The organism is Pseudomonas sp. RGB, from assembly GCF_007713445.1.
In the GTDB taxonomy this organism is placed as follows: domain Bacteria; phylum Pseudomonadota; class Gammaproteobacteria; order Pseudomonadales; family Pseudomonadaceae; genus Aquipseudomonas.
In genome coordinates this window covers 283,075-337,191 of record NZ_VMSH01000006.1, presented here as the reverse complement: position 1 = coordinate 337,191, position 54,117 = coordinate 283,075, and the positions used below count along the sequence as shown (strand labels likewise).

Annotated in this window: 63 protein-coding genes and 1 pseudogene (2 of these 64 cut by a window edge); 46 read left to right on the top strand and 18 right to left on the bottom strand. The window is 60.4% G+C overall.

Features of this window, described 5'->3' with window-relative positions; translation table 11 throughout:
• The 26 genes from rplB to bfr form a co-directional block, all read left to right on the top strand.
• Window positions 1–630, top strand: partial view of a 50S ribosomal protein L2 gene (gene rplB, locus FPT15_RS15910; protein WP_003210080.1) — the 3' portion only. The gene continues 195 nt to the left of window position 1, outside the view; the window shows 630 of its 825 coding nt (coding positions 196–825); the start codon falls outside the window, past its left edge; its stop codon occupies window positions 628–630.
• Window positions 631–646: 16 nt separating this feature from the next.
• The gene (gene rpsS, locus FPT15_RS15905; protein WP_002555486.1) at window positions 647–922 is read left to right on the top strand and encodes a 30S ribosomal protein S19; all 276 of its coding nucleotides are present in this window, start codon (window positions 647–649) and stop codon (window positions 920–922) included.
• Window positions 923–933: 11 nt separating this feature from the next.
• The gene (gene rplV, locus FPT15_RS15900; RefSeq protein WP_003103908.1) at window positions 934–1,266 is read left to right on the top strand and encodes a 50S ribosomal protein L22; all 333 of its coding nucleotides are present in this window, start codon (window positions 934–936) and stop codon (window positions 1,264–1,266) included.
• Window positions 1,267–1,279: 13 nt separating this feature from the next.
• Window positions 1,280–1,966, top strand: a complete 687-nt coding sequence (rpsC, locus tag FPT15_RS15895; protein WP_003176422.1) for a 30S ribosomal protein S3 — start codon at window positions 1,280–1,282, stop codon at window positions 1,964–1,966.
• Between the two features lie 12 nt (window positions 1,967–1,978).
• Window positions 1,979–2,392, top strand: coding sequence for a 50S ribosomal protein L16 (rplP, locus tag FPT15_RS15890; protein ID WP_003232424.1), 414 nt, complete (start codon window positions 1,979–1,981; stop codon window positions 2,390–2,392).
• Complete coding sequence (gene rpmC, locus FPT15_RS15885; RefSeq protein ID WP_002555481.1) at window positions 2,392–2,583, top strand: 50S ribosomal protein L29; 192 nt, start codon at window positions 2,392–2,394, stop codon at window positions 2,581–2,583. Before rplP ends, rpmC begins: the two co-directional genes overlap by 1 nt.
• Before the next feature lie 2 nt (window positions 2,584–2,585).
• Window positions 2,586–2,852 (top strand): 30S ribosomal protein S17, encoded by a 267-nt coding sequence (gene rpsQ / locus FPT15_RS15880; protein ID WP_003176419.1) that lies wholly within the window; start codon window positions 2,586–2,588, stop codon window positions 2,850–2,852.
• 23 nt (window positions 2,853–2,875) lie between these two features.
• Window positions 2,876–3,244: a 50S ribosomal protein L14 gene (gene rplN, locus FPT15_RS15875; RefSeq protein ID WP_002555479.1), complete on the top strand. Its 369-nt coding sequence runs from the start codon at window positions 2,876–2,878 to the stop codon at window positions 3,242–3,244.
• Between the two features lie 11 nt (window positions 3,245–3,255).
• Window positions 3,256–3,570, top strand: coding sequence for a 50S ribosomal protein L24 (gene rplX / locus FPT15_RS15870; protein WP_007896770.1), 315 nt, complete (start codon window positions 3,256–3,258; stop codon window positions 3,568–3,570).
• A gap of 22 nt (window positions 3,571–3,592) precedes the next feature.
• Window positions 3,593–4,132: a 50S ribosomal protein L5 gene (rplE, locus tag FPT15_RS15865; protein ID WP_003194642.1), complete on the top strand. Its 540-nt coding sequence runs from the start codon at window positions 3,593–3,595 to the stop codon at window positions 4,130–4,132.
• A 13-nt stretch (window positions 4,133–4,145) separates the two neighbouring features.
• Complete coding sequence (gene rpsN, locus FPT15_RS15860; protein ID WP_003176414.1) at window positions 4,146–4,451, top strand: 30S ribosomal protein S14; 306 nt, start codon at window positions 4,146–4,148, stop codon at window positions 4,449–4,451.
• Window positions 4,452–4,659: 208 nt separating this feature from the next.
• Window positions 4,660–5,052, top strand: coding sequence for a 30S ribosomal protein S8 (gene rpsH, locus FPT15_RS15855; RefSeq protein ID WP_010566853.1), 393 nt, complete (start codon window positions 4,660–4,662; stop codon window positions 5,050–5,052).
• A gap of 12 nt (window positions 5,053–5,064) precedes the next feature.
• The gene (gene rplF, locus FPT15_RS15850) at window positions 5,065–5,598 is read left to right on the top strand and encodes a 50S ribosomal protein L6 (RefSeq protein ID WP_003176412.1); all 534 of its coding nucleotides are present in this window, start codon (window positions 5,065–5,067) and stop codon (window positions 5,596–5,598) included.
• A 10-nt stretch (window positions 5,599–5,608) separates the two neighbouring features.
• Window positions 5,609–5,959 (top strand): 50S ribosomal protein L18, encoded by a 351-nt coding sequence (gene rplR / locus FPT15_RS15845; RefSeq protein ID WP_003186037.1) that lies wholly within the window; start codon window positions 5,609–5,611, stop codon window positions 5,957–5,959.
• Window positions 5,960–5,962: 3 nt separating this feature from the next.
• The gene (rpsE, locus tag FPT15_RS15840; protein WP_003176409.1) at window positions 5,963–6,463 is read left to right on the top strand and encodes a 30S ribosomal protein S5; all 501 of its coding nucleotides are present in this window, start codon (window positions 5,963–5,965) and stop codon (window positions 6,461–6,463) included.
• Window positions 6,464–6,465: 2 nt separating this feature from the next.
• A complete protein-coding gene (gene rpmD, locus FPT15_RS15835) occupies window positions 6,466–6,642 on the top strand; it encodes a 50S ribosomal protein L30 (RefSeq protein ID WP_003176408.1) in 177 nt (58 codons plus the stop codon).
• Between the two features lie 3 nt (window positions 6,643–6,645).
• A complete protein-coding gene (rplO, locus tag FPT15_RS15830; RefSeq protein WP_003176407.1) occupies window positions 6,646–7,083 on the top strand; it encodes a 50S ribosomal protein L15 in 438 nt (145 codons plus the stop codon).
• A complete protein-coding gene (gene secY, locus FPT15_RS15825; RefSeq protein ID WP_016969470.1) occupies window positions 7,084–8,412 on the top strand; it encodes a preprotein translocase subunit SecY in 1,329 nt (442 codons plus the stop codon). It begins immediately after the preceding gene.
• A 27-nt stretch (window positions 8,413–8,439) separates the two neighbouring features.
• Window positions 8,440–8,556 carry a 50S ribosomal protein L36 gene (gene rpmJ / locus FPT15_RS15820; protein ID WP_002555468.1) on the top strand — a complete coding sequence of 39 codons (117 nt, stop codon included), beginning with the start codon at window positions 8,440–8,442 and terminating at the stop codon, window positions 8,554–8,556.
• Between the two features lie 129 nt (window positions 8,557–8,685).
• Entirely contained in the window at window positions 8,686–9,042 is a 357-nt protein-coding gene (rpsM, locus tag FPT15_RS15815) for a 30S ribosomal protein S13 (RefSeq protein WP_024077676.1), read from the top strand.
• Window positions 9,043–9,072: 30 nt separating this feature from the next.
• Window positions 9,073–9,462, top strand: coding sequence for a 30S ribosomal protein S11 (gene rpsK / locus FPT15_RS15810; RefSeq protein WP_002555466.1), 390 nt, complete (start codon window positions 9,073–9,075; stop codon window positions 9,460–9,462).
• Between the two features lie 18 nt (window positions 9,463–9,480).
• Window positions 9,481–10,101: a 30S ribosomal protein S4 gene (gene rpsD / locus FPT15_RS15805; RefSeq protein WP_003210056.1), complete on the top strand. Its 621-nt coding sequence runs from the start codon at window positions 9,481–9,483 to the stop codon at window positions 10,099–10,101.
• Window positions 10,102–10,123: 22 nt separating this feature from the next.
• Entirely contained in the window at window positions 10,124–11,125 is a 1,002-nt protein-coding gene (rpoA, locus tag FPT15_RS15800; RefSeq protein ID WP_003176403.1) for a DNA-directed RNA polymerase subunit alpha, read from the top strand.
• Between the two features lie 41 nt (window positions 11,126–11,166).
• On the top strand, window positions 11,167–11,553 hold the full coding sequence (gene rplQ, locus FPT15_RS15795) for a 50S ribosomal protein L17 (RefSeq protein ID WP_003176402.1): 387 nt from the start codon (window positions 11,167–11,169) through the stop codon (window positions 11,551–11,553).
• Window positions 11,554–11,794: 241 nt separating this feature from the next.
• Complete coding sequence (locus FPT15_RS15790) at window positions 11,795–13,243, top strand: catalase (RefSeq protein ID WP_145162697.1); 1,449 nt, start codon at window positions 11,795–11,797, stop codon at window positions 13,241–13,243.
• Window positions 13,244–13,398: 155 nt separating this feature from the next.
• Window positions 13,399–13,863, top strand: coding sequence for a bacterioferritin (bfr, locus tag FPT15_RS15785; protein ID WP_015886133.1), 465 nt, complete (start codon window positions 13,399–13,401; stop codon window positions 13,861–13,863).
• Window positions 13,864–13,929: 66 nt separating this feature from the next.
• On the opposite strand, the gene uvrA is transcribed toward bfr, so the two are convergent.
• Window positions 13,930–16,764, bottom strand: a complete 2,835-nt coding sequence (gene uvrA / locus FPT15_RS15780) for an excinuclease ABC subunit UvrA (protein WP_145162694.1) — start codon at window positions 16,762–16,764, stop codon at window positions 13,930–13,932.
• 178 nt (window positions 16,765–16,942) lie between these two features.
• Here uvrA and FPT15_RS15775 point away from each other — a divergent pair, with 178 nt between their 5' ends.
• Both FPT15_RS15775 and FPT15_RS15770 read left to right on the top strand, forming a co-directional pair.
• Window positions 16,943–18,337 carry an MFS transporter gene (locus FPT15_RS15775; RefSeq protein WP_145162691.1) on the top strand — a complete coding sequence of 465 codons (1,395 nt, stop codon included), beginning with the start codon at window positions 16,943–16,945 and terminating at the stop codon, window positions 18,335–18,337.
• 9 nt (window positions 18,338–18,346) lie between these two features.
• The gene (locus tag FPT15_RS15770; protein WP_010467282.1) at window positions 18,347–18,874 is read left to right on the top strand and encodes a single-stranded DNA-binding protein; all 528 of its coding nucleotides are present in this window, start codon (window positions 18,347–18,349) and stop codon (window positions 18,872–18,874) included.
• Between the two features lie 109 nt (window positions 18,875–18,983).
• On the opposite strand, the gene FPT15_RS15765 is transcribed toward FPT15_RS15770, so the two are convergent.
• Window positions 18,984–19,892: a LysR family transcriptional regulator gene (locus FPT15_RS15765; RefSeq protein WP_145162688.1), complete on the bottom strand. Its 909-nt coding sequence runs from the start codon at window positions 19,890–19,892 to the stop codon at window positions 18,984–18,986.
• Window positions 19,893–19,993: 101 nt separating this feature from the next.
• Here FPT15_RS15765 and tam point away from each other — a divergent pair, with 101 nt between their 5' ends.
• Window positions 19,994–20,755, top strand: a complete 762-nt coding sequence (gene tam / locus FPT15_RS15760; RefSeq protein ID WP_145162685.1) for a trans-aconitate 2-methyltransferase — start codon at window positions 19,994–19,996, stop codon at window positions 20,753–20,755.
• A gap of 21 nt (window positions 20,756–20,776) precedes the next feature.
• On the opposite strand, the gene FPT15_RS15755 is transcribed toward tam, so the two are convergent.
• Entirely contained in the window at window positions 20,777–21,340 is a 564-nt protein-coding gene (locus FPT15_RS15755; protein ID WP_145162682.1) for a cysteine hydrolase family protein, read from the bottom strand.
• 239 nt (window positions 21,341–21,579) lie between these two features.
• On the opposite strand from FPT15_RS15755, the gene FPT15_RS15750 reads away from it, so the two are divergent.
• Entirely contained in the window at window positions 21,580–22,689 is a 1,110-nt protein-coding gene (locus FPT15_RS15750; protein ID WP_145162680.1) for a DUF3182 family protein, read from the top strand.
• On the top strand, window positions 22,679–23,434 hold the full coding sequence (locus FPT15_RS15745) for a S9 family peptidase (protein ID WP_145162677.1): 756 nt from the start codon (window positions 22,679–22,681) through the stop codon (window positions 23,432–23,434). The genes FPT15_RS15750 and FPT15_RS15745 overlap by 11 nt, the downstream gene beginning before the upstream one ends.
• Window positions 23,435–23,545: 111 nt before the next feature.
• On the opposite strand, the gene FPT15_RS15740 is transcribed toward FPT15_RS15745, so the two are convergent.
• The 5 genes and pseudogenes from FPT15_RS15740 to FPT15_RS15720 form a co-directional block, all read right to left on the bottom strand.
• Window positions 23,546–24,502 (bottom strand): lysylphosphatidylglycerol synthase domain-containing protein, encoded by a 957-nt coding sequence (locus tag FPT15_RS15740; protein ID WP_145162675.1) that lies wholly within the window; start codon window positions 24,500–24,502, stop codon window positions 23,546–23,548.
• Window positions 24,492–25,754 carry a cardiolipin synthase ClsB gene (gene clsB, locus FPT15_RS15735; RefSeq protein WP_145162672.1) on the bottom strand — a complete coding sequence of 421 codons (1,263 nt, stop codon included), beginning with the start codon at window positions 25,752–25,754 and terminating at the stop codon, window positions 24,492–24,494. The genes FPT15_RS15740 and clsB overlap by 11 nt, the downstream gene beginning before the upstream one ends.
• Window positions 25,751–26,527, bottom strand: coding sequence for an endonuclease/exonuclease/phosphatase family protein (locus tag FPT15_RS15730; protein WP_145162667.1), 777 nt, complete (start codon window positions 26,525–26,527; stop codon window positions 25,751–25,753). Before FPT15_RS15730 ends, clsB begins: the two co-directional genes overlap by 4 nt.
• Window positions 26,524–27,449, bottom strand: a pseudogene (locus FPT15_RS15725) (DUF72 domain-containing protein). Before FPT15_RS15725 ends, FPT15_RS15730 begins: the two are co-directional and overlap by 4 nt.
• Before the next feature lie 210 nt (window positions 27,450–27,659).
• Entirely contained in the window at window positions 27,660–28,862 is a 1,203-nt protein-coding gene (locus FPT15_RS15720; RefSeq protein WP_145162663.1) for an MFS transporter, read from the bottom strand.
• Between the two features lie 177 nt (window positions 28,863–29,039).
• Between FPT15_RS15720 and FPT15_RS15715 the strand changes: the two genes are divergently transcribed.
• Window positions 29,040–31,169: a mechanosensitive ion channel family protein gene (locus FPT15_RS15715; protein WP_145162660.1), complete on the top strand. Its 2,130-nt coding sequence runs from the start codon at window positions 29,040–29,042 to the stop codon at window positions 31,167–31,169.
• Between the two features lie 119 nt (window positions 31,170–31,288).
• Here the strand turns inward: FPT15_RS15715 and FPT15_RS15710 are convergent, their stop codons facing one another.
• Window positions 31,289–35,536: a DEAD/DEAH box helicase gene (locus FPT15_RS15710; RefSeq protein ID WP_145162657.1), complete on the bottom strand. Its 4,248-nt coding sequence runs from the start codon at window positions 35,534–35,536 to the stop codon at window positions 31,289–31,291.
• 166 nt (window positions 35,537–35,702) lie between these two features.
• Between FPT15_RS15710 and FPT15_RS15705 the strand changes: the two genes are divergently transcribed.
• Complete coding sequence (locus tag FPT15_RS15705; protein WP_145162653.1) at window positions 35,703–36,587, top strand: sugar nucleotide-binding protein; 885 nt, start codon at window positions 35,703–35,705, stop codon at window positions 36,585–36,587.
• Between the two features lie 157 nt (window positions 36,588–36,744).
• On the opposite strand, the gene FPT15_RS15700 is transcribed toward FPT15_RS15705, so the two are convergent.
• The 5 genes from FPT15_RS15700 to FPT15_RS15680 all read right to left on the bottom strand — a co-directional run bounded on the left by FPT15_RS15700 (window position 36,745) and on the right by FPT15_RS15680 (window position 40,804).
• Window positions 36,745–37,443, bottom strand: a complete 699-nt coding sequence (locus FPT15_RS15700; RefSeq protein ID WP_145162650.1) for an OmpW family protein — start codon at window positions 37,441–37,443, stop codon at window positions 36,745–36,747.
• A 95-nt stretch (window positions 37,444–37,538) separates the two neighbouring features.
• Window positions 37,539–38,060 (bottom strand): DUF3299 domain-containing protein, encoded by a 522-nt coding sequence (locus FPT15_RS15695; RefSeq protein ID WP_145162647.1) that lies wholly within the window; start codon window positions 38,058–38,060, stop codon window positions 37,539–37,541.
• Between the two features lie 11 nt (window positions 38,061–38,071).
• Window positions 38,072–39,337 (bottom strand): ABC transporter permease, encoded by a 1,266-nt coding sequence (locus FPT15_RS15690; protein ID WP_145162644.1) that lies wholly within the window; start codon window positions 39,335–39,337, stop codon window positions 38,072–38,074.
• A gap of 1 nt (window position 39,338) precedes the next feature.
• Window positions 39,339–40,049, bottom strand: coding sequence for an ABC transporter ATP-binding protein (locus tag FPT15_RS15685; protein WP_145162641.1), 711 nt, complete (start codon window positions 40,047–40,049; stop codon window positions 39,339–39,341).
• A 149-nt stretch (window positions 40,050–40,198) separates the two neighbouring features.
• Window positions 40,199–40,804 (bottom strand): DUF2796 domain-containing protein, encoded by a 606-nt coding sequence (locus tag FPT15_RS15680; RefSeq protein ID WP_145162638.1) that lies wholly within the window; start codon window positions 40,802–40,804, stop codon window positions 40,199–40,201.
• 130 nt (window positions 40,805–40,934) lie between these two features.
• Here FPT15_RS15680 and FPT15_RS15675 point away from each other — a divergent pair, with 130 nt between their 5' ends.
• Entirely contained in the window at window positions 40,935–41,276 is a 342-nt protein-coding gene (locus tag FPT15_RS15675; protein WP_145162635.1) for a hypothetical protein, read from the top strand.
• Here FPT15_RS15675 and trxA read toward each other — a convergent pair.
• The 3 genes from trxA to FPT15_RS15660 form a co-directional block, all read right to left on the bottom strand.
• Window positions 41,273–42,145, bottom strand: coding sequence for a thioredoxin (gene trxA / locus FPT15_RS15670; protein ID WP_145162632.1), 873 nt, complete (start codon window positions 42,143–42,145; stop codon window positions 41,273–41,275). The genes FPT15_RS15675 and trxA overlap by 4 nt on opposite strands.
• 126 nt (window positions 42,146–42,271) lie before the next feature.
• Window positions 42,272–42,928 (bottom strand): methyltransferase, encoded by a 657-nt coding sequence (locus tag FPT15_RS15665; RefSeq protein ID WP_145162629.1) that lies wholly within the window; start codon window positions 42,926–42,928, stop codon window positions 42,272–42,274.
• Complete coding sequence (locus tag FPT15_RS15660; RefSeq protein WP_145162626.1) at window positions 42,925–43,380, bottom strand: YbaY family lipoprotein; 456 nt, start codon at window positions 43,378–43,380, stop codon at window positions 42,925–42,927. Before FPT15_RS15660 ends, FPT15_RS15665 begins: the two co-directional genes overlap by 4 nt.
• A gap of 139 nt (window positions 43,381–43,519) precedes the next feature.
• On the opposite strand from FPT15_RS15660, the gene nrdR reads away from it, so the two are divergent.
• The 12 genes from nrdR to FPT15_RS15600 all read left to right on the top strand — a co-directional run bounded on the left by nrdR (window position 43,520) and on the right by FPT15_RS15600 (window position 52,216).
• A complete protein-coding gene (gene nrdR, locus FPT15_RS15655; RefSeq protein ID WP_164487963.1) occupies window positions 43,520–43,990 on the top strand; it encodes a transcriptional regulator NrdR in 471 nt (156 codons plus the stop codon).
• Window positions 43,987–45,123, top strand: coding sequence for a bifunctional diaminohydroxyphosphoribosylaminopyrimidine deaminase/5-amino-6-(5-phosphoribosylamino)uracil reductase RibD (gene ribD, locus FPT15_RS15650; protein ID WP_145162623.1), 1,137 nt, complete (start codon window positions 43,987–43,989; stop codon window positions 45,121–45,123). The genes nrdR and ribD overlap by 4 nt, the downstream gene beginning before the upstream one ends.
• 48 nt (window positions 45,124–45,171) lie before the next feature.
• The gene (locus FPT15_RS15645; RefSeq protein ID WP_145162620.1) at window positions 45,172–45,834 is read left to right on the top strand and encodes a riboflavin synthase; all 663 of its coding nucleotides are present in this window, start codon (window positions 45,172–45,174) and stop codon (window positions 45,832–45,834) included.
• Between the two features lie 15 nt (window positions 45,835–45,849).
• Window positions 45,850–46,941, top strand: coding sequence for a bifunctional 3,4-dihydroxy-2-butanone-4-phosphate synthase/GTP cyclohydrolase II (gene ribBA / locus FPT15_RS15640; RefSeq protein ID WP_145162617.1), 1,092 nt, complete (start codon window positions 45,850–45,852; stop codon window positions 46,939–46,941).
• Between the two features lie 88 nt (window positions 46,942–47,029).
• Window positions 47,030–47,506 carry a 6,7-dimethyl-8-ribityllumazine synthase gene (ribE, locus tag FPT15_RS15635; protein WP_003194576.1) on the top strand — a complete coding sequence of 159 codons (477 nt, stop codon included), beginning with the start codon at window positions 47,030–47,032 and terminating at the stop codon, window positions 47,504–47,506.
• Complete coding sequence (gene nusB / locus FPT15_RS15630) at window positions 47,503–48,003, top strand: transcription antitermination factor NusB (RefSeq protein ID WP_017135996.1); 501 nt, start codon at window positions 47,503–47,505, stop codon at window positions 48,001–48,003. Before ribE ends, nusB begins: the two co-directional genes overlap by 4 nt.
• Before the next feature lie 18 nt (window positions 48,004–48,021).
• Entirely contained in the window at window positions 48,022–48,987 is a 966-nt protein-coding gene (thiL, locus tag FPT15_RS15625) for a thiamine-phosphate kinase (RefSeq protein WP_145162614.1), read from the top strand.
• A gap of 57 nt (window positions 48,988–49,044) precedes the next feature.
• Window positions 49,045–49,770: an ABC transporter substrate-binding protein gene (locus FPT15_RS15620; RefSeq protein ID WP_145162611.1), complete on the top strand. Its 726-nt coding sequence runs from the start codon at window positions 49,045–49,047 to the stop codon at window positions 49,768–49,770.
• Between the two features lie 129 nt (window positions 49,771–49,899).
• Window positions 49,900–50,517 (top strand): GTP cyclohydrolase II, encoded by a 618-nt coding sequence (gene ribA / locus FPT15_RS15615; RefSeq protein ID WP_017135999.1) that lies wholly within the window; start codon window positions 49,900–49,902, stop codon window positions 50,515–50,517.
• Window positions 50,514–50,933, top strand: coding sequence for an MFS transporter (locus tag FPT15_RS15610; protein WP_145162608.1), 420 nt, complete (start codon window positions 50,514–50,516; stop codon window positions 50,931–50,933). Before ribA ends, FPT15_RS15610 begins: the two co-directional genes overlap by 4 nt.
• Complete coding sequence (locus FPT15_RS15605; protein ID WP_145162606.1) at window positions 50,930–51,730, top strand: cobalamin-binding protein; 801 nt, start codon at window positions 50,930–50,932, stop codon at window positions 51,728–51,730. Before FPT15_RS15610 ends, FPT15_RS15605 begins: the two co-directional genes overlap by 4 nt.
• A gap of 126 nt (window positions 51,731–51,856) precedes the next feature.
• Complete coding sequence (locus tag FPT15_RS15600; protein WP_145162603.1) at window positions 51,857–52,216, top strand: transcriptional regulator; 360 nt, start codon at window positions 51,857–51,859, stop codon at window positions 52,214–52,216.
• A gap of 106 nt (window positions 52,217–52,322) precedes the next feature.
• On the opposite strand, the gene FPT15_RS15595 is transcribed toward FPT15_RS15600, so the two are convergent.
• On the bottom strand, window positions 52,323–54,117 hold the 3' portion of the coding sequence (locus FPT15_RS15595) for a TonB-dependent receptor domain-containing protein (protein ID WP_145162600.1). The gene runs 107 nt beyond the window's last position; the window shows 1,795 of its 1,902 coding nt (coding positions 108–1,902); its start codon lies off the right edge, out of view; its stop codon occupies window positions 52,323–52,325.

Genomic DNA, 54,117 nt, shown 5'->3' with positions numbered 1-54,117 from the left:
GACTTCCGTCGCAACGACAAAGATGGCATCGCTGCCACTGTCGAGCGTATCGAATACGATCCAAACCGTACTGCTCACATCGCTCTGCTGCTGTACGCAGATGGCGAGCGTCGCTACATCATCGCCCCTAAAGGCGTGAGCGCTGGCGACCAGCTGATCGCAGGTGCTTTGGCACCGATCAAGCCGGGCAACGCTCTGCAACTGCGCAACATTCCAGTTGGTAGCACCGTACACGGCATCGAATTGAAGCCAGGTAAAGGCGCGCAAATCGCTCGTTCCGCTGGTGCTTCGGCTCAGCTGATCGCTCGTGAAGGTGTCTATGTGACCCTGCGTCTGCGTTCTGGTGAGATGCGTAAAGTGCTGGCTGAATGCCGCGCGACCCTGGGTGAAGTCTCGAACTCCGAGCACAGCCTGCGTTCGCTGGGTAAAGCTGGTGCCAAACGCTGGCGTGGCGTTCGCCCAACCGTTCGTGGTGTTGCCATGAACCCGGTTGACCACCCACACGGTGGTGGTGAAGGTCGTACCTCTGGTGGTCGTCATCCGGTATCGCCATGGGGCTTCCCGACTAAGGGCGCGAAGACTCGTGGTAATAAGCGTACCGACAAAATGATCGTCCGTCGTCGCAAGTAAATAGAGGGATACGACAGTGCCACGTTCTCTGAAAAAAGGTCCTTTTATTGATCTTCACCTACTGAAGAAGATCGAAGTGGCGGCGGAAAAGAACGATCGCAAACCAGTTAAGACCTGGTCGCGTCGTTCGATGATCCTGCCACAAATGGTCGGTTTGACCATCGCAGTACACAACGGTCGTCAACACGTCCCAGTTCTCGTTAACGAAGACATGGTCGGCCACAAACTAGGCGAGTTTGCCGGTACCCGCACTTATCGTGGGCACGTGGCAGACAAGAAAGCCAAGCGTTAAGGGGTAAGGAAATGGAAGTAGCCGCTAAGTTGTCGGGCGCTCGAATCTCCGCCCAGAAAGCCCGCTTGGTCGCCGACCAGATCCGCGGGAAGAAGGTGGGCGAAGCGCTCAACCTGTTGGCTTTCAGCAGTAAGAAAGCCGCCGAGATCATGAAGAAAGTGCTGGAGTCGGCCGTAGCCAACGCCGAGCATAACGAAGGCGCAGACGTTGATGACCTGAAGGTCAGCACCGTTTTCGTCAACGAAGGGCGTTCGCTGAAGCGCATCATGCCACGTGCCAAAGGCCGTGCTGATCGCATCGTCAAGCGGTCTTGCCATATCACTGTCAAGGTTGCTGACAAGTAACGGAGTCGAAGAGATGGGTCAGAAAGTACATCCCATTGGCATTCGCCTGGGAATCGTCAAGGAGCACACCTCCGTCTGGTACGCAGACGGTCGGACTTATGCGGACTATTTGTTCGCTGATCTGAAGGTGCGTGAGTATCTCCAAGACAAACTAAAAAGCGCGTCCGTAAGCCGTATCGATATCCATCGTCCGGCACAAACTGCACGTATCACCATCCACACCGCTCGTCCAGGTATCGTTATCGGGAAGAAAGGTGAAGATGTTGAGAAACTGCGTCAGGACCTGACCAAGCAAATGGGTGTGCCTGTGCACATCAATATCGAAGAGATCCGCAAGCCGGAGCTCGACGGTATGCTGGTTGCGCAGAGCGTAGCTCAGCAGCTGGAGCGTCGCGTAATGTTCCGTCGCGCTATGAAGCGCGCCGTGCAGAACGCCATGCGCATTGGTGCCAAAGGCATCAAAATCCAAGTGAGCGGTCGTCTCGGCGGTGCTGAAATCGCACGTACTGAATGGTATCGCGAAGGTCGTGTGCCACTGCACACCCTGCGTGCCGACATCGACTATGCCAACTACGAAGCTCACACCACTTACGGTGTGATCGGTGTAAAGGTTTGGATCTTCAAAGGCGAAGTAATTGGTGGTCGCCAAGAAGAACTGAAACCACAAGCACCAGCGCCTCGTAAAAAAGCTGCTAAGTAAGGGGTACGCCAAATGTTGCAACCTAAGCGTACGAAGTTCCGCAAGCAGATGACAGGCCACAACCGTGGTCTGGCACAGCGCGGTAGCAAAGTCAGCTTCGGCGAGTTCGCGCTGAAGTCTGTAGCTCGTGGTCGTCTCACCGCTCGTCAGATCGAGTCAGCGCGTCGTGCTCTGACCCGTCACGTAAAACGTGGCGGCAAGATCTGGATCCGTGTATTCCCGGACAAGCCGATCTCCAAAAAGCCTCTCGAGGTTCGGATGGGTAAAGGTAAGGGTAACGTGGAATACTGGGTAGCCCAGATTCAGCCAGGCAAAGTCCTGTATGAAATCGAGGGTGTAACTGAAGAGCTGGCGCGTGAGGCTTTTGCCCTGGCTGCTGCAAAGCTGCCGCTCGCCACCGCCTTTGTTAAACGGACGGTGATGTGATGAAAGCGAATGAACTTCGTGAAAAATCCGCACAGCAGCTGAACGAGCAACTGCTCGGCTTGCTGCGCGACCAGTTCAATCTGCGTATGCAGAAAGCAACTGGCCAGTTGGGGCAGTCTCATCTGCTCTCGCAAGTTAAGCGTGACATCGCTCGCGTGAAGACTGTGCTCAACCAGCAGGCAGGTAAGTGATCATGGCTGAAGCCGAAAAGACTGTCCGTACGCTGACTGGCCGTGTTGTCAGCGACAAGATGGACAAAACCATCACCGTTTTGATCGAGCGTCGCGTTAAGCACCCGATCTACGGTAAATATGTTAAGCGTTCGACTAAGCTGCACGCGCACGACGAAACCAATCAGTGCCACATCGGCGACAAAGTCACTATTCGTGAAACTCGTCCGCTGGCCAAGACCAAGTCTTGGGCACTGGTTGATGTTCTCGAACGCGCTGTGGAAGTCTAAGGACTAGGGGTCGGAGAAATTATATGATTCAGACTCAATCCATGCTCGATGTGGCCGATAACAGCGGCGCTCGCCGTGTTATGTGCATCAAGGTGCTGGGTGGCTCCCATCGTCGTTACGCTGGTATCGGTGACATCATCAAAGTTACCGTCAAGGAAGCAATTCCTCGCGGTAAAGTGAAAAAAGGCCAAGTGATGACTGCTGTTGTAGTCCGCACTCGTCACGGCGTACGCCGTGCAGATGGCTCCATTATCCGCTTTGATGGCAACGCTGCTGTTCTTCTGAACAACAAGCAAGAGCCGATCGGCACCCGTATCTTTGGGCCAGTGACCCGTGAACTTCGTACTGAGAAGTTCATGAAGATCGTCTCGCTCGCCCCAGAAGTGCTGTAAGGAGATCCGACATGCAAAAGATTCGTCGTGACGACGAGATCATCGTGATCGCCGGCAAAGACAAAGGTAAGCGCGGTAAGGTGCTGAAGGTTCTTGCTGATGACCGTCTGGTCGTTGGTGGTCTGAACCTGGTCAAGCGTCATACCAAGCCTAACCCGATGTCGGGCGTACAAGGCGGTATCGTCGAGAAAGAAGCGCCACTGCACGCTTCTAACGTCGCCATCTTCAATGGCGAAACCAACAAGGCTGATCGTGTTGGTTTCAAAGTAGAAGACGGTAAGAAAATTCGTGTCTTCAAGTCGACCCAAAAAGCGGTTGATGCTTGAACACTGCTAGGTAGATAAGACCATGGCACGACTACAAGAGATTTACCGGAAGGAAATCGCCCCCAAGCTTAAGGAAGAACTTAAGCTCGGGAACGTGATGGAAGTTCCGCGCGTTACCAAAATCACCCTGAACATGGGTCTGGGCGAAGCGATCGGCGACAAAAAAGTCATCGAGCACGCTGTTGCTGACCTGGAAAAGATCACCGGTCAAAAAGTCGTTGTGACTTACGCTCGGAAATCCATCGCTGGCTTTAAAGTCCGTGAAGGTTGGCCGATCGGCGTCAAAGTGACTCTGCGCCGTGAGCGTATGTACGAATTCCTGGATCGTCTGCTGTCGATCTCCCTGCCTCGGGTTCGCGACTTCCGCGGCCTGAATGCCAAGTCCTTCGATGGTCGTGGTAACTACAGCATGGGCGTGAAAGAGCAGATCATCTTCCCGGAAATCGACTACGACAAGATCGATGCTCTCCGCGGTCTGGACATCACCCTGACCACCACTGCCAAGAACGATGATGAAGGTCGCGCCCTGTTGCGTGCTTTCAAATTCCCGTTCCGCAACTGATTGGAGTAGGACCATGGCCAAGATGAGCATGAAAAACCGCGAGCTGAAGCGTCAGCTCACGGTTGCCAAGTACGCCAAGAAGCGTGCAGCACTGAAAGCAATCATCGTTGATCTGAACGCAAGTCCAGAAGCACGTTGGGAAGCTACAGTTGCTCTGCAGAAGCAGCCACGTGACGCAAGCGCTTCGCGCATGCGTAACCGCTGCCGCCTGACCGGTCGTCCACACGGCGTTTACCGCAAGTTCGGCCTCGGCCGTAACAAACTGCGTGAAGCGGCAATGCGTGGTGACGTGCCAGGTCTGGTTAAAGCCAGCTGGTAAGTACTTTCGAAGTCTGGGTGGTCTGCGTCGCAAGATACTGACCACCGGTGACCTTGAATCTGGAACAAGCCCCTTTTGGGGCTTGTTTCATTTCCGGAGTGTGTCTAGAATACCCGGCTCGCCTGAGCCCGTGTTTTCTATGCCCGGAGATTCTCGGCGACATATGTAGCCGCAAGGCTAATTTTTTTGTATTAGGAGCGTCTAGCCCATGAGTATGCAGGACCCGTTAGCGGACATGCTAACTCGTATCCGTAATGCCCAGATGGCTGAAAAGTCCGTCGTAAGCATGCCATCTTCCAAGTTGAAGGTAGCTGTTGCCAAAGTCCTGAAAGACGAAGGCTACATTGCGGGTTATCAGATCAGCAGCGAAACAAAACCACTGCTGTCCATCGAGCTGAAGTACTTCGAAGGCCGTTCGGTCATCGAGGAAGTGAAGCGCGTTAGCCGTCCAGGCTTGCGTCAGTACAAGTCCGCTGAAGATCTGCCGAAAGTTCGTGGCGGTCTGGGCGTGTCTATCGTCTCCACCAACAAAGGTGTGATGACGGATCGTGCTGCGCGCGCTGCCGGTGTCGGCGGCGAAGTTCTTTGCACTGTGTTCTAAGGGGGGATAAGCATGTCTCGCGTCGCTAAGAACCCCGTTAAGCTGCCAGCCGGTGTCGAAGTAAAATTCGCAGGCCAACAGCTTTCGGTGAAGGGTGCCAAGGGCACTCTTGAACTGAACATCCATTCGTCCGTTGAGATCGTTGAAGAAGCTGGTGAGCTGCGTTTCGCTGCTCGCAATGGCGATCAACAAACTCGCGCAATGGCCGGTACCACGCGTGCGTTGGTAAACAACATGGTCCAAGGCGTAAGCCAAGGCTTCGAGCGTAAGCTCCAGCTGGTCGGTGTTGGTTACAAAGCGCAAGCAAAAGGCACGGTTTTGAACCTGGCCCTTGGCTTCTCGCACCCAGTGGATTACGAACTGCCGGAAGGCATCACCGCTGAGACCCCTAGCCAGACCGATATCCTGATCAAGGGTATTGATAAGCAGCTGGTAGGTCAGGTGGCCGCTGAGATCCGCGACTTCCGTCCACCAGAGCCGTACAAAGGCAAAGGTGTGCGCTACGCGGACGAAGTCGTCCGTCGTAAAGAAGCCAAGAAGAAGTAGGGCATAGCAAATGACCGACAAAAAAGTTACTCGACTGCGTCGCGCTCGCAAAGCACGCCTGAAAATGCACGAACTCGAAGTCGTGCGTCTCTGCGTGTTCCGCTCGTCGCAGCACATCTACGCCCAGGTCATCTCGGCCGACGGCAACAAAGTCCTGGCAAGCGCCTCGACTTTGGATAAAGAACTGCGTGATGGTGCCACTGGCAACATCGACGCGGCCACAAAGGTTGGCCAGCTGGTCGCTACGCGTGCTAAGGCCGCTGGCGTCTCGCAAGTGGCTTTCGACCGCTCTGGCTTCAAGTACCACGGTCGCGTGAAAGCGCTGGCTGATGCTGCTCGTGAAGCTGGGCTGGAGTTCTAAGTTATGTCAAATAACGACCAAAAGCGCGACGAAGGCTACATTGAGAAGCTGGTTCAAGTTAACCGCGTAGCCAAAACCGTTAAAGGCGGCCGTATCTTCACTTTCACCGCGTTGACCGTGGTTGGTGATGGTAAAGGGCGCGTTGGCTTCGGCCGTGGCAAGTCACGTGAAGTGCCTGCTGCGATCCAGAAGGCAATGGAAGCTGCTCGTCGCAACATGATCCAAGTTGATCTGAACGGCACCACTCTGCAGTACGCAATGAAGTCCGCTCACGGCGCTTCGAAGGTGTACATGCAGCCTGCTTCTGAAGGTACCGGTATCATCGCTGGCGGCGCTATGCGTGCTGTCCTCGAAGTTGCTGGCGTTCAGAACGTTCTGGCCAAGTGCTACGGCTCGACTAACCCGGTAAACGTGGTTCACGCCACTTTCAAAGGTTTGAAAGCTATGCAATCTCCTGAGTCCATCGCTGCCAAGCGTGGTTTGACTGTCAAGGAGATCTTCTGATCATGGCTACCGTTAAAGTAACGCTGATCAAAAGCATGACCGGCCGCATTCCTAACCACAAACTGTGCGTTAAGGGTTTGGGTCTGCGTCGCATCGGTCACACTGTAGAAGTCCAGGATACTCCCGAGAATCGCGGGATGATCAACAAGGCTTACTACATGCTGCGTGTAGAGGGTTAATCGATGAAACTCAATGATCTGAGTCCAGCGCCGGGTTCCCGTCGCGAAAAGCATCGTCCGGGCCGTGGTATCGGTAGCGGTTTGGGTAAGACTGGTGGCCGTGGCCACAAAGGTCAAACCTCCCGCTCCGGTGGCACCATCGCTCCAGGCTTTGAAGGCGGCCAACAGCCGCTGCATCGTCGCCTGCCTAAGTTCGGTTTCGTTTCCCTGAAGGCTATGGACCGCGCAGAAGTGCGTCTGTCCGAGCTGGCTAAAGTGGAAGGCGACATCGTTACTGTGCAGACCCTGAAAGATGCCAACGTGATCAACGTCAACGTACAGCGTGTGAAAATCATGCTGTCCGGTGAAGTGACTCGCGCTGTCACTATCGGCAAGGGAATCGGCGCCACCAAAGGTGCGCGTTCGGCTATCGAAGCAGCTGGCGGCAAGTTCGAGGAATAAATGGCTAAGCAAGGTGCTCTCTCAGCGCTCGGCAAAGGCGGTATGTCTGAACTTTGGGCTCGTCTGCGTTTTCTGTTCCTGGCGATTATCGTCTACCGAATAGGCGCACACATCCCGGTTCCAGGTATCAACCCGGACCGACTCGCAGACCTGTTTCGACAGAATGAGGGGACCATTCTTAGCTTGTTCAACATGTTTTCCGGCGGCGCGCTGGAACGGATGAGCATCTTTGCACTGGGGATCATGCCGTACATTTCGGCATCGATCATCATGCAACTGATGACCGCCGTCAGCCCGCAGTTGGAGCAGTTGAAGAAGGAAGGTGAAGCTGGCCGTCGCAAGATTAGCCAGTACACCCGCTACGGCACTGTCGTCCTCGCCCTGGTTCAAGCTATCGGCATGTCCGTTGGCCTGGCAGGGCAGGGCGTTGCGTTCACTGGTGACTTTGGCTTCTATTTCGTCGCGGTATCCACTTTTGTGGCTGGTGCGATGTTTATGATGTGGCTGGGTGAGCAGATTACTGAGCGTGGTGTTGGTAACGGTATCTCGATGTTGATTTTCGCAGGTATCGTCGCCGGTCTTCCGAGAGCAATTGGGCAGTCTTTCGAGTCTGCACGTCAGGGTGATATCAATATCTTCGCCCTGGTTGCTATCGGTTTGCTGGCAGTAGCGATTATCGGTTTTGTGGTGTTCATTGAGCGTGGCCAGCGTCGTATTGCTGTTCACTACGCCAAGCGTCAGCAGGGCCGTAAGGTCTTCGCTGCGCAGACCAGCCACTTGCCGCTGAAAGTGAATATGGCCGGTGTTATTCCGGCAATTTTCGCGAGCAGCATTTTGCTGTTTCCGGCTTCGTTGGGTACCTGGTTTGGTCAGTCTGAAAACATGGGCTGGCTGCAGGACCTCTCTCAGTCGATCGCTCCTGGTCAGCCGTTGAATATTCTGCTGTTTAGTGCAGGGATTATTTTCTTCTGCTTCTTCTATACGGCGTTGATGTTCAATCCGAAAGACGTAGCGGAAAACCTGAAGAAGTCCGGTGCCTTTATTCCGGGTATTCGTCCAGGTGAGCAGTCTGCGCGCTACATTGATGGCGTTCTGACTCGTTTGACCCTGTTCGGTGCTCTATATATGACGGCCGTGTGCTTGTTGCCCCAGTTCCTGGTGGTTGCAGCAAACGTTCCGTTCTACCTTGGCGGGACCTCGTTGCTGATCGTGGTCGTGGTTGTGATGGACTTCATGTCCCAAGTACAATCGCACCTCGTTTCGCACCAGTACGAATCCCTGATGAAGAAAGCCAACCTGAAGGGTTACGGCAGCGGCATGTTGCGCTGAGTACCCATAAGGTTCGAGGAGTTGGTGATGAAAGTTCGTGCATCGGTGAAAAAGCTGTGCCGTAACTGCAAGATTATTCGCCGCGAAGGTGTTGTTCGAGTAATTTGCAGCGCGGAACCGCGTCACAAACAGCGCCAAGGCTGAGTGTGATCCGCTTGAAGCCCGGCAGCTAGTGCGCTGCCGGGTTGATTATTTGTTATTACAGCGATATTATCTCGCGCCCTATTTCTTGGCTTCCGGGGCGTAGGTAGCTGTCAATTGGAGTCCCACTGAATGGCCCGTATTGCAGGCGTTAACATTCCAGATAACAAGCACACTGTTATCTCGCTGACCTACATCTATGGTGTTGGTCGCACTACTGCGCAGAAAATTTGCGCAGTTGCTGGGGTAAACCCAGCCGCTAAGATCAAGGATCTGAGCGACGAGCAGATTGAATTGCTGCGTGGCGAAGTGGCGAAGTTCACCACTGAAGGTGACCTGCGTCGCGAAATCAACATGAAAATCAAGCGTTTGATGGACCTCGGTTGCTATCGCGGTCTGCGTCATCGTCGTGGTCTTCCAGTACGCGGTCAGCGTACCAAGACTAACGCGCGTACCCGTAAAGGTCCGCGTAAGCCGATCCGCAAGTAATCGCCCCAGCGAATCGACAGGAAAATTATCATGGCAAAACCTGCTGCTCGTCCTCGTAAAAAAGTTAAAAAGACAGTGGTTGATGGCATCGCCCACATCCATGCATCTTTTAACAACACCATCGTGACCATCACCGACCGTCAAGGTAACGCGCTGTCTTGGGCTACCTCTGGTGGTTCGGGTTTCCGCGGTTCCCGCAAGTCCACCCCGTTTGCTGCTCAAGTAGCTGCTGAACGTGCTGGTCAAGCTGCGCTGGAATACGGCCTGAAAAACCTCGACGTCAACGTCAAAGGTCCAGGTCCAGGTCGTGAGTCTGCTGTCCGTGCTTTGAACGGCTGTGGCTATAAGATCGCCAGCATCACCGACGTGACGCCAATCCCGCACAACGGGTGCCGTCCGCCGAAGAAGCGCCGCGTGTAATCCAGGAGATTGTAAAGAATGGCTCGTTACATTGGTCCAAAATGCAAACTCGCTCGTCGCGAAGGCACCGATCTCTTCCTGAAGAGCGGCGTGCGCGCGATCGAATCGAAGTGCAACATTGAAGCAGCACCTGGTATCCACGGCCAACGCCGCGGTCGCCAGTCCGATTACGGCACCCAACTGCGTGAAAAGCAGAAGGTCCGTCGTATTTATGGCGTTCTCGAGCGTCAGTTCAGCGGCTACTACAAAGAAGCTGCTGGCAAGAAAGGTGCAACCGGTGAAAACCTGCTGCAACTGCTCGAATGCCGTCTGGACAACGTTGTATACCGTATGGGCTTTGGTTCGACTCGTGCCGAATCCCGTCAGCTGGTATCGCACAAATCCGTCAGCGTAAACGGCCAAACCGTTAACGTCCCGTCTTACCAGGTTCGTGCTGGTGACGTGGTCGCGATTCGCGAGAAAGCAAAAAACCAACTTCGCATTGTCCAAGCTCTCGATCTGTGTGCCCAACGTGGCCGCGTAGAATGGGTAGAAGTAGACACTGAGAAGAAGTCGGGCGTTTTCAAGAACGTTCCTGCTCGCAGTGATCTGTCCGCCGACATCAACGAAAGCCTGATTGTCGAGCTCTACTCCAAGTAAGGGCTAGAAAATAGGTGCATCCATGCAGATTTCGGTAAATGAGTTCCTGACACCCCGCCACATTGATGTGCAGGTTGTCAGTCCAACCCGCGCCAAGATCACTCTCGAGCCTCTCGAGCGTGGTTTTGGCCACACCCTGGGCAACGCGCTGCGCCGCATCCTGTTGTCCTCAATGCCCGGCTGTGCAGTAGTCGAGGCCGAGATTGACGGTGTGCTCCACGAGTACAGCGCCATCGAAGGTGTACAGGAAGACGTAATTGAAATCCTGTTGAACCTTAAAGGTCTGGCTATCAAGCTGCACGGCCGTGACGAAGTTACGCTGACCTTGTCGAAGAAGGGTTCGGGGGTGGTTACCGCTGCCGATATTCAGCTGGATCATGATGTCGAGATCGTTAACCCCGATCACGTAATCGCTAACCTGGCGTCTAACGGCGCCCTGAACATGAAGCTCACTGTAGCTCGTGGTCGTGGTTATGAACCGGCCGACTCGCGTCAGAGCGATGAAGACGAAAGCCGCAGCATTGGTCGCTTGCAGCTTGACTCTTCGTTCAGCCCGGTTCGCCGTATCGCATACGTGGTGGAAAACGCCCGTGTCGAACAGCGTACTAACCTGGACAAGCTGGTTATTGATCTGGAAACCAACGGTACTCTGGATCCTGAAGAGGCTATCCGCCGCGCTGCAACCATTCTGCAACAGCAGTTGGCTGCGTTCGTCGACCTCAAAGGTGACAGCGAACCAGTGGTAATCGAGCAGGAAGACGAGATCGATCCGATCCTGCTTCGCCCGGTTGACGATCTGGAACTGACTGTACGTTCGGCTAACTGCCTTAAGGCGGAAAACATTTACTACATCGGTGACCTGATTCAGCGTACCGAAGTAGAACTGTTGAAGACTCCGAACCTGGGCAAGAAATCCTTGACTGAAATCAAGGACGTTCTGGCCTCCCGCGGTCTGTCCCTCGGCATGCGCCTCGACAACTGGCCGCCTGCAAGTCTTAAGAAGGACGACAAGGCGACTGCCTGATCGTCGTAATCACCGAACGTGAGTTTGGTAAGGAATGAACCATGCGTCATCGTAAAAGTGGTCGTCACCTGAGCCGTACCAGCTCGCACCGCAAGGCCATGTTCCAAAACATGGCGGTGTCGCTGTTCGAGCACGAGCTGATCAAAACTACACTGCCGAAAGCTAAAGAACTGCGTCGCGTTGCTGAGCCGCTGATCACTTTGGCCAAGACAGACAGCCTGGCTAACCGCCGCCTGGCTTTCGACCGTACTCGTTCGAAAGCTATCGTTGGTAAGCTCTTCAACGACCTGGGCAAGCGTTACGCTACCCGTGAGGGTGGCTACCTGCGCATCCTCAAGTGCGGTTTCCGCGCTGGCGACAACGCGCCTATGGCGTACGTCGAGTTGGTTGATCGTGCTACTGCCGGCGAAGCTGTATCCGCCGAGTAAGACGACAGTCTGCAACGAAGAACCGGGCCTAGTGCCCGGTTTTTTGTGCGCGTCTAAAAAACCACCTGGGTTTCCTGCGTCGCTGCCCGCGCTTCTATCAACCCATCGCCGTTTGCGCGGATGGCTCATTAGTTATTCTCTATCAAAGGCCATGATTTAATGCATTTGATGGTGTCATCTTGATGGTCGATACTTCCTCCAAGCCGATTAGCCGGCAGTTCCGAGTCTGACCTGAGGAAGATTGAGCATGAGTAAAGTCCTTACTACCGCCAGCGGTGCGCCCGTTGCCGATAACCAGAATTCCCGTACCGCCGGCCCGCGCGGTCCTTTGCTGCTCGACGATTTCCACCTGATCGAGAAGCTCGCACACTTCAACCGTGAAAACATTCCTGAGCGCCGCGTGCACGCCAAAGGCTCGGGTGCTTACGGCACCTTCACCGTTACTCAAGACATCACTCAGTACACCAGCGCGAAACTGTTCGAGTCTGTCGGAAAACAAACACCGACGTTTCTGCGATTCTCCACTGTCGGCGGCGAGCGCGGTTCGGCCGACACTGAGCGCGATCCTCGCGGTTTCGCCCTGAAGTTCTACACCGAGGAAGGTAACTGGGACATCGTGGGCAACAACACGCCTGTGTTCTTCATCCGTGACCCGCTGAAATTCCCGGACTTTATCCACACCCAAAAGCGCTTGCCGCAAAGCAACCTGAAAAGTGCGCAGATGATGTGGGATTTCTGGTCGCACTCTCCGGAAGCGTTGCATCAAGTCACCATCCTCTTTTCGGATCGCGGCATTCCTGACGGCTACCGTCACATGCACGGCTTTGGCAGTCACACTTATAGCCTGATCAACGCTCGTGGTGAGCGTCACTGGGTTAAGTGGCACTACAAGACCAAGCAAGGGATCAAGAACCTGGCACCCGCTGAAGCTGCGCGCCTGGCCGGTACAGACCCTGATTACGCACAGCGTGATTTGTTTGGTGCGATTGAGCGGGGTGACTTCCCGAAATGGCGTGTCTGCATTCAGATCATGACTGAAGCCCAAGCTAACGCTCACTACGAGAACCCCTTCGATGTGACTAAGACCTGGTCGCAGAAAGAGTTTCCCCTTATCGAAGTCGGCGAGCTGGAGCTCAACCGTAACCCGCAGAACTACTTTGCTGAAGTAGAGCAGGCCGCGTTTGGCCCAAGCAACATGGTGCCGGGTGTCGGCCTGTCACCTGACCGCATGCTGCAAGGCCGCGTATTCGCTTACGCCGATGCTCACCGCTACCGCGTGGGTACCAATCACCAGCAATTGCCGGTGAACGCCCCACGCAACCCGGTAAACAGCTACCAGCGTGATGGTTCGATGGCCTTCGGCAGCAATGGTGGCGCAGCGCCTAACTATGAGCCAAACAGTTACGCTGATGCGCCCAAGCAAGCGCCACAGTATGCAGAACCCGCCCTGGCCCTGAGCGGTGCCGCTGATCGCTACGATCACCGTGAGGACACCGACTACTACAGCCATGCCGGTGCACTGTTTCGATTGATGGACGAGAGTCAAAAAGCCCTGCTGGTCAGCAACATTGCCGGTGCAATGGCCGGCGTCACCAGCGATGTGGTTCAGCGCCAACTGCAGCATTTCTTCAAAGCTGACCCGGCTTATGGAGACGCAATCGCAAAGGCATTGGGTGTAACGCTTAGTTAAGTCTAAACGATAAGCAGAACCGCCCTCATTTGGGCGGTTTTTGCGTTATTTCAGCCACTTTTCTCCGGAAATCTTCACTTTTCTGCCGTTGGTCCCGTGACCTTCGGGTCATCATGGTTCAAACTACAGACTTTCAAGCAGGGAGATGTAGGGCGATGCAAGGTCACCCCGACGTAATCGATTACCTCAACACGTTGCTGACGGGCGAACTGGCAGCTCGTGACCAATATTTCATCCATTCGCGCATGTACGAAGACTGGGGCTTTACCGAGCTCTACGAGCGTATCAACCACGAAATGGAAGAAGAGGCACAGCACGCTGACGCGCTGATGCGCCGTATCCTGATGCTCGAAGGCACGCCGCGTATGCGTCCCGACGACCTGGATGTGGGCACCACGGTGCCTGACATGCTCGCAGCCGATCTTCGCCTCGAGTACAAGGTGCGTGCCGCACTCTGCAAGGGCATCGAGCTCTGTGAGCAGCACAACGACTACGTGACCCGCGAAATTCTCCGCGTGCAGCTCAACGACACCGAAGAAGATCACACCTACTGGCTGGAAAAGCAGTTGGGCCTGATCAAGCTGGTTGGCCTGGAGAATTATCTGCAATCGCAGTTCTGATTCCCGGCTACAAAAAAGCCCCTGTCACCGCAAAGTGACAGGGGCTTTTTAATGCGCCCGAAAAAATCAGGCTTTATCGCGTGCCAGCAACGGCTTCAAGTAATAACCGGTATGCGACTGCGGCATCTCGGAAACCTGCTCCGGTGTGCCCACCGCAATGATCTGGCCGCCCTTGGAACCGCCTTCCGGCCCCAGGTCCACCAGCCAGTCGGCAGTCTTGATCACATCCAGGTTGTGCTCAATAACCACCACTGTGTTGCCGTGGTCACGCAAGCGGTGCAGTACGTCCAGCAATTGCTGGATATCGGCGAAGTGCAGACCCGTGGTCGGCTCATCGAGGATATACAGAGTCTTGCCAGTGTCCCGCTTGGACAGCTCACGAGACAACTTCACCCGCTGCGCCTCGCCGCCGGACAAGGTTGTCGCCGATTGACCCAGCTTGATGTACGACAGGCCTACATCCATCAACGTTTGCAGCTTGCGCGCCAACGCAGGAACCGCGTCGAAGAACACCCGAGCTTCCTCGATGGTCATCTCCAGGGTTTCGTGGATGCTTTTGCCCTTGTACTTGATCTCCAGGGTTTCGCGGTTATAACGCTTGCTCTTGCACACGTCGCACGGCACGTAGATGTCCGGCAGAAAGTGCATCTCTACCTTGATCAGGCCATCGCCCTGGCAGGCTTCGCAACGCCCGCCCTTGACGTTGAACGAGAACCGGCCCGGCCCATAACCCCGCGAGCGGGATTCGGGTACGCCAGCAAACAGCTCGCGGATTGGGGTGAACAAGCCGGTATAGGTCGCCGGGTTGGAGCGTGGTGTACGGCCGATCGGGCTTTGGTCGATGTCGACGACTTTGTCCAGATGTTCCAGGCCCTTGACGCTGTCGTGCGCGGCCGCTTCCAGGGTGGTCGCGCCATTCAAGGCGGTGGCACTCAGCGGGAACAGCGTGTTGTTGATCAGTGTCGACTTGCCCGAGCCGGAAACACCGGTCACGCAGGTCAAAAGACCCAGCGGAATTTCCAGGTCGACGTTGCGCAAGTTGTTACCGCGCGCGCCCTTCAGGTGCAGCGCCATTTTCTTGTTGCGTGGCGTACGTTTGGCCGGCACTTCAATCTTCACGCGGCCAGACAGGTACTTGCCGGTCAAAGAGTCCGGGTGAGCCATCACCTCGGCAGGCGTGCCCTCGGCAACAATATGGCCACCGTGCACACCCGCGCCCGGGCCGATGTCGACCACGTAGTCCGCCAGGCGAATCGCGTCCTCATCGTGCTCGACCACGATCACGGTGTTGCCGATATCCCGCAGGTGTTTCAGCGTCCCCAGCAGGCGGTCGTTGTCCCGTTGGTGCAGGCCAATCGACGGTTCATCGAGGATGTACAACACGCCCACGAGGCCAGCACCAATCTGGCTGGCCAAGCGAATCCGCTGAGCTTCACCGCCAGACAACGTGTCCGCACTGCGATCCAGCGACAGGTAGTCCAGGCCAACGTTAACCAGGAATTGCAGGCGCTCACGGATTTCCTTGAGGATCTTGTCCGCAATTTCCCCACGACGCCCGGTCAGCTTGAGTACACCAAAATATTCACAGGCATCGCCAATCGGCAGGTTGGTCACGGCCGGCAGTGTCTTCTCGCCCACCCACACATGCCGCGCCTCGCGACGCAGACGCGTGCCGCGGCAATCCGGGCAAGGCTGAGTGCTGAGGAATTTGGCCAGCTCTTCACGCACGCTCGCCGACTCAGTCTCGCGGTAACGACGCTCCAGGTTCGGCACGATGCCTTCGAATGGGTGCGAGCGTTTGACGATATCGCCACGGTCGTTCAGGTACTTGAAGTCAACATTCTGCGAGCCGCTGCCGTGCAGGATGACCTTCTGCTGCTCGGCCGGCAGCTGGTTGAACGGCACTTCCAGGCTGAATTTATAGTGCGAGGCCAATGACCCCAGCATCTGGAAGTAGTAGACGTTACGCCTGTCCCAGCCGCGAATCGCGCCCTCGGCCAAAGTCAGCTCACCGTTGACCAGGCGCTTGATGTCGAAGAACTGTTTAACGCCCAGGCCATCGCAGGTCGGGCAAGCACCGGCCGGGTTGTTGAAGGAAAACAGCTTGGGTTCCAGCTCGCTGATGGCGTGGCCGCAGATCGGGCAGGCAAAGCGCGCGGAGAAGATAACCTCTTCACCCGGCTCGTCGTCCATCGGTGCAACCAGCGCAATGCCATCCGCCAGCTTCAGCGCGGTTTCGAACGATTCGGCCAAACGCTGCTGCAAGTCGGCGCGCACCTTGAAGCGGTCGACCACCACATCAATGGAATGCTTCTTCTGCTTGTCGAGCTTCGGCGCTTCATCCAGCTCATACAGCTTGCCGTTGATGCGCGCGCGCACAAAACCTTGCGCACGCAGCTCTTCGAAGACCGAAAGGTGTTCGCCTTTACGCTCGCGAATCACCGGCGCCAGCAACATCAGCTTGGCGCCTTCCGGCTGGGCCAGCACCAGGTCGACCATCTGGCTGACGGTCTGGGCTTCCAGGGGAATATCGTGGTCCGGGCAGCGCGGAATACCCACACGCGCATACAGCAGACGCAGGTAGTCGTAGATTTCGGTGATGGTGCCCACGGTAGAGCGCGGGTTATGGGAGGTCGACTTCTGCTCGATGGAAATTGCTGGCGACAGGCCTTCAATGGTGTCGACGTCAGGCTTTTCCATCATCGACAGGAATTGCCGGGCATAGGCCGACAGCGATTCCACGTAGCGACGCTGACCTTCGGCATACAGCGTGTCGAACGCCAGGGACGATTTGCCGGAGCCGGACAGGCCGGTGATGACGATCAGTTTGTCCCGGGGCAGGGTCAGGTCGATGTTCTTCAGGTTGTGGGTTCTAGCCCCACGAATCAGGATCTTGTCCAAGATGGCCTCGCACGGCGGGCGTAAATAATGCAGGAGTATACGGCTAAAGACTGGATGAATATACACTGTCAAAGTGCCGGTTGCAGCCTTACATGAAAGCTGCGCGGCAAAGCGCCGCATATACCCTCTCAATCGATGGGACTGGTAGAATCGCCGCCGGTTCACACGAGGTTTTTCCATGCACGATCCCCACAGCGAACGCATGAGTAGCGGCGAGACCCGAGCAGCAAGCGGTCTGGCCCTGGTGTTCGCCTTCCGTATGCTTGGCATGTTTATGGTGTTGCCGGTGCTGGCGACCTATGGAATGGATCTCGCAGGCGCGACCCCCGCCCTGATCGGCCTGGCGATTGGCGCCTATGGCCTGACCCAGGCGCTTTTCCAGATTCCGTTCGGGATCATCTCCGACCGCATCGGCCGGCGCCCAGTGATTTACCTGGGGCTCATCGTGTTCGCGCTCGGCAGCGTGCTTGCCGCGCAATCGGATTCGATCTGGGGCGTGATCGCCGGGCGCGTGCTGCAGGGCGCCGGCGCAATTTCTGCGGCCGTCATGGCGCTGCTCTCGGACTTGACCCGCGAACAACATCGCACCAAGGCCATGGCCATGATCGGCATGACCATCGGCCTGTCGTTCGCGGTGGCCATGGTGGTGGGTCCATTGCTGACGCGCGCCTTTGGTTTGCACGGACTGTTCCTGGCCACGGGCGGCATGGCGTTGTTCGGGATCGTGATCGTGGCCTTCATGGTGCCGCGCTCCACCGGCACCTTGCAGCACCGTGAGTCCGGCGTCGCACGCAAGGCATTATTGCCGACGCTCAAGCACCCGGACTTGCTCCGTCTGGATTTAGGTATCTTCGTGTTGCACGCGATGCTGATGTGCAGCTTCGTCGCGCTGCCCCTGGCCCTGGTCGAAAAAGCCGGCCTGCCCAAGGAGCAGCACTGGTGGGTCTACCTGACAGCCTTGCTCATTTCGTTCTTCGCCATGATCCCGTTCATCATCTACGGCGAGAAGAAACGCAAAATGAAACGAGTTCTCCTGGGCGCCGTCGCGACATTGATGCTCACTGAGCTATTCTTCTGGGAGTTCGGCGACAGCCTGCGGGCGCTGGTAATCGGCACGGTGGTGTTCTTCACCGCGTTCAACCTGCTGGAGGCTTCGCTGCCTTCGCTGATCAGTAAAGTTTCACCGGCCGGTGGCAAGGGCACGGCGATGGGGGTTTATTCCACCAGCCAGTTCCTCGGCTCTGCGCTTGGCGGCATCATGGGCGGCTGGATGTTCCAGCATGGCGGTTTGTCGGTTGTGTTCCTCGGATGCGCCGGGCTGGCTGCACTTTGGCTGGTCTTTGCTGTTACCATGCGCGAACCTCCCTATGTGACGAGCCTGCGTTTGCCGTTATCGCCAGAAGCGATCCGCGAAGCCGGTCTGGTTGAGCGCCTTAAGGCCGTCGCTGGGGTTACGGATGCTGTGGTTATTGCTGAAGAAGCCGCCATCTACATCAAATTGGACACCGAATTATTGGATCGCGCGACGCTCGAGCAACTGGTCAACCCAGTGCCGACAGCGCGCCCAGCTTAGGAGAACGTTATGGCCCGTGGGGTTAACAAAGTCATATTGGTCGGTACATGCGGCCAGGATCCCGAAGTTCGCTACTTGCCTAACGGTAACGCCGTGACCAACCTGAGTCTGGCGACCAGCGAACAGTGGACTGACAAGCAGACCGGCCAGAAGGTCGAGAAAACCGAATGGCACCGCGTGTCGATGTTCGGCAAGGTTGCAGAGATCGCCGGCGAGTACCTGCGCAAAGGTTCGCAGGTTTACATCGAAGGCAAACTGCAAACCCGCGAGTGGGAAAAAGACGGCATCAAGCGTTACACCACTGAAATCGTGGTCGACATGCAAGGCACCATGCAACTGCTCGGCGGCCGTCCACAGCAGGGCGACCAACAAGGCGGGGGCAACAACTACCAGCAGTCCGCTCCGGCCCCACGCCAGCAGGCTCCGCGTCCGCAGCAGTCGGCACCGCAGCAGTCGCGTCAGGCGCCTCCTCCACAACAGGCCGCCCCACAGCCTGCTCCGGATTTCGACAGCTTTGATGACGATATCCCGTTCTAATCGGTAACGTCTTCGCTGAAAGCCCTGCGAGCCATGCTCCCGGGGCTTTTTCTTTGCCCTCAACAACTGATCCCAAGCCGCTTGGCGGCAAAGGTTCTGTCGCCGACGTTCAGGCGTCCGTCGCGGCGGCGCTGATCACCATCTGCTTGAAGCGTTGCAATACCGCCGAGCCGTCACCGACCCGCGTCGCCAAATGCAATGGCGCCACGAGGCTTTGGCAGTCCGTCAGTTCGCGATAAACAATGCCATCCCCCCGTAGCCGCTGCATGGACGCTGGCACGATGGAGACGCCAAGGCCCGCCGCCACCAGGCTCAATGTCGCGGTCATGCGCGGCGCTTCCTGGACCACCTGCGGGCTGAAACCCGCTTCACGGCAGGCCACCAGAATCGCGTCATACAAACCCAGCCCGACGCGACGCCGATAGAGCACGAAAGCTTCGGTGGCCAGTGCCGCCAGGGGCAGGGGAGTTGCGGCGTCGTTTGCCAGCGGGTGGTCGGTAGGCAGCGCCAGCAGCATCGGCTCCACCAGAATGGGCTGGTCCTGCAGCGTTTGACTGCCGCTGAGTGGCGAGCGGATAAACGCTGCGTCGAGTCTTTCATGGGCCAGCGCGTCCAGCAGCTCGCCGGTTCCCGCTTCTTCCAGGGCCACCGAGACGCCGACAAACGTTTCGCGAAACACGCGCAAAACGCTGGGCACGAACGGGTGCAATGCCGCCGAACTGGTAAAACCGATAGCCAACCGACCACGCTCACCGCGGGCGGCGCGCCGCACGATATCGGCGATCCCATCGGCACGCGCCAAGACTTCTCGTGCTTCATCCAGCAACGCCAGGCCGGCAGTCGTGGGGCGCACCCCGCGCTGCAGGCGCTCCATCAACGTCACGCCTAGCTCGGCCTCAAGGCTTTGCAGCATTCGGGTCAGCGGCGGTTGTTGCATGCCTAAGCGTTGCGCCGCGCGAGTGATATAGCCTTCCTCGGCAATCGCCACGAAGGCTCTGAGTTGGCGAAGTTCCAGCATAGGGATACTTTCAAGGTATGGGAGGTTGCCAATCCTGGCATTTGTTCTCATGGCTCACAAGATTTAGGCTGTGGCCACTCTCGAAAAGAAGGAAAGCCGTGATGACCTGGTCAGCCGAGCAGTACACGATGTTTGAACAGCAGCGCACCCGCCCGGTTCGTGACCTGGTCGCGGCCATTCCAGATAGCCCGGTAAAAACCGCGGTCGACCTCGGTTGTGGCCCCGGTAACTCCACCGAGGTGCTGGCCGAGCGTTTCCCACAGGCGCACGTCACCGGCATGGACAGTTCCGGCGACATGCTGATCGATGCACGCAAACGCCTGCCGGCGCTGAACTTCGAATTGGCCGACATCGGCACTTGGGTACCGGAGCAGCCATGTGATGTGATTCTGGCCAACGCTTCGCTGCAATGGCTGCCGGACCACGCCTCGCTGTATCCGCACTTGGTCAATCAGCTGACGCCCGGCGGCACCCTAGCCGTACAGACCCCCGACAACCTGGACGAGCCTGCCCACCGCTTGGCGCGCGAAGTTGCTGCCCAGGGCCCATGGGCGGCGAAGATCGGTTCGGTCAAACACAATGAACGGCACACGGCGAGCTATTACTACGAGCTGTTGAGCAAGCACTGCAGCACTGTCGATGTGTGGCGCACCACCTACCTGCACCCGCTGGCGGATCACGCCGCTGTGGTGGAATGGTTCAAGGGGTCGGCATTACGGCCCTTTCTAGCACCGTTGACCGATCGCGAAAAAGTCGCCTTCCTGCATGAATATCAGGCGCGGATTACCCAGGCGTATCCAGCACTGGGTGATGGCACTGTGTTGCTGCCGTTCCCTCGCCTTTTCATCATCGCGACTCGTTAAGGCTCGGTACACAAGTGGCGGTCATGCTGCCGCCGCTTGTGCCTTCAAGTACTCATCCGTCGACACCACGTCTGCGTAGGCAAAAGCCAGTGAAGCCATATAGGCCCCATGCACTTGGGCTGCCGGAATCACTTGCCCGTTAAATTCCAGGTCCCGTGTCGCACACGCGTCATGCAGCAGCGTGACCTTGTAGCCCAGGTCCGCCGCAGCCCGCACCACAGCGTCGATGCACATATGGCTCATGTTGCCCGCCACAACCACTTCGGTGATGGCCCGTTGCTCCAGCAACGCCCGCAGATCCGTCCCGCGAAACGCATTCACAAAGTGCTTGAGCACCACCGGCTCATTCGCCTCGTTCACGGCCTTGGCATGCAGGTGCGCGCCCTCGGAGCCCGGTGTGAAAAAGGGTGCGTCCTCGGAGGTGAACTCATGGCGCACGTGAATCACCGCGTCGCCCTTCTGGCGAAAGGCCTGCAGCACCTGTGCTGCCTTCTCTGCCGCCGCGTCCACGCCGTCGAGCGGCCACTTGCCCGCAGGGAAGTAGTCGTTCTGAATGTCGATGAGGATGAGCGCTTGCTTGGCCATGGGTGATGTCTCGTTGCAGAGGAATGGGCCCGGTATCTTAGCTGGCGCCAGCCGCAGCGGCTGAGGGAATCGTGCAGAACGCCGCCTGTTCAACCGCCTGTCGTGCAGAATAAGACAGGCCAACTGCCATCGCTTTTTAAGCAACTGATTGATTTAAAGACGCTCTTTCCGGAAACCGCCTTGGCCTGATCCCTGCAACCATTGGTGTACACACATGGCGGGATAGCCAAGGGGGACGCATGACCCCGACTCAACGCAAGAAGCTGGTGGTTGCTCATTCCACGCGAGCGGGCGCGCCGCAGCACGAGGTTGAAACCAACCGCGCGCTGGCGCGGTGGCTGGCACAGATTCTGGGGCTGAAATTCGGCGGCAGTTACGACCCGCAGCAACATGCCGGGCGTGACGTGTACGTGCTGCCAACCCAAACCCTGGTGGGCGCCGCCCAGGCGCTGGCGCTGAAGGTAAAAGGCCCAGAGGATGTGTGGGGCGGTTACGTCGACTACGATTTCATCTGCACCAAAGCCATCACCCATGGCCTGCTGAGCCCCGAAGCGACGGCGCCAGACGGCTGGTCGTCGGCGTTTGCCGAGCGGGTGCGCCCGGTCGTGCTTGATGGCCTTAGCGTTTTTGCCCTCGAAGACGCATTGCCCGCCGCCACGCGCTTGCTTTACAGCGGGCCGATCCGCCTGAAGCCTGTGCATGCCTGCGCTGGTCGGGGGCAGGAAGTTATCCACAGTCTCGACGAGTTCGAAGCGCTGCTGGCGCGGCCCGACGTGGCAACGCTCTTTACCGAAGGCGTGGTGCTTGAGCAGGACTTGCACGAGGTGATCACCCACAGCGTGGGCCAGAGTTTTATCGGCGGTCACGTCATCAGCTATTGCGGCGAGCAGTACCTCACTGAAGACGGGCAGGGCGAAGCGGTCTACGGCGGCTCCGACTTACTCGTCGTGCCTGGCGCCTACGCCGACCTGTTGAAGCTCGACCTGCCCGAGGACGTGCGTGAGGCCATCGAACAAGCCCAGGTTTTCGACACCGCCGCCGATGAGGCCTACCCTGGTTTCTACGCTTCGCGCCGCAACTACGACATTGCCCAAGGCCTGGACAGTGACGGCCAACGCCGCAGCGGCGTGCTCGAACAATCCTGGCGCATGGGCGGCGCCAGCAGCGCGGAAGTCGCGGCGCTGCAAAGCTTCATCAATAACCCGAGCCTGCGCGCCATCCACGTTTCATCGGTGGAAACCTACGTGGACCAACCGCTGCCGGCGGATGCCATCGAGGTGTACCGCGGCCCTGCAGACAACAGCGACTTTCTTCTCAAGTACGTGACGGTTAAATCTTATGACGGCTAGAAGTGAAAGCATTGCGATCGACATCGACGACGAACAAATGAGCGGGACATTCCTGAGCCCCAAATCCAAAGTGCCAGGCGTGTTGTTTGTGCACGGTTGGGGCGGTAGCCAGGAGCGCGACCTTGAGCGCGCCAAAGGCATTGCCGGCCTGGGCTGCGTATGCCTGACCTTTGATTTGCGCGGCCACGCCGGCACTGGTATTCCATTGTCGCGCGTCACCCGAGAAGACAACCTGCGCGACTTGCTGGCGGCCTACGACCGCTTGCTGTCGCACCCGGCCATCGACACCTCGGCCGTGGCGGTGGTGGGCACCAGTTACGGAGGTTACCTGGCGGCAATCCTCACCTCACTGCGCCCGGTGCGTTGGCTGGCGCTGCGCGTGCCGGCGCTGTACCGCGATCAGGAATGGCTCAAGCCCAAGCGCGACCTGGATAAGGCCGACCTGATGGATTACCGCAGCACGCTGGTACACGCCGAAACCAATCGCGCCCTGCATGCCTGCGCGCAATTCACTGGCGATGTGCTGATCGTCGAGTCGCAGACCGACGATCACGTGCCGCATGCCACCATCATGAGCTACCGCGCGGCATGCCAGCAGACACACTCGTTGACCCACCGCATCATCGACGGCGCCGATCACTCGTTGAGTGATCCGGTGTCTCAGCAGGCCTACACCTCAATCCTGGTGGACTGGATTACCGAGATGGTAGTGGGTGAGCGGTTGAGCATCATCCAGGCCCGATAAAGCGTTGCCCTCTCAAGCGCCATCACGGGCAAGCCCGGCTCCCACAGTGGAATGCATTCCAAATGTGGGAGCGGGCTTGCCCGCGATGGCGCCGGTCCTGCCAACACTGCATCAGGCCGGTGTCTTTTTAACCCGCAACGCCTTGGCCTTAGCCTCCACCGCGAGGTACATCACCAACGCAATCAGCAGCGGCAAAATAAAGTAGATCGCGCGGTAGGCGATCAACCCGGCAAGCAAGCTGCCGCGCGACGCCTCATGCTGCAGCAAGCCGATAAACACCGCCTCCAGCACCCCAAGCCCCGCCGGGATATGTGTAACCACGCCGGCAATCGCGCTGATCAGCAACACGCCCAACACCAGTGGATAGTCCAGCTTGGCCGGCAACAAGGTGAAGATCACCGCCGCCATCAGTGACCAGTTCAGCGCGCCCATTGCCAGCTGTAAACAGGCCATGCGCAGCGACGGCAGGTTGATCTCGATGCCTTTGATCGACCACGCGCGCTTTGTCGAAAACCGGCAGGCTGCCAGGTAGCCGAAGCTGACCAACACCAACAACACACCTATGCCTTGCAAGGCCAGGGTGCTGACTTTCCACCCGGGCGGCATCGTCACCAAACCGCTGCTGAACACCATACCGGCCAGCGCCATATAGCCGAACCAATTGGTGGCCAGGCTCAGCCCAAGAATCTTGGCGATATTGCCGGTGCTTACCCCGAGCCGCGAATACAGCCGGTAACGCATGGCTATCCCGCCGACCCACGCGCTCAGGTTGAGGTTGAACGCGTAGCTGATGATTCCCACCGGCAGGATTTGCTTCCAAACCAGCGGTTGGCGGATGTAGGTGCGGCCGATGAGGTCGAAACTGGCGTAGACGAGAAAACTGCACAGGGTCAGCGCGCCGGCGATCAACAACGTGCGCAGCTTGAAGTCGCCGAGTGTCTGCAGCACTTCGCTCCAGTCGATGCGCCGCGCGAGCAGGGTGAACAGCGCGATCAACACCAGGAAGAAGACGACGGTCAGCGGCTTCTTCCAGCGTTTGAGTCGTGAACCACCGGCTTCAGAGGTCATGGGCCTGGCTCTCGAAGGGTTTCAAACGCGGTTTATGCGCGGGCAGCCAGCCCGTCAGCACGGGGAAGTGGCGCATCACATGAAACACCAAAAAACCCACGGTCAACCGCCATAACCACAGGCGTGGCTTGCGATTTTCCGGCATGGTCTGGCAGTGCTCGTGGGCGAGCAGTTCCAGGCGTTCGTACAGCTGCTGGTTGAACGCGCGGTCGCGAATCAACACGTTGGCTTCAAGGTTCAGGGACAGGCTCAATGGGTCCAGATTGCTTGAGCCTACGGTGCTCCACTCGTCGTCCACCAACGCGACTTTGCCGTGTAGCGGGCGCTGGCAATACTCATGGATCACCACGCCGTCCTTGAGCAAATAGTCATAAAGCATGCGCGCCGCCAGCTTGGCCAACAGCACGTCGGGCTGGCCCTGCATGATCAGCTGCACGTGCACGCCACGGCGCGCGGCATTACGAATCTCGCGCAGCAGGCGGTAGCCGGGGAAGAAGTAGGCGTTGGCAATCACCACGCGTTTTTGCGCCTTGCTCAAGGCGTGGATATAGGCCTCTTCGATATCGTCGCGGTGCTGCACGTTGTCGCGGTAAATCAAACGTACCAGGCCGTCCTCATTGGCCGTTGTCCACGGTGTCGGCCGTTGCTGGCGCCGTCGCCAGCCGCGCCGCGTGCGCACCTGGCGGCCGCTTTGGGCCAGGGCGAAATGATGCAGGTCGGCGACCGCTGGGCCGGTCACGCGCACGGCATAATCCTGCTTGGCTTCGGGGCCGAAATCGCCCAGATGGTCGGCAGAAAAATTGATCCCGCCGATAAACGCCACGGTGGCGTCCACCACCACGATCTTGCGGTGCAGGCGACGGAACCAGTTGGTGCGAATCCCCAGCGTTTTCGACGCCGGGTCAAACATCTGCACCAGCACGCCAGCCTCGGCAAGCTCACCGAGAAACGCCGGGCTCAGCTCGCCGCAGCCAAACCCGTCGAGGCTGGCCACCACCTTGACGCCGCGCTGCGCCGCCTCAATCAGGATGCCTTTGAGCTCATGGCCGACCTTGTCTTCGAACAGAATAAAGGTCTCCAGCAGGATCTCCCGCTGGGCCTCGCGCATCGCGTCGAAGACCCTGGGGAAGTAAGCTTCGCCGTTCTCCAGCAACTCAAGACGGTTGCCACTCTGCCAGCCGTAATCGACATCACGCGCCTTGGCGTCGTCGGGCGGCTGGTCGGTGGCAATGTGCTCTACCGCGACGGTCATAACTCGATCTCCACCGACAATGGCACATGGTCTGACAGATGCGACCACGGCCGGGTAGTCAGTACCTTGGGGTTGTGAATTTTCAGGTTGCGCACATAGATGCGGTCCAGCGGTAACAGCGGCAGGCGCGCCGGAAACGTGCGCGCGTGCTTACCCGTGGCGTCAACAAACACTTCTTTGAGACCGCTCTGACTCAGGTCGGCCTTTTGGCGCCAGTCATTGAAATCACCGGCCACCACCAGCGGCGCGTCGGCCGGGATTTCGCTGATGCGCTGTTCCAGCAAACGCAATTGCTGCTGACGATGCACCTCGCGCAGGCCCAAGTGCATGCAGATCGCATGCACCTCTTGGCCGGTGCCGGGCAGGCGCAATACGCAATGCAGCAGCCCGCGGCTTTCATGGCCGCTTTGCGAGATGTCGAGGTTGTCGTAGCGCACGATCTGGAATTTGGACAATAACGCGTTGCCGTGGTCGCCATGCGGGTAGACCGCGTTGCGCCCGTAAGCGAACTGCGGCCAGATGCTGTCGGCCAGAAACTCGTATTGCGGCATCTTCGGCCAGTCCTGGTAGCGCTGGGGATGGCGTTCGTGAGTGCCGTGGATTTCCTGCAAGAACACCATGTCGGCGCCCACGCTGCGCACCGCTTCACGCAGCTCGGGCAGGATGAAGCGGCGGTTCAGCGCGGTGAAACCCTTGTGAATGTTCACCGTCAGCACTTTGAAGCGCGTGATGGCGGTGGTGGGCGTGGCGGGGATCAATTCCGGATGGGTCATGGCAGCACTCCGGGTTCCGGCAACTTGCCGGGCTCGGTGGCCAAGTGTTTATCCAGCTCGAAGCGCTGCAACAGTTGGCGCGCATCGAGGGCGCGCGCACTTTGATGTCGTTGTCGAAATAGCAAAAAATATCGCGTTGCTTGCGCGCGCGTGGCGTGTGTTTCGGGTCGACCAACTGCGCATCCGCCGGTTGTTTGCCCTGGCGCCAGCGATCGATGCGGTCGCCCCAACGCTTGATTGCCTCGGCGGTGTAGCCGCTGGCGTAGAGCTTTTTGTCACCGTGCAGGCGCAGGTACAGGAAGTTGGCGGTGACGTCTTCGATATACGGCCACTTGCCGGCGGTATCGGCGACCACCAGTGCCACGCCGTGCTTGTCCAGCATCTGCACAAACTCCGGTACTGCAAAACTCTTGTGGCGAATTTCCACCGCATGGCGCAGCGGCTTTTTGCCATGGGCTTTCATGCTCGCCTTGCCGTTCAGGCGCGGCTCGTGCTCGCGGGCGAGGGCGGCGGCCTGTTGGGTGTCGGTGGGGAGTTGCTGAAGAAAGGCTTCAAACAGCGGCGGGTCGAATGTGAAGCTGGGCGGGAATTGCCAGAGGATCGGCCCGAGCTTTTCTTTCAGTTCCAGCACCCCGGAAGCAAAGAAATTGGCCATCGGTTTGTGCACATCGCGCAAGCGCAGAATGTGGGTGATATAGCGCGGTGCCTTCACGCTGAACATAAAATTATCAGGCGTGTCGGCGTACCACTCGGCATAACGCTTGGGTGTTTGCAGGGCGTAAAACGAGCCGTTGATTTCGATGCTGTTGACGGCGCGTGACGCAAATTGCAATTCGCGTTTCTGGGTCAGGCCCTCGGGGTAGAAATCCCCCCGCCAGGGCGTGTAGCGCCAGCCGGAAATGCCGATGTGAATCGCCGCCATAATTGCTCCCGTGGATGTAGGGTCAAGTGACCTCCGTTTTGGGATGACTGCGGTTTTTGTCGGAAAGTTTCGCCGTTCCTACAGACGGTACGAGGTAAAGAATGTGGGCGCGGGCTGCCTGCGATAGCGGTAGGTCAGGCGATGAATGCGACGCTGGCGTACCGCAATCGCGGCAAGCCAGCGCCCATATTAGATGTGTGGCGTGCTGAATCAGTGTCCGACTACCGTGCGCGTCGACCTGTCGGCATACACCGGTCCCAACCGGTCCAGTCGGCCACTCCACGCCGTCAGTGCCAGGGCCACCAACACCACTGAGCCGCCGATCCACGCGGTGTGGATCAAGCCCATGTGCGCCACGATCAAGCCCCCGGCCCAGGCGCCGCCGGCGATTCCGAGGTTGAACGCCGCAATGTTCAAGCCCGACGCCACATCCACCGCCTGCGGGGTGTGACGTTCAGCCTGGCGCACCACGTACACCTGCAGGCCCGGCACATTGCCGAAGGCGACCGCGCCCCACACCAGCACGGTGGCCAGCGCCAGCCAGGGGTTGCTGGCGGTCAGGGTGAGGATGAACAGCACCGCCGCGAGCAGGGCGAAGATGATTTTCAACGCGCTGATCGGGCCGCGTTTATCGGCCAGCTTGCCGCCCCAGATATTCCCCGCCGCCACCGAGATGCCGTACACCAGCAGCACCAGGCTGACGGTGCCGGCGCTGAAGCCGGAAATGTCCTGAAGGATCGGCGCCAGAAAGGTAAACGCGATGAATGAGCCGCCGTAGCCGATGGCGGTCATGGCGTACACAAGCAGCAAGCGTGGCTGCTTGAGCACTTGCAGTTGTTGCAGCAACGAGGCGGGTTTGCGGTGGGCGATGCTGTTCGGCACATAGATCAGGCTGCCGACAAACGCGATCACCCCCAGGGCCGAGACAGCGAGGAACGTTTCCCGCCAGCCGAAGTGCTGGCCGATAAACGTGCCCAGCGGCACGCCGGTGACCAGTGCAACGGTCAAGCCGGTAAACATGATCGCAATCGCGCTGGCGGCTTTCTCCTTGGGCACCAGGCTGGTGGCGATGGTCGAGCCAATCGAGAAAAACACCCCGTGGGCCAGGCCGGTGACGATTCGCGCCAGCACCAGCGATTCATAACTCGGCGCCTGCCAGGCCAACAGGTTGCCAAGGGTGAACAGCACCATCAGCGACAATAGCAGTAGTTTGCGCGGCACCTTGCCGGTGAGGGCGGTGAGCACCGGCGCGCCAATGGCAACGCCCAAGGCGTACAGGCTGACCAGCAAGCCGGCGGACGGCAGGTCGACGCCCAGGTCGGCGCCGATGGTGGGTAACAGGCCAACGATGACGAACTCGGTCGTCCCGATGGCAAAAGCGCTGAGGGTCAGCGCGAGCAAGGCAATGGGCATGGCTGCAACTCCGATGGCTGTGATTCAGGAGCGCAGTGTCGGGATTTGGCCTGTGCGGAAAAAGACAGGGATCGGCATTTGATAGTTGACCGGTACGCAAAGATGCCCAATGGCGGGGAACGATCAAGGCTCAAACCCGTCAGTTCCTTACAGACCCTGCTGATGGAGCCCGGTGTTTTGCTGAATTTAAAGACTGCATTACTGCTTGGTGCGCTGCTGCTGTGTGGCAATGGCGCACTGCAAGCTGCTACGTCTGCGGCCGCCGCAGCGCCGGCCACGCCTGCCGCAGCGGCTGAACCGGCCAAACCGGAGTTGCTGGTCGAGGGCGGCTTGCTGGGCGCCATCAGTTCCAGCATTGACGATGTACAAGACAAGCTCGACCTCAACCAGAACCTCATCGACGCTTGGCGCTTGCGTGCCGATCGCGCGGCGGATGAGGTGGGGCGCCTGGTCGACCAGACGGCTGAGCGCTCGCCGTGGAGCGTGGCCGGCGACTTCCTGCTGCTGTCCGGCGTCTGGGTTGGCGCCTTTGCGGTGTTGACCCTGCTGGGGCACTTTGTTGTGCAGCGCTTGAGTCGGCGGCATTTCGTCGAGCGACGCGAACGCTTGCTGGCAGTCTTGGGGTATGTGGTGCCCTACACGATCCCCGCGCTCATCTGTCTGCCGCTGACCCTCTACGTCAGCCACTTCCTGGCCTCGTCGGTGGGTCGCGCGCTGGCACTGTGTTTTGCTTACGCCACCAGCAGCGGCATCTTTTCCACGTCGATGTTGCTGTGCGTGATCGTCATGTTCAATCTCGGCCACAAGCGCCCGGCCGTGCAGATCATTCGCAACTACTGCCCCAAGCCGCTGTTCCTGATCGGCTTCCTGGCCGCCCTCAGCGACGCGCTGACCAGCCCGCAGATCGCCCGGCAGTTGGGTGGCAATATCACCAGCAGCATCGCGGTTTTCACCGGCCTGTTCGCGGCGGTGATTTTCGGTGTATTGGTGGTGCGCCTGCGCCGGCCGGTGGCGCATTTGATCCGTAATCGGCCACTGGCCCAGCGCCTCAAACACCCTGCGCTGCAGCAATCGCTGCGAGTGTTTTCCGGGCTGTGGTACTGGCCGATTCTGTTGATGGTGCTGGTCTCGGCGATCAACCTGATCGGCGCTGGCGACGATAACCAGAAGGCGCTGCGCTGTGCGCTGTTCACCACGATTTTGCTGATCGGCACGGTGTTTCTCAGCACCGTGCTGCAACACCTGTTCAAGTCCCGCAGCCAAGTGGCGATCCAGCGCAGCAGCGCCTACAAGGAGCGCTTCCTGAGCCTGTTGCACGCGATCTTGCGCATCGCCATGGCCATCGCGTTTATCGAAATTCTGGGGCGTATCTGGGGCATCTCGCTGTTCGAATTTGCCCAGCGCAACTCGGTGGGCCGCGCGATCAGCGACTCTCTGAGCAGCATCGGCCTGATCCTGCTGATGACCTGGCTGTTCTGGGTGGTGCTCGACACCGCGATTCAGGAAGCGCTGAAACCGCCGGTTAATAAACGCTCCAGCCGTCAGCCGAGTACGCGGGTCAAAACCATCCTGCCGCTGCTGCGTAACGCAGTGAAAATCATCCTAGTGGTGATCTGCGCGATCACCACCATGGCCAACCTTGGCATCAACGTCGCGCCGCTGCTGGCCGGTGCCGGTGTGGTCGGTCTGGCCATCGGTTTTGGCTCGCAGCAATTGGTGCAGGACGTGATCACTGGCCTGTTCATCATCATCGAGGACACGCTGTCCATCGGTGATTGGGTCGTACTCGACTCCGGCCACGCCGGTACCGTAGAAGGCCTGACCATCCGTACGTTGCGCCTGCGTGACGGCAAGGGTTTTGTGCACTCGGTGCCGTTCGGGCAGATCAAGGCGGTCACCAACCAGTCGCGGCAATTTGCCTATGCGTTCTTCTCGGTGCAGTTCACCTACGACACCGATGTGGACAAGGCCGTGGACCTGATCCGCGAGGCCGGGCAATCGATTCGCGATGACGTGTTCCTCAAGTACAACCTGCAAGGGCCGCTGGAGGTGTTTGGCGTCGACAAGATGGACCTCAACGGCGTGGTGCTGACCGCGCAGTTCCGCACGGTGTCGGGCGGGCAATACGCGGTGAGCCGCGCGTTCAACCAGCGCTTGAAAAAGCTTGTGGATAACTGTGATGAGGTGCACTTCGCGCAAACTTATCCACAGCAGGTCTTGCTGCCCAAGCGCACGACGCAGGTGGATGAGCCGGATGAGGAAGCGCCGGCTTCGGTGGTGTTAACCGAGCAGCCGCGTACCCAATGAGGGAAGGTGTCTGGGCTGGCCCCATCGCGGGCAAGCCCGGCTCCCACCTTTTGACCGTGTGAACCCGTTCAATGTGGGAGCTGGCTTGCCTGCGATGAGGCCCTTAGAGTCACTGCGACTTAATGCCTGATCAACTTCTCCTGCACCGCCAACTGATCCACCTCCACCCATATCTGCTGCTTGCCGCCGACCATCACCGCCGCCGGCAGCCCGTCGCGGTACACCACCCGATTGCCACTCACCGCCGGCACTTTACTGCCCGGCAGCAGCGTGCCCACCAGGTTCAGCGGATCAGCCCCGCACACAGCAATCAAACTGCCGTCATGCGGCCGGCGGCGGACTTCGCGCAATGACGCAATTGCCTCCGGCAACGCAAACTGCTCGCCCGCCAGCCCACTGACGAACCGCCCGCCGCGGATCTCCCCGCGCGCTTCGAGCCGATGGAAAGTACGCAGCAATTCGCGCCAGCTCGGCAGCCAATCCGCCTCACGCTCCAGCAACCGCCAGAACACCACGCCATAGCGGCGCAGCAAGGTCATCGCCACATGCTCCAGCGTCTCGGCCGAGTGTGGCCCGGCGGCGCTCGGTGAACGGCGCAACAAAGCCCAGCGCCCGGCGTCGTCCATGCCGCCGATAAACGCCCCGCGTCCGCGCCGGCTGCTGCGCGCCTGGCGTTTGCTGGCGGGTGTGGTCAGCGCGCGCAGGCCGGCAAAGCTGTCGGCATTCACCAGCCCTGCGCCCACCAGTTCCTGCAGCGCCGTCTCCAGTTCGCTGCGCAGCAGATGGGCTTCGTGCACCAGTTCGTCGAAAAACAGCGCGCCATGTTCACGCAGCGCCACGTGGACTTTCTGCGCCTTGGGCGACAGCGTGGTGCTGTCGGTCATCTCGGTCAGCCCGCTCCACAGCGGCACTTGGCTGCGCGGCAGCAACACCACCGGTGTGCTGCGCAGGGCCATCGCGCCAGCCTTGTTGCTCAGCCGCGTCCACACCAGCTTGCCGCTGCGGCACAGGTCGTCGAGCCAGGTGGATGAGTAATCCTTCAGGCGCGCGCTCAGCAGGTCAGTGTCCCAAGCCGAGGTGGCGGCGGCGTAGCCCTCAAACTGCGCGACAATCTGCGGCAACATGGCGCTGCCCTGGCCGCGTGTGCCCTCGGACAGGTGCTGCCAATCGAACAGAAAGCGCATGAAATCCTGCAGCGCCACGGGCTCGATTTCCCGGCGCAGGCGCTTGACCGTGTAGCGATGAATGCGCGCGAGCAAATGCCGTTCGCACCACTGTTCTTCGCTGGCGCCAGGGCTGAAACGGCCGCGCAGCACGTAGCCTTCCTGCTCCAGGCGGGCGAGTGCCTGGGTTACGTCTGCCACCGGCAGGGCCAATGGCGCGGCGATCTCGATCAGGCTCAGCGGGCCGAACCCGCCGAGGCGGGCGCGGAGCACTTCGACCAGCGCATCATCAGTGGTCCAGGGTTCATCGAAGCCCGGCAGCAACGGCAAGTCGTTGGGATAAATAGCCTGCAAACAGCTCAAGCGTTCCACCGCCACCCACAGGCCATTGCTCAATGCATAGGCGCGCCCACCCTTGGCCAAGGCCTGCAGCCACTCGGCCCATTGCGGCGTGACCTCGTGAGTGGCAATGCAGGCCAGGCTCATCAGCGCTTCGTGCATTTCGTCCAGGCCATTGGGCGCCGGCCAGGCTTCCTCGCGCACGCCGGCGATGGCCTCGGCATCCAGCGCGCCGAGGTCGTCGGTGCTGTGCGGGTCGCTCCAGCGCCGGTTGAGCACGGCTTGGGTACGGCGTTCTTCCAAGGGGGCGTCGTCGAGAAAGGTGTAGGGGCGCGCGCTGAGAATTTCCGCGGCCATGGGCGAGGGCGCCGGCAGGTCACGGCTGATCAGCCGCACTTCGCCGCTTTCCATGCGCCGCAGCAGCGCCAGCCAGGCGTTGCTGTCCATGGCGTCGTGCAGGCAGTCGTCGAGGGTCTGCTCCACCAAGGGGTGCTCGGGCACTTCGCGCTCGCCGGCGAGGTTTTCCAGGCAGGCGATCTGGTCGGGAAACACGTTGGCGATCAGGTCTTCGCTTTTCATGCGCTGGATCTGCGGCGCCACTTTGCGCCCGCCGGTATAACGCGGCAATGCCAGTGCCACACCGGCGTTCCAGCGCCAGCGCACGCCGAACAACGGCGCGTCCAGCACAGCCTGGATCAGGACGTACTCGGCACTGTTGCTGTTCAGATACCGCCACACGTCATCCAGCTCGAAACTGTGGCTGGTCGACAGCGACAGCACGATTGCATTTTCACTGGCCGCCGCCTGCAATTCGACATTGAACGTGCGGCAAAAACGCTTGCGCAACGCCAGGCCCCAGGCGCGATTGATACGGCTGCCAAACGGCGTGTGAATGATCAGTTGGGTGCCGCCGGACTCGTCGAAAAACCGCTCCATGATCAACGTGTCCTGGGACGGCAGCGCGCTCAGGGCCAGGCGTGCGCGGGCCAGGTAATCGAGGATCTGCTCGGCGCTGGCGTGGTTCAGGCCAAGGGTGCCGGTGAGCCAGTCGAGGGCCGCTTGCAAGTCGCCGGGCGTGGCGCTGAGCAGCGCGTCGAGCTGGCCTTGAAACCGCGCCACCGCCGCCGACAATTCGTTGCTGCGCCCCGGCGCCTCGCCCAGCCAGAACGGAATGGTCGGCGGCTGGCCATGGGCGTCCTCAACTCGCACCTTGCCGGCTTCGACCCGCAAAATTCTGTAGGACGTATTACCGAGCTGGAAGATATCCCCGGCGATGCTTTCCACCGCGAAGTCTTCGTTGACGCTGCCGATGTTCAGGCTCTGCGGCTCCAGCAGCACGCTGTAGTCGGCGTTGTCGGGGATGGTGCCGCCGCTGGTCACGGCGGTCAGCTTGGCGCCACGGCGGCCGCGCAGGGTGTGGGTCACGGCGTCGCGGTGCAGGTAGGCGCTACGGATGCCCTGGCGGCCGTTATAGCCCTCGGCGAGCATCTGCAACAGCGCCTGGTAATGGCGCTCGTCCAGCGCGGCGTAGGGCGAGGCGCGGCGAATGAGATCGAGCAGTGCGGGTTCCGACCATTCCTGCGCACTGACCTCGGCGATGATCTGCTGGGCCAGTACATCCAGCGGCGCGACCGGGATCTGCAAGGTGTCCAGCTCACCCCGGCGCACGCAGTCGAGCAGGGCGGCGCACTCGATCAAGTCGTCGCGGGTGGTGGCGAACAGGCGCCCCTTGGGCGTGCCGCCGACCTGGTGCCCGGAACGGCCAACGCGTTGCAGGAAACCATTGATTGAGCCGGGCGAGCCGATCTGACACACCAGGTCGACGTCACCGATATCAATCCCCAGCTCCAGGGACGCAGTGGCGATCAGCACTTGCAACTCGCCGGCCTTGAGCCGTTGCTCGGCGTCCAGGCGCAGCTCTTTGGCCAGGCTGCCGTGGTGCGCGGCCACGGCGGTTTTGCCCAGGCGCTCGCTCAAGTGCCGCGCCAGGCGTTCGGCCAGGCGCCGGGTGTTGACGAAAATCAGCGTGGTGCGGTGTTCGCGCGCCAACTCGGCGAGGCGGTTGTAGACCAGTTCCCACACGTCGTTGGCCATGACCGCCGAGAGCGGCACCGGCGGCACTTCGATATCCAGGTCACGCGGGCGGGCGTGGCCGATATCGACAATTGCGCAGGGGCGCTCGGTGCCGACCAAAAAGCGCGACACCGCCTCGATGGGCCTTTGCGTGGCAGACAGGCCAATGCGGGTCAGCGGTTCGGCGCACAGGCCCTGCAGGCGTTCCAGGCTCAGGGCCATATGGCTGCCGCGTTTGCTGGCGGCGATGGCGTGGATTTCATCGACGATCACCGTGCGCGTGCTGGCGAGCATGTGCCGGCCGGAGTCCGAACCCAGCAGCACGTAGAGCGATTCCGGGGTGGTCACCAGGATATGCGGCGGGCGCTTGCGCATCTGTGCGCGGTCTTTTTGCGGGGTGTCGCCGGTGCGCACGGCGGTGCGGATCACCAAGGGCGGCAAGCCCATCGCCTGCAGCTGCGCGGTGATGCCGGTGAGCGGGTTTTGCAGGTTGATCTGGATGTCGTTGGACAATGCCTTGAGCGGCGAGACATACACCACCAGCGTCTCGTCCGGCAGTTGCCCGCCATTCGCCAGGCCTTGGTGCACCAGGTCATCCAGTACGGCGAGGAACGCCGTCAAGGTCTTGCCGGAACCGGTGGGCGCAGCGATCAGGGTGGAGCGGCGCTGGCGAATCAGCGGCCACGTCTGGGCCTGGGCGCTGGTCACCGAGGGGAAAGCGTTGCGGAACCAGGCGCTGACAGCGGGGTGAAAGCCGTTCAAGACCGTGTCCGTGGTTTCAGGAAGGTTCATACCCCTTATATGCAACCGGCGGTGCCAAGTTGCAACCCCGCACTTTATCCGTGACGGTTGCGCTACAAACCCGCAAAATGCAACGATTCTGGAATAAACCTACGGCCGGCTTCATCCGCCTGCCGACAATAACCATCGTTCCAAACAGACCGGGCCTGCACACTCTATGCGAATGCGCCTTATGTTACTGGGCGGCGGGAATGCCCTCGGGCAAGCGCTGATTCGCCTCGGTGCAGAGGAAGACATCGGTTTCCTCGCACCCAAACCGCCCCAAGACGGCTGGGATGCCGCGAGCCTTACCCAATTGCTCGACGACACCCGTCCCGATGCGTTGATCAACCTCGCCTACTATTTCGACTGGTTTCAGGCCGAAGCGGTCAGCGAAACCCGTTTGGCCTCTCAGGAATTCGCCATCGAGCGCCTGGCCGAGCTGTGCCAGCACCACAACATTACCTTGCTGCAACCGTCCAGCTACCGCGTGTTCGATGGCTCCCGCGCCACCGCCTACAGCGAAAAAGACGAGCCGGTGCCCCTGGGCCTGCGTGGCCAGGCGTTGTGGCGCATCGAGCAAAGCGTGCGCGCTACCTGCCCGCAACATGTGCTGCTGCGTTTTGGTTGGCTGCTGGATGACAGCGTCGACGGCACCCTCGGGCGCTTTTTGGCGCGGGCCGAGAAGCCGGATGAGTTGCTGATGGCCGATGATCGCCGGGGTAACCCGACGCCCGTGGACGATGCCGCGCGGGTGATCATCTCGGTGCTCAAGCAACTTGATTGCGCGGCGCCGCTGTGGGGCACCTATCACTACGCCGGGCACGAGGCGACCACACCGTTGGCGCTGGGCCAGGCGATCCTTACCGAAGCGCGTAATTTCCACCCACTGGCGATCGAATCGCCTACCGCCCAGGCTCACGCGGCACGCCCGGATGCGGCAGATGAACCGCAACACGCGGTGCTGGCCTGCAAGAAAATCCTGCACACCTTCGGCATCAAGCCTCGGGCGTGGCGGGCGGGGCTGCCGGCGTTGCTGGATCGGTTCTACCGCCACAGCTGACACCGCACAAAACCAAAATGTGGGAGCGGGTTTTGTGTGGGAGCTGGCTTGCCTGCGATCGCATCACCTCGGTATCACTGATACACCGAGGTGTCTGCATCGCGGGCAAGCCCGACTCCCACACAAGCCCGCTCCCACAGGGGTTATGCAGTGTTACTTAGAACTTGTAGCCGATACCCACCATGTAAACCATTGGGTCAACGTCCACATTGACCTTGGCACGTGTGCCCTGGCCCAGCGCATTGTTGTCCACGGTGGCCTTGGTGCTGATGTCGATGTAGCGCGCCTGGGCGTTGATCATCCACTTGTCGTTGATCATGTAGTCGGCGCCGATCTGCGCGGCCCAGCCCCAGGAGTTTTCGGCCTTGAAGTTGCTGAAACCGGCTTGTTCGGCGCGGCTGCTGACGTGCTCGTCGTAGATCCAGGTGTAGTTGATACCGGCGCCCACGTACGGCTGAAAGGCGGATTTGCTATCCATCGGGTAGTACACGACGCTCAGGGTTGGCGGCAGGTGCTTGAGGGTGCCGAGCTTGCCGTTGGCGGCGCCGAGGGCGGTGTTCTTGATCTTCACATCGTGCTCGAATGGCGTGGCCGCCAGCAGTTCGATACCGACGTGGTTGGTCAGCATGTAGGCGAAGTTCAACCCCAGTTGGGTGTCGCTGCTCATGGTCGCCTTGCCGCCCAGGTTGGTGCCCGCCAATGGGCCCTGATCAACCTTCACATGGCCACTTTCAGCTTCCGGATTCACGGTAATTGCACCGGCGCGAATCAGAATTTCGCCCGCTTCGTGAGCGTGTGCGACCGGGGCGGCGAGGGCGAGCGCGAAGAGGGACGCGCCGAGCAGAGACTTGTTCATGGGAGCTCCAAAAGGACGTTAAAAGTTGTACGTCCAATGGTAAAGATCGTTCCGTTCGATCCTTTGACTCAGCTCAATGAAAGGACGATCAGCCCCTATTCCTGCAGCTCGTAGACATAAATCTTGTCGGCATCCATTTGATAACCGGCGTCGGCCAGTTCGCTGGATGACGGCTTGACCTGCATCACGCCTTCGATCCAATACGGCTGATACAACTCATCGAGTTTCACCCCGACTTCGCTTTTCACATGCACGATCTGGTTCGAGGGCGGCGGCGGTACGTGGATGCACGCGCCGAAATACGGCACCAGCAAAAACTCGGTGGTGCGGCCTTCTTCGCTGACTTCCAGCGGCACGATGTAACCCGGCAAGCGGATGTGCTTACCGTCCAGGCTTTGCACCACCGGCGCGTTGGGCAAGTCCTGCTTGGCGGCCGGCGCCGACTCGACCGACAGCGCGTCGGCCATGTTCGACAGGTCGTGCAGCGGTTTCATGTTGGGGATTTCCGGCGGCGCGTCCGGCGGGATCATCTCCTGCCATGACAGATCCTTCGGTTGGTCTTCGGCCCAGACGGGCACTGCTACCAACAGCAGCATTGCAAACAGGGCACGACGCATCGAAGCCTTCCTCATAAACGTATGGACAGGCCATCGGCCAGTGATTGTCGATAGGCGCGCCACGCGGGCACGCTGCCCATCAACAGCGCCGCGGCGAGAATGCCGGCGAGCAAGGTCCATTCATATTCGCTCGGCCATGACATCGGCAGGTCCAGCCCGTAATTGGCCTGCAAATACCCGCGCGAGGCGGCGATGCACAGGTACAGCAGACCAACGCCCGCCACCACGCCAGACAGCGCCAGGGCGAAGGCTTCAAAGATCAGCAGCGTTGCGATATGCCACGGCCGCGCGCCCACCGAGCGCAAAATGGCCATTTCACGGCGGCGCTCGTTGAGGCTGGTGAGGATCGCCGTGAGCATGCCGATCAAACCGGTCAGCACCACGAACAGCGAGATCACGAACAGCGCTTTTTCGGCGGTGCCCATCATGCTCCACAACTCTTGCAGGGCCACGCCCGGCAATATCGCCAGCATCGGCTCACCGCGAAATTCATTGATTTCGCGTTGCAGGGCGAAGGTGGAAATCTTGTTGTTCAGGCCGAGCATGAACGCGGTGATGGCCTGTGGCGTGAGGTCCATGTTGCGCGCCTGATCGGCGCTGATGCGGCCTTTGCCCTGGGCCGGCACGCCGTTGTGCCAGTCGATGTGAATGGCTTCCATGCCACCGAGGCTGATGTGCAGTGTGCGGTCCACCGGCGTGCCGGTACGTTTCAAAATGCCGACCACGGTGAACGGCTTGTCATCGTGTTTGACCAGGCTGACCACCGCGACACCGTGGGCCAGCACCAGCTTGTCGTCCAGCTTGTAATGCAGCGCCTCGGCGACCTCGGCACCGAGCACCACCTCAAACGGGTCGGTGGCAAAGACGCGGCCGCTGGCCAGTTCGAGGTTCTGTTTGCGACCGTACTGGTAGTGCTCGAAGTAGGATGGGTTGGTGCCCATCACCCGATAGCCGCGGTGCGAGTCGCCGAGGGAAATCGGGATCGCCCATTTCACCTGCGGGCTGGCGGCGAAGTGCTCGTAGCTGTCCCAACGGATGTTGTTGGTGGCGTTACCGATACGGAACACCGAGTACAGCAGCAAGTTGACCGAGCCCGAACGCGCGCCGACGATCAGGTCGGTGCCGCTGATGGTGCTGGCAAAACTGTTGCGCGCCTCAACGCGCACGCGTTCCACCGCGAGCAACAAACAGACTGACAGCGCGATGGCAAAGGCGGTGAGGATCGCGGTAAAGCGGCGGTTAGCCAGGCTGGCCATGGCTAGACGAAACAAATACATCTCAAACCTCTGCGGGCGTGGCGGCGCGATTGAGTTCGGCCAGTGACAGGTGGCGGTCGAACAGCGGCGCGAGGCTCTGGTCATGGCTGACAAACAGCAGGCTGGCGCCAGCGTCGCGGCATTCGGCGAACAACAACTGAATGAAAGCTTCGCGGGCGTCGTAGTCCAGCGCCGAGGTGGGCTCGTCGGCGATCACCAGTTCCGGTTGGCCGATCAGCGCGCGGGCGGCGGCGACGCGTTGTTGTTGGCCGATGGACAGTGAGTCGGCGCGGCGCTCGAGCAGATTGTTGTCGTTGAGGCCCAAATGCGCGAGCAAGGTCGCGGCGGCCTGGTCGACGCTGCCGTGGCGCTGAACCGCGCGTTGCGCGCGCAGCTTGGAAAAGTGGCAAGGCAGCTCGACGTTCTCGCGCACCGACAGAAACGGCAGCAGGTTGAACTGCTGGAAGATGTAGCCGGTGTGGTCCACGCGAAAGCGGTCGCGGGCGCCGGCCGAGAGTTCGGTCAGCTCTTGGCCGAGCAGGCGGATGCTGCCCCGGCTGGGTTTCTGCACGCCGCCGAGCAGGCCGAGCAGCGTGGTTTTGCCGCTGCCGCTCGGGCCTTTGAGAAACAGGGTTTCGCCGGCTTGCAGGCTAAACGCTGGGATGTCCAGCAACTGTGGGTGACCGGGCCAGTTGAAGCCCAGGTCAGACAGTTCGATCAGTGCTTGGGTCATGTGAAATCAATATCGCCTGGTTGTAGAGCGTGGCGCCGATCCAATGTGGGAGCTGGCTTGCCTGCGATGACGGCGGCACATTCAATATGGATGTGTCTGTTATACCGCTATCGCAGGCAAGCCAGCTCCCACATTGACCGTGTTTCAAATCAGAACTTCAGGGTGGTTGCGGTGGCCGTGGCTTCAACACCTTGCTGGCCGCTTGGGCCGATCAGTTGTACCTGAATCTTCTGAGTGGCGGGGAAGGTCTTGAACACCTGGGTCAGGTCGAGGTTGCTCAAGGCCGTCGGCGTGGCGCAGGTGAACTGGTAGTGGGCGTGAATTTCACTGTGGTCATGATGATGTTCGTGGGCGGCTGCGCCTTTGCCGTCGGTGGCGTGGTCATCGTCGTCGTCATCATGATCGGCTTCTGGCTTGTCGCCGAACAGCGGGCTGTTGAGTTCCTGGGTGCTGATCACGCAACCGGCGGGCTTGGGCAGGTTGAACAGGGCCAACGGGTTTTCCAGCTGTTTGCGCACTGCAGCGACTTTGGCTTTGTCGGCCGGCGTGCTGGCCTGGTGTTCAAAACCCACGAGGTTCATGGCCGGGCTGTCAAATTCCAGCTCAAGCGTCTGACCGTCGAGTACCGCATTGAGACGGCCGACGCCATGCTCGTGGGCGCCGAGGCTGCCGTGCTCATGTTCGTGATCATCGTGAGCATGGGCAACTGCCAGTGGCAGCAGGGCAAACGGCAAAGCAAGCAGCAGACGGCGCATGAGAAGGCTCCAGAACATGAAAGTTTTGTTATGTGATCTTATAACAATAGTGACAGAGTTTGACCGCCCGCTTGGCGTTGCGCAAGCCGCGTGGGAGCATGCCCGTCAGAAAAGTGCAGGAGTAGGGACGATGTTGCGAATTCGTGGAACGGTCGGCGACATGCCGGTGGACTTGACCCTGGAGCTGGATGACGGCGATTGGGCGCGCTTGGGCGCCCAGTTGCAGGCCGCGCCTACGCCGAGCGCGCCCGCTGCCGCGCCGGTCAAACACAATGATGATCTGTGGCAGCACGCCCAGGACCTGTTGCGCAAGGCCGGGCAACTCAACGGGCTGGAACTGCTCGATCAGCTGGAAGGCTTGGCCGGTGACGCCGCATCAGGCAAGCGCCTGCTGGTGCGCTTGCGCCATAACGCCAAGGTGAAAGTGACCAGCGGCGGGGATACGCCGCTGTACAGCTGGATCGGCGATTAGTACAGCGCAGCAAACAACTTGCGGCGGTACGCGGTGACCAGCGGGTGGTCATTGCCGAGCAGTTCAAACACCTGCAGCAAGGTCTTGTGCGGCAAGCCTTCGCTGTAGCTGCGGTTGCGGATAAACAGCTTGAGCAAGCCTTCCAGCGCCGCGTCGTATTGCTGACGTGCCAGCTGCTGAATCGCCAACTGATAGGCCGCCTCATCATCCTGCGGGTTTTGCGCCAGGCGGCTTTTCAAGTCGGCGGCGTCCGGCAGCTCGGCGGCCTGGCGCAGGAAGGTGATTTGCGCCTTGGCGCCGGCGAGGGCAGCTTTGTGGTCATCGCTTTTCACGGCGTCGAGCACGGCCTGGGCTTCGCCCAGTTCACCGCGCTCAGCCAGGCAGCGCGCGTACAGGATCAGCGCGCCGGCGTTGGTGTTGTCTTCGCCCAGCATCGTCACCAGCACCGCTTCGGCATCGCTGATGCGGCCTTCGGCAAACAGCGCCTGGGCCTGCTCCAGCGGATCAGCCGCCGCCGGTGGTGGCATCTGCACGTGCGGCTCCAGCATTGCGCGCACCGCCGACTCCGGCTGCGCGCCGGCAAACCCGTCCACCGGCTGGCCGTCCTTGAACAGCACCACGGTGGGCAGGCTTTGAATGCCAAAACGCGCGACGATATCCTGCTCAGCCTCGCAATCGACCTTGGCCAACAGCAACTCGCCCTGATAACTCTCGGCAATTTTCGCCAACATTGGCATCAACGCCTTGCACGGCGCGCACCACTCCGCCCAGAAATCCACCAGCACGGGTTTCTCGAAGGAGTTCTGGATCACTGCCTGGTCGAAGTTGGCGGTGGTGACGTCGAAGATGTACGGCGTGGGCTCACTCATGGGGCGTCTCGAATAAAGCGGGAATGGGGCAACTATAAGGTGATGGAGTCCAGATCGCTATCGCGGGCAAGCCGCTCCCACACTTGACCGCGTTCCCTTGTGGGAGCGGGCGTGCCCGCGATGGCCTCAAGCGCGCCGCGAATGGTACAGGCTCACCTTGCGAAACTCCCAAGGCTCGGCCAGGTCCGGCAGGGTCAGCGCCTCAAGGATTTCCAGGCGTTGATAAGCCGGGTGCTGGAAGTCGCGCACGCGCGAATCTGCTACCAGTGCTTCACGGCCGCGCGTCAGGAATTGATCAAGCAGCGGCAGGTTGGCGCGGTCGTAAAGCACGTCGGCCACCAGGATCAGGTCGAAGCGATCGGCTTCGGCGAAAAAATCCGCTGAATAACCCAGGGTCACACCGTTGAGTTCGGCATTCGCCCTGCAGGATGCCAACGCCAGCGGGTCTAAATCACACGCGACCACTTCCAGCGCGCCCGCCTTGATGGCGGCAATCCCGGCCACGCCAGAGCCTGCGCCAAAATCCAGCACGCGCTTGCCGGCAACCCACTCGGGGTACGCCGCCAGGTAACGCGCCAGCGCCAGACCGCTGGCCCAGCAGAAACTCCAATAGGGCGGCTCATGCAGGATGCGCCGGGTTTCTTCGGGGCTGAAGGCGCGGTCCATATTGTCCGCGTCCAGCAGCCACAACGACAGCTCGGTGCCCGGCAGCGGGCAGGGCACCAGTTGCGCGTCGCCGATCAGCTCGCTCAGGGCGCGTTGCAGGTCCAGCGGTGGCGTCATGGCGCCGGGACGAGTTGCAGCGGGCCGGTGGCCTGGGTAATTGCCTGGGTGATGCGCACGGCGGGCAGGTGCAGGATCAACTGGCCGGACTGGCTGGCGCGACCGCGCAATTCAACCCGCGCACCGGCCGGGAAGGCTTCCGGGTTAAAGCGCAGGCGGAACGCCAGGGGCTTGCCATTGCCGGTCAACACGCTGCTGGCGAGCAGTTGTTGCGGGCGGTTGCGCTCGTCAATCACCAGCAGGGCCAGTTCGACTTCGGCGTTGGCCGGCACGCCGTTGAGGGTGCCGTTGATTTCGCGCTGATAAGCCGGCAGCGGGCCGAGGTCTTCAATGCCGGGCACTTTTTTCTCTTGGGCGGGCGTCGGTTGAGGCGCCGAAGGCTTGGGGGCTTCGCTGCTGCAGGCGACCAGAAAACTGAACAGGGCGAGTAAAACAAGTGGTCGTAACTGCATGTACGGCTCCAGAAAGGGCAAAATCCGTGGCTTTAAAATAAAGAAACATATAAGCCTGCCTATATACCGTAAAGGCTATGGCTTGTCTTGCCACAGGGATGCGCTACCATGGCCCTCCCTTTTTTTGTTGCCTGCCACCATGCACTGTCCCTTCTGCGGTGCCAACGACACCAAGGTCATTGACTCGCGTCTGGTCGCCGAGGGCGATCAAGTACGTCGCCGGCGCGAATGCCTGGCCTCTGGCTGCGGTGAACGTTTCACCACCTTCGAAACCGCCGAACTGGTATTGCCACGTCTGATCAAGTCCGACGGCAGCCGCCAGCCTTTCGACGAAGACAAACTGCGCGCCGGTATGCAGCGCGCCCTGGAAAAACGCCCGGTGAGTGTCGAGCGGCTGGAGGCGGCGCTGGTGCATATCAAGCACAAGCTGCGTGCGACCGGCGAGCGCGAGGTCAAGAGCCTGGTGGTTGGAGAGCTGGTGATGGGCGAGCTGCAAAAGCTCGACGAAGTCGCCTATATCCGTTTCGCCTCGGTGTATCGACGCTTCCAGGACCTCAACGAGTTCCGCGAAGAAATCGACCGCCTGGCCCGTGAGCCTGCCAAAAAATGAACCCTCCGTCTGCCGAACAAGCTGTCCTCGACGCCCATTACATGGCCCGCGCCCTCGAATTGGCGCGCAAGGGCGTGTACACCACCCACCCCAACCCGCGTGTGGGCTGCGTGATTGTGCGTGACGGGCAGATTGTCGGCGAAGGCTGGCACGAGCGCACCGGCGAACCGCATGCCGAACCGAATGCCCTGCGCGCTGCCGGTGCCAAGGCGCGTGGCGCCACGGTGTACGTAACCCTGGAGCCGTGCAGCCACCACGGACGCACGCCGCCGTGTGCCGATGCACTGGTGACTGCCGGTGTGGCGCGCGTGGTGGCCGGGATGCAGGACCCGAACCCGGAAGTGGCCGGGCGTGGCATGCAGCGCTTGGCGCAAGCCGGTATCGAAACCCGCAGCGGCGTGCTGGAAAGCGAAGCGCGCGCGCTGAACCCGGGCTTCCTCAAGCGCATGGAGCACGGCCTGCCGTTTGTGCGGGTCAAGTTGGCGATGAGCCTGGACGGCCGCACCGCGATGGCCAGCGGCGAAAGCCAATGGATCACCGGCCCGGCCGCCCGCGCCGCCGTACAGCGCCTGCGTGCCGAGGCCAGTGTGGTGCTGACCGGCGCCGACACGGTGCTGGCCGATGGCGCGCGTCTGACGGTACGCGCCGACGAGTTGGGCCTGGACGATGAAACCACCGCACTTGCCATGTCGCGCCCGCCCTTGCGCGTGTTGATCGACGGGCGCCTGCGGGTGCCGCTCAATGCGCCGTTCTTCAAGGCCGGCCCGGCGTTGGTCATCACCTGCGTGACCGCGGAAAACCAGTTCCCCCGTGGCCCCGAATGCCTGGTGGTGCCGGGCGTTGACGGTCAGGTCGACCTGCGCTCGGCCCTGGTGGCCCTGGCCGCCCGTGGCGTCAACGACGTGCTGGTGGAAGCCGGCCCGAGCCTGGCCGGTGCGTTCGCCCAGCAAGGGCTGGTGGACGAGTACGTGATATTCGTCGCCGGCAAGTTCCTCGGCTCCGCCGCGCGGCCTCTGCTGGACTGGCCGCTTGAGAAACTGGCCGATGCCCCCCCACTCAAGATCACTGACATGCGCGCTGTAGGCGACGACTGGCGAGTCACTGCCATCCCTATGCCAGCAGCGAGCGTATAATTCCCGGCCCGCGCTTGAGCGACAGCCCCTCGTTTTCAGGAGAACGAAATGTTCACCGGCATTATCGAATCCATCGGCAGCATCCGTGCAATGACTCCCAAAGGCGGCGACATCCGCCTGCTGGTTGAAACCGGCAAGCTGGACCTGGGCGACGTTAAGCTGGGCGACAGCATCGCCGTCAGCGGCGTGTGCCTGACCGTCATCGAGCTGCCTGGCAACGGCTTTGCCGCCGACGTCAGCCGGGAAACCCTGGACTGCACCGCGATGAACGACCTCAAGGCCGGCAGCCCGGTCAACCTGGAAAAAGCCCTGACCCCGACCACGCGCCTGGGCGGCCACCTGGTCAGCGGCCATGTCGATGGCGTCGGCGAAGTGGTGTCCCGTAGCGAGAACGCACGGGCCGTGGAATTTCGCATCCGCGCTCCCAAAGAGCTGGCCAAGTACATCGCCCACAAAGGCTCGATCACCGTCGACGGCACCAGCCTGACCGTGAACGCCGTGAATGGCGCCGAATTTGAACTGACCATCATTCCCCACACCCTGAGCGAAACCATCATGGCCTCGTACCAGCCAGGTCGCCGGGTGAACCTGGAAGTCGACTTGCTTGCCCGTTACCTGGAGCGCCTGCTGTTGGGCGATAAGGCCGCAGAGCCTACTGCCGGGAACATCACTGAAAGTTTTTTAGCCGCTAACGGCTACCTTAAATCCTGACCAAGGGGGTGCCGCGTGGCGCTCAATAGCATCGAAGAACTGGTTGAAGACATCCGCCAAGGCAAGATGGTCATCCTGATGGATGACGAAGACCGTGAAAACGAAGGCGACATCATCATGGCCGCCGAGACCTGCAAGGCTGAGCACATCAACTTCATGGCCAAGCACGCGCGTGGGCTGATCTGCATGCCCATGAGCCGCGAACGCTGCGAGTTGCTCAAGCTGCCCTTGATGGCGCCGCGCAACGGGTCGGGTTTCGGCACCAAGTTCACCGTATCGATTGAAGCGACCACCGGCGTGACCACCGGTATTTCTGCGGCCGACCGCGCGCGCACCGTGCAAGCCGCCGCCGCCAAAGACGCCAAGGCCGAAGACATCGTCAGCCCCGGCCACATCTTCCCGCTGATGGCCCAGCCGGGCGGCACCCTCGCGCGTGCCGGCCACACCGAAGCTGCCTGCGACCTGGCGCGCATGGCCGGTTTCGAGCCGAGCGGCGTCATCTGCGAAGTGATGAACGACGACGGCACCATGGCCCGTCGCACTGAACTTGAAGCGTTTGCGGCTGAACACAACCTCAAGATCGGCACCATTGCCGACCTGATTCACTACCGCATGATCCATGAGCGTACCGTTCAGCGGATTGCCGAGCAGCCACTGGACAGCGAACTGGGCCAATTCAATTTGGTGACCTACCGTGATTCAGTGGAAGGTGACGTGCACATGGCCCTGACGCTGGGGAACATTTGCGCCGAAGAACCGACCCTGGTGCGTGTGCACAACATGGACCCGTTACGCGACCTGCTGATGGTCAAGCAGCCCGGCCGCTGGAGCCTGCGCGCCGCCATGGCTGCGGTCTCCGAGGCAGGCAGCGGTGTGGTGCTGTTGCTCGGTCACCCGTTGGACGGCGATGTATTGCTGGCGCATATCCGCGAAACCGCCGACCACGTGCCGGTGAAAAAACCGACCACCTACAGCATCGTCGGTGCGGGTTCGCAGATCCTTCGTGACCTGGGCGTACGCAAAATGCGCCTGATGAGCGCGCCAATGAAATTTAATGCGATATCCGGTTTCGACCTGGAAGTTGTAGAATACGTGCCCTCCGAATAAAGGCCGGCGATTTTTGCCCCTTGTTCGCGGTTAAATCATCACTGAGGGACGCACTTTTCGCGTCCCGGCTCTTTAAGAGATTTGTCGAATGACCCTGAAGACCATCGAAGGTACCTTCATCGCCCCCAAAGGCCGCTATGCCCTGGTGGTTGGCCGCTTCAACAGCTTCGTGGTTGAAAGCCTGGTAAGCGGTGCCGTTGACGCCCTGGTTCGCCACGGTGTGAGCGAGAGCGATATCACTCTCATCCGTGCCCCTGGCGCCTTCGAAATTCCACTGGTTGCGCAAAAAGTTGCTCAGCAGGGTGAATACGCGGCGATCATCGCCCTGGGCGCGGTCATTCGTGGCGGCACCCCGCATTTCGAATACGTGGCCGGCGAATGCACCAAGGGCCTGGCCCAAGTGTCCATGGAGTTCGGCGTGCCCGTCGCTTTCGGCGTGCTGACCGTGGATTCCATCGAGCAAGCCATCGAGCGTTCCGGCACCAAGGCCGGTAACAAAGGCGCTGAAGCTGCCCTGTCCGCGCTGGAAATGGTCAGCCTGCTGTCGCAGTTGGAGGCCAAGTGATTTCCGACGAGAGCGATCAGTTCAACCCCCAAGACCCGCGCCCTGCGGATGCCGGCAAGCCGTCCAAAAGCGAGAAGCGCCGTAAAGCGCGTCAACTCGCGACCCAGGCGCTGTACCAGCGTCTGATGGCCGGCGCTTCGCTGAACGAAATCGAAGCGCAGTTCCGCGTCGACAACGACTTCACGTTTGCCGACCAGAGCTACTTCCACGACATCCTGCACGGTGTGCATGCCAACCTGACCGAGATCGACACGGCGCTGGCGCCTTGCCTGGACCTGACGATCGAAGAGCTGGACCCGGTTGAACTGTGCGTTATGCGCCTGTCCACCTGGGAACTGCTCAAGCGCGTTGACGTGCCGTACCGCGTAGTGATCAACGAAGGGATCGAGCTGGCCAAAGTCTACGGTTCGACCGACGGCCACAAGTTCGTCAACGGCGTGCTCGACAAGCTGGCCCCGCGCCTGCGTGAAGCCGAAGTGAAGGAACACAAGCGCTAAGTCGCGCTGACCTTCCCAATGGGTGAGTTCGAGCTGATCCGCAACTACTTCGCCGCCGCGCCCTGTGCGCAGGGCGGCGAAGGCATTGCCCTTGGGATCGGCGACGACTGCGCCTTGCTGGCGCTCCCCGCCGGGGAGCAGCTGGCAATCTCCACCGATACGTTAGTGGCCGGCGTGCATTTCGCCGACCCGTGTGACCCGTTCCTGCTCGGCCAGCGCTCGCTGGCCGTGGCAGTGAGCGACTTGGCTGCCATGGGCGCCCATCCGCTTGCCTTTACCCTTGCCCTGACAACGCCGACGGTCGATGCCGATTGGCTGCAACGCTATGCCCAGGGTTTGAACACCATGGCGCAAAGCTGCGGCGTCGGCCTGGTGGGCGGCGACACCACGCGCGGGCCGCTGAGCCTGACCCTGACCGTGTTTGGCCGTGTGCCGGCTGGGCAGGCGTTGACGCGCAGCGGTGCGCAACCGGGTGACTTGCTGTGTGTAGGCGGTGAGCTGGGCAATGCTGCCGGTGCGTTGCCGCTGGTACTGGGCCAACGCACGGCAGACGCCGCTGTCGCCGAGCCGCTGCTGGCGCACTACTGGTCGCCACAACCGCAACTGGCGTTGGGCCTGGCGCTGCGGGCGAAGGCCACATCGGCCATGGATATCTCCGACGGCTTGTTGGCCGATTGCGGGCATATCGCCAAAGCGTCGGCTGTCAGCCTGGTGATTGAGCGTCAGCAATTACCGTTGTCGGCGGCCTTGCTGGCGTTTCTCGGTGATGACCAGGCGCGCGTGGCGGCCCTGAGCGGGGGCGACGACTACGTATTGGCGTTCACGTTGCCGCCGGCCGAGCTGGCGCCGTTGCAGGCTGCTGGTTGGCCGATCCACGTGATCGGTCGGGTCGAGGCCGGGCAGGGCGTCACCTTGCTCGATGCCACTGGGCAAGACATCACACCGGCCGTGCGTGGCTATCAGCATTTTCACGAAACACCGTAAGCCAGCGACCTGCGCTACCCTCTATACGGATATTACGGTGTGTGGGGTTGTGTCGTTATGGATGTACGCCGTTGGCTGCTGGTGGTGCTGTGTGCACTTGCCTCGCTGGTCCAAGCAGATGAAGGCCCGGTCCCCGGCAAGATCACGCTGGCCAGTGAGGAATGGAACGACTACACCAACAAAGATGGCAGCGGCCTGGCCTGGGACGTATTGCGCCAAATCTTCGAGCCCGCCGGCATCACCCTGCAAGCCCGCAGCGAGCCCTATACCCGCTCGGTCGGCCTGGCCCAGCGCGGCGAGGTGGATGGCTGGGTCGGTGCCTATCGCGATGAAGCCAGCGGCGTGTTGTACCCGCACTGGAATTTCGACTCGGACCACATCTACGCCCTCGGGCTGGCAACGACGCCGACGCCAAGCCTCGCCACGCTGGGCAATTACCGCCTGGCCTGGGTACGCGGCTACAAGTACGAGGAGTACTTGCCCAACCTGCGTCACTTCAACCAGATCGAACGCCGAGACGGCATCCTGCCGATGCTGCAGCACGGCCGCGCCGACTTCTACATCGACTCGCTCACCGAAGCCAGGTACGTGCTTGGTCAGGCGGACGATCCTTCGCAGTTCAGGCTCACGCCTATCGCCGAGCTGCCGCTTTACATAGGCTTTGCCGACACTGAGCGCGGCCGGGCCTTGATGGCGGTGTATGACCAGCGCATGGAGGCTTTGGTCAAAAGCGGCGAACTGAAGCCGATTTTCGGACACTGGAAGCAGCCTTACCCGTTCTGACCTGCATAGAACCGGGACGAAGGCCAATCGAACCGATTGATCTTTATCAGCGATAATTCAGCTTAAGCGTCTGTAGGAACCTGCTGTTACAATGGCGCCCTCTGTGAAATCTGAAATCAGGAGCACACGGTGCCCGTCGTTTTCGTCGCCGCTTCCAAGCTGCCTACCCCTTTTGCCACGTTCACCATGAACGGCTTTCTCGAAGAGGCCACTGGCCGCGAGCACGTCGTGCTCAGCCTGGGTGACATCGCCGACGGCGCGCCGGTGCTTGGCCGCGTGCACTCCGAGTGCCTGACCGGCGACGCATTGTTCAGCCAACGCTGTGACTGCGGTTCGCAACTGGAAGCCGCCATGCGCGCCATCGCCCGCGAAGGCCGTGGCGTGCTGCTGTACCTGCGCCAGGAAGGCCGTGGCATCGGCCTGATGAACAAGATCCGCGCCTACGAGCTGCAAGACGGCGGCGCCGATACCGTCGAAGCCAACGAACGCCTGGGCTTTGCCGCTGACCAGCGTGACTATGCGATCTGCCTGCCGATGCTCGAGCACCTGGGCGTGAAATCCCTGCGCCTGATGACCAACAACCCGCGCAAGGTCAAAGCCTTGACCGAGATGGGCATCACCGTGGCCGAGCGCGTGCCGCTGCACACCGGGCAAAACCCGCACAACAAGCTCTACCTGGCGACCAAAGCCAGCAAGCTCGACCACATGATGGGCAACGAGCACCAGGGCGAGGTCGACCGCGCGTGACCCGTGGCCAGGTGAAACGGCGACTGTCCTTCAACTGGTGGCAGTACCTGGCCCTGGCATTGCTGCCGTTGTTCGTGATCAACCTGGTGTTCGGCCAGGCCCAATCCCTGCTTCCCGTATTGGCCATGCCGTTCTTTATTGCCGGCGTGGCCTCGATGTTTTTGAGCCTGCGTTATTTTAACGGCTATAAACACGCGCTGATCGCCACCGCCAAAGCCCTCGATACTGCCGAAGAACCGGCTGCCTGGATCACCCTCGCGGCCCGTCGTCGCACGGCCTTGCTGGTCGCGGCCCTACCGGCCTGGATCGGCGCGTTGGCGGTGTTTGTCGGCCTGGAAGCGGTGCCGCTGTTTTTGCTGGCGCTGTCCACCCTGGTGCTGTTTTACCTCTACCGCATCCCGCGTCAATTGGGATGATGCGCTACTGGCTGGCGGTGCTGCTGTTGGCATTCAGTGCCCAGGCGCTGGCGGTCCAGCGCGTCGTCAGCCTGGCGCCTTCACTCTCTGAAATCGTGGTTGAACTGGGCGCCGCCGACCTGCTGGTGGGCGTGCTCGACGGTGGCGAGCGCCCGGCGACATTGGCGCAAGTGCCGTCGGTTGGGCAGTACGGGCAACTGAGCATGGAGCGCCTGCTCAGCCTCAAGCCCGACTTGATCCTGCTGTGGCCCGGCAGTGTCGGCCCGGCTCAGCGTGAGCAATTACAGCGCCTGAACATCCCCGTGTATGTCGCCGAACCCCATAGCCTCGAACAGCTGACCACCCAGGTTCAGAGCATCGCCGAGCAATTGGGCCGCGCCGACGCCGGCCGGCAACTGGCCGCACAGCTACGCCAGCGCCTGGCCGAACTGCGCCAACGCTACCAGCGTGCCGAGCCGCTGCGCGTGTTTTACCAGGTATGGAACCAGCCGCTGTACACCGTAGGCGGCGGGCAGATCATCAGCGACGCGCTGAGTGTGTGCGGCGCGCGCAATGTGTTCGATGACCTGAAGCTGCCGGCGCCGCAGGTCAGCATCGAGTCGGTGTTGCAGCGCAATCCCGAGGTGATTCTGGCCGGGGATCAGCCGCAGTTGAACGCCTGGAAGGCCTGGCCGCAGGTGACCGCCGTGGCGCAGGGGCGTTTGTTATTGGTGCCGGATAAAGGCCTGGAGCGGCCCAGCGGCCAGATGGTCGAGGCGGTGGCCGAGCTCTGCGCGTTGATTGCCCCACAACGCTAGCGTGCGAGAGGCGTGTTGTCCTACCGATTAATAAGATTCTTCCGTTGAGTGGCTCGGCCAGCAGCGGATTACTCTATGGCCCGCGATGCGTGCCGCATGGCGATTATTCCACTACAGGAGGTGGCCATGCGTCGTTTGATCATCGGTGTTTCTACTGCCCTTTTGCTGACCGGCTGCGCGACGCTGGAAGGTGTCTCAACGTTGATGAATTTCTGGGCTGATCCGCTGGTAGAGAAGGCTGGCCGAGGCGAAAGAACCTCCAAGCAGGACATTCTCGCTATCCAGCAGCCCAAGCGCATCACCCCGATTCGTAGTGGCAGCTCACAGTGTTTTGACTATGAACTGGAAAGCCAAGGCAAAAAAAAGGACTTCTACGTCGGCTTTACCGAGGCCGGCCGTGTTAACGCCTATGGGTTTATAGACTGCGCCGAGGCCATCAAGGCCGGGTATCTGAGTACGAATGAGCCCATGCGCGAGCGTCGTTGAGGCGCCAAGGGGAGCGGCGCACATGACCCTGCCACTGCAATGCTCGTTCCGACAGCGAGCCATTGCCTGAAAGGTCAATCGATAGGTCGAGGCGCCGGGGCGTTGGTTACAGCTTCGGGGTCCAGGTCAGCCCGAGCATCCAGGTCTGTCCCGCTTCGCGGTAGTCCTGATTATTGGAAAAGTCCGAAGCGTTATAGCTGTAGCGGGCGCGGGCGTATTGGCGGTCCAGCAGGTTGTCGACCTTTAGTGAAATACGGATTTCACGGCTCACCGCCCAACTGCTGCGCAACCCCAGCAGTGCGTATCCACCCAGGCGGTTGCGGTTTTTTTCGTCGTCGTAGCTGCTGCTGATGACCTGCCAACTGGCCCCCAGTCCCAACTTGTCAAATTGTCGATCCAGATCCAGGTTCAACGTGCGGCGTGCACGACGGGCCAGGGTGTGGCCCGTGTCACGGTCGCGCGGGTTGATGAAGGCGGCGCCCAGGTTACTCTGCCAACCAAACAGCTCCTGCTTGAGCGCCGCTTCAAACCCATCGACACGCGCCGACGCCACGTTTTGCGGCTTGCTGGTGCTGTCGAGGATGATCGCGTTGCTTAACTGGGTGCGATACAGCGAGGCTTCCAGGCGCGTGCTGTCACTCAGTTGGCTGCGCCATTGCAGCTCGTAGCTCTTTGACGTTTCGGGCTGCAAGTTGGGGTTGCTGTACTTCGTGTCAGGGTAATAAAGGTCGTTGAAGGTCGGCGCGCGAAAGCCTTCGCTGTAGCTCAGCAGCACGTCATTGTCGGGGTTGATCGGCACGGTGAGGGTGCCGCTCCAGCTGTTCTGGCCACCGAACTGCTGGTTCTGGTCGCGGCGCAGGCCCAGTTCGGTGGAGAACCACTCGCCGTGGAAGCGATGCTGCACAAAGGCGGCCCGGTTCCAGCGGCTGTTTTCGGTGAAGGTGGTTGAACCGTGGAAACGGTCTTCGTACCAGTCGCCGCCGAGGATCAAGCTGTTCTGGTCATTCAGCGTCAGGTCGTTTTGCCAGTTGACCGAGTCGCGAAAGGTATTGAACACGCTGAAATCATCGCTGAGCGTATCGCGCTTGGTATCGAGGTTCTCGCTGTGGCCCAGTTCCAGGCGCGACTGCCAGTGCGCATTGAGCTTGGCGTCGACATAACCGCTGGCGCTGCTCACGGTGTAATCGGTGTAGGGTTTCTGCCCGACAGTTTGCCCGGAAGCCGCGTCGTAACGGCCGAAGCTGTTGTCGTACTCTGACTTGCCGCGGTTATCCAACAGATTGAAACCAACCTCCAGTTCGTCGCTGAAAGCATGGCTGAGGTTGAGGCTGATGGATTGGTTGCGATAGGCATCATGGTCGCCGTCGCTGGGAAACGACGCGCGCGTTGAGTTGATACCCGCCGTGTCATCCAGGCTCGCGCCCAGGTTGAAACGCGTGTGTTCATCACCGCCGGAAAGACCGACGCTGCGCTCCCAGGTCTGGTGGCTGCCAAACCCCAGTTTCAAGCGTGGCTGCAGGCCTTGCTCGGCATTACGCCGAGTGAATATCTGGATCACGCCGCCGATCGCATCACTGCCGTAGATCACCGAGCGCGAGCCGCGCAGCACTTCCACGCGTTCAATCTGATCGACGTTCAGGTATTGCAGCCCGCTGTCGCCGGAGCTGGTGTTGGCGATGCGTTGGCCGTCGACCAGCACCAGGCTTTGCGCGGATTTGGTGCCACGAATATAGATGCCCGGCAAACTGCCGCGGCCACCGGTGGGCGCCACTTGTACGCCGGGCACGCGGCTGAGCAGGTCGGTCACGCTGGTGGGTTGCAGGCGGTCGATGTCATCACGGGTGAACACGGTGTTGGCGGCGCTGCTGTCGTTGCGCGCCTGGACCTGGCGGTTGGCGCTG

What these genes read in the sequence shown, in the direction of transcription:
- FPT15_RS15720 (WP_145162663.1), bottom strand. Translation starts at nt 28,862, where the DNA reads ATGCCCATTGCCTTGCTCGCGCTGACCCTCAGCGCTTTTGCCATCGGG.
- FPT15_RS15690 (WP_145162644.1), bottom strand. Translation starts at nt 39,337, where the DNA reads ATGTATTTGTTTCGTCTAGCCATGGCCAGCCTGGCTAACCGCCGCTTT.
- ribE (WP_003194576.1), top strand. Translation starts at nt 47,030, where the DNA reads ATGACCCTGAAGACCATCGAAGGTACCTTCATCGCCCCCAAAGGCCGC.
- rplR (WP_003186037.1), top strand. Translation starts at nt 5,609, where the DNA reads ATGACCGACAAAAAAGTTACTCGACTGCGTCGCGCTCGCAAAGCACGC.
- FPT15_RS15755 (WP_145162682.1), bottom strand. Translation starts at nt 21,340, where the DNA reads ATGGCCAAGCAAGCGCTCATCCTCATCGACATTCAGAACGACTACTTC.
- rplX (WP_007896770.1), top strand. Translation starts at nt 3,256, where the DNA reads ATGCAAAAGATTCGTCGTGACGACGAGATCATCGTGATCGCCGGCAAA.
- FPT15_RS15745 (WP_145162677.1), top strand. Translation starts at nt 22,679, where the DNA reads ATGACGGCTAGAAGTGAAAGCATTGCGATCGACATCGACGACGAACAA.
- FPT15_RS15750 (WP_145162680.1), top strand. Translation starts at nt 21,580, where the DNA reads ATGACCCCGACTCAACGCAAGAAGCTGGTGGTTGCTCATTCCACGCGA.
- FPT15_RS15685 (WP_145162641.1), bottom strand. Translation starts at nt 40,049, where the DNA reads ATGACCCAAGCACTGATCGAACTGTCTGACCTGGGCTTCAACTGGCCC.
- FPT15_RS15710 (WP_145162657.1), bottom strand. Translation starts at nt 35,536, where the DNA reads ATGAACCTTCCTGAAACCACGGACACGGTCTTGAACGGCTTTCACCCC.
- FPT15_RS15730 (WP_145162667.1), bottom strand. Translation starts at nt 26,527, where the DNA reads ATGACCCATCCGGAATTGATCCCCGCCACGCCCACCACCGCCATCACG.
- FPT15_RS15620 (WP_145162611.1), top strand. Translation starts at nt 49,045, where the DNA reads ATGGATGTACGCCGTTGGCTGCTGGTGGTGCTGTGTGCACTTGCCTCG.
- rpoA (WP_003176403.1), top strand. Translation starts at nt 10,124, where the DNA reads ATGCAGATTTCGGTAAATGAGTTCCTGACACCCCGCCACATTGATGTG.
- bfr (WP_015886133.1), top strand. Translation starts at nt 13,399, where the DNA reads ATGCAAGGTCACCCCGACGTAATCGATTACCTCAACACGTTGCTGACG.
- rpsC (WP_003176422.1), top strand. Translation starts at nt 1,280, where the DNA reads ATGGGTCAGAAAGTACATCCCATTGGCATTCGCCTGGGAATCGTCAAG.
- tam (WP_145162685.1), top strand. Translation starts at nt 19,994, where the DNA reads ATGACCTGGTCAGCCGAGCAGTACACGATGTTTGAACAGCAGCGCACC.
- rpsH (WP_010566853.1), top strand. Translation starts at nt 4,660, where the DNA reads ATGAGTATGCAGGACCCGTTAGCGGACATGCTAACTCGTATCCGTAAT.
- FPT15_RS15645 (WP_145162620.1), top strand. Translation starts at nt 45,172, where the DNA reads ATGTTCACCGGCATTATCGAATCCATCGGCAGCATCCGTGCAATGACT.
- trxA (WP_145162632.1), bottom strand. Translation starts at nt 42,145, where the DNA reads ATGAGTGAGCCCACGCCGTACATCTTCGACGTCACCACCGCCAACTTC.
- FPT15_RS15675 (WP_145162635.1), top strand. Translation starts at nt 40,935, where the DNA reads ATGTTGCGAATTCGTGGAACGGTCGGCGACATGCCGGTGGACTTGACC.
- rpmJ (WP_002555468.1), top strand. Translation starts at nt 8,440, where the DNA reads ATGAAAGTTCGTGCATCGGTGAAAAAGCTGTGCCGTAACTGCAAGATT.
- FPT15_RS15775 (WP_145162691.1), top strand. Translation starts at nt 16,943, where the DNA reads ATGCACGATCCCCACAGCGAACGCATGAGTAGCGGCGAGACCCGAGCA.
- rpmC (WP_002555481.1), top strand. Translation starts at nt 2,392, where the DNA reads ATGAAAGCGAATGAACTTCGTGAAAAATCCGCACAGCAGCTGAACGAG.
- FPT15_RS15665 (WP_145162629.1), bottom strand. Translation starts at nt 42,928, where the DNA reads ATGACGCCACCGCTGGACCTGCAACGCGCCCTGAGCGAGCTGATCGGC.
- thiL (WP_145162614.1), top strand. Translation starts at nt 48,022, where the DNA reads ATGGGTGAGTTCGAGCTGATCCGCAACTACTTCGCCGCCGCGCCCTGT.
- rplN (WP_002555479.1), top strand. Translation starts at nt 2,876, where the DNA reads ATGATTCAGACTCAATCCATGCTCGATGTGGCCGATAACAGCGGCGCT.
- rpsD (WP_003210056.1), top strand. Translation starts at nt 9,481, where the DNA reads ATGGCTCGTTACATTGGTCCAAAATGCAAACTCGCTCGTCGCGAAGGC.
- rplE (WP_003194642.1), top strand. Translation starts at nt 3,593, where the DNA reads ATGGCACGACTACAAGAGATTTACCGGAAGGAAATCGCCCCCAAGCTT.
- rpsE (WP_003176409.1), top strand. Translation starts at nt 5,963, where the DNA reads ATGTCAAATAACGACCAAAAGCGCGACGAAGGCTACATTGAGAAGCTG.
- rplP (WP_003232424.1), top strand. Translation starts at nt 1,979, where the DNA reads ATGTTGCAACCTAAGCGTACGAAGTTCCGCAAGCAGATGACAGGCCAC.
- rpmD (WP_003176408.1), top strand. Translation starts at nt 6,466, where the DNA reads ATGGCTACCGTTAAAGTAACGCTGATCAAAAGCATGACCGGCCGCATT.
- FPT15_RS15660 (WP_145162626.1), bottom strand. Translation starts at nt 43,380, where the DNA reads ATGCAGTTACGACCACTTGTTTTACTCGCCCTGTTCAGTTTTCTGGTC.
- rplF (WP_003176412.1), top strand. Translation starts at nt 5,065, where the DNA reads ATGTCTCGCGTCGCTAAGAACCCCGTTAAGCTGCCAGCCGGTGTCGAA.
- FPT15_RS15770 (WP_010467282.1), top strand. Translation starts at nt 18,347, where the DNA reads ATGGCCCGTGGGGTTAACAAAGTCATATTGGTCGGTACATGCGGCCAG.
- clsB (WP_145162672.1), bottom strand. Translation starts at nt 25,754, where the DNA reads ATGACCGTCGCGGTAGAGCACATTGCCACCGACCAGCCGCCCGACGAC.
- rpsQ (WP_003176419.1), top strand. Translation starts at nt 2,586, where the DNA reads ATGGCTGAAGCCGAAAAGACTGTCCGTACGCTGACTGGCCGTGTTGTC.
- rplO (WP_003176407.1), top strand. Translation starts at nt 6,646, where the DNA reads ATGAAACTCAATGATCTGAGTCCAGCGCCGGGTTCCCGTCGCGAAAAG.
- FPT15_RS15605 (WP_145162606.1), top strand. Translation starts at nt 50,930, where the DNA reads ATGATGCGCTACTGGCTGGCGGTGCTGCTGTTGGCATTCAGTGCCCAG.
- rplV (WP_003103908.1), top strand. Translation starts at nt 934, where the DNA reads ATGGAAGTAGCCGCTAAGTTGTCGGGCGCTCGAATCTCCGCCCAGAAA.
- rpsN (WP_003176414.1), top strand. Translation starts at nt 4,146, where the DNA reads ATGGCCAAGATGAGCATGAAAAACCGCGAGCTGAAGCGTCAGCTCACG.
- rpsM (WP_024077676.1), top strand. Translation starts at nt 8,686, where the DNA reads ATGGCCCGTATTGCAGGCGTTAACATTCCAGATAACAAGCACACTGTT.
- FPT15_RS15695 (WP_145162647.1), bottom strand. Translation starts at nt 38,060, where the DNA reads ATGCGTCGTGCCCTGTTTGCAATGCTGCTGTTGGTAGCAGTGCCCGTC.
- FPT15_RS15700 (WP_145162650.1), bottom strand. Translation starts at nt 37,443, where the DNA reads ATGAACAAGTCTCTGCTCGGCGCGTCCCTCTTCGCGCTCGCCCTCGCC.
- FPT15_RS15705 (WP_145162653.1), top strand. Translation starts at nt 35,703, where the DNA reads ATGCGAATGCGCCTTATGTTACTGGGCGGCGGGAATGCCCTCGGGCAA.
- ribD (WP_145162623.1), top strand. Translation starts at nt 43,987, where the DNA reads ATGAACCCTCCGTCTGCCGAACAAGCTGTCCTCGACGCCCATTACATG.
- rpsK (WP_002555466.1), top strand. Translation starts at nt 9,073, where the DNA reads ATGGCAAAACCTGCTGCTCGTCCTCGTAAAAAAGTTAAAAAGACAGTG.
- secY (WP_016969470.1), top strand. Translation starts at nt 7,084, where the DNA reads ATGGCTAAGCAAGGTGCTCTCTCAGCGCTCGGCAAAGGCGGTATGTCT.
- FPT15_RS15740 (WP_145162675.1), bottom strand. Translation starts at nt 24,502, where the DNA reads ATGACCTCTGAAGCCGGTGGTTCACGACTCAAACGCTGGAAGAAGCCG.
- nrdR (WP_164487963.1), top strand. Translation starts at nt 43,520, where the DNA reads ATGCACTGTCCCTTCTGCGGTGCCAACGACACCAAGGTCATTGACTCG.
- FPT15_RS15765 (WP_145162688.1), bottom strand. Translation starts at nt 19,892, where the DNA reads ATGCTGGAACTTCGCCAACTCAGAGCCTTCGTGGCGATTGCCGAGGAA.
- FPT15_RS15680 (WP_145162638.1), bottom strand. Translation starts at nt 40,804, where the DNA reads ATGCGCCGTCTGCTGCTTGCTTTGCCGTTTGCCCTGCTGCCACTGGCA.
- FPT15_RS15600 (WP_145162603.1), top strand. Translation starts at nt 51,857, where the DNA reads ATGCGTCGTTTGATCATCGGTGTTTCTACTGCCCTTTTGCTGACCGGC.
- rplQ (WP_003176402.1), top strand. Translation starts at nt 11,167, where the DNA reads ATGCGTCATCGTAAAAGTGGTCGTCACCTGAGCCGTACCAGCTCGCAC.